Origin of the sequence: Ruminococcus sp. (assembly GCF_024691275.1) — a bacterium.
GTDB lineage: Bacteria > Bacillota > Clostridia > Oscillospirales > Ruminococcaceae > Ruminococcus.
In genome coordinates, this window is record NZ_JAILNU010000117.1 from 57,672 (window position 1) to 103,456 (window position 45,785).

Consider the following 45,785-nt stretch of genomic DNA (forward strand, 5'->3'; position numbering starts at 1 on the left):
GGCGGGAACAGGGAGAAGAATAATTTTATTTTGAAAGGATATGGTCAAGTGAATAAGGAGCTTTATGAGCAGCTTTGCGAGGATTATGAAAAACGGGGACTGTGGAAGTTGTATACCCATAGTGAAAAGCTGCGTAAATGTGCGGAAAAATACGGAGATCGCATCGCTCTCATAGACGGTCAGGAGGAGATAAGCTATAATGAGCTCGTCAGGCGAAGTGATGCAATGGCGGCGTATTTCCTGTCGAAAGGCTTCGTAAATGGAGACAGGATAGTTATTCAGCATATCAACTGTATAAGTTTTGCTGTAATGTGTTTCGGAATGTTCAGGATAGGTGTCATACCGGTTCTTGCTATGCCGTCCCACCGCGAGAAAGAAGTGGACGGGATAATCGGTATATCAGGTGCAGCAGGCTATATCGTTATACGCTCGTATCATGGCGTGGAGTACACGGCTTTAGCTGATACAATGCAGGAACTTCACCCTGACCTGAAAATAATGTTTGCTGACGATCTTGAAGCAGTCGATCTTTCGGAGTATACACTTGATGAAGATAGCTTCGGGAAACCTGATAACCGCGATACAGCTATAATAGTGCTTTCGGGCGGTTCAACAGGTATCCCGAAGCTTATTGCGCGTACTCATTCCGATTATCTTCATTCGCAGAAATACTGCGCTTTATCATGCGGTATGAATGAGGAGAGCGTAAGCCTTATCGCCATGCCTGTTACACATAACTGGAATCTGTGCGGCCCCGGACTTTTCGGTTCTATTTTCGCAGGAGCTCTTACGATACTAAGCCGCAACGGAAGTGCAGATGAGATACTTGATTATATCGAACGCTATCATGTTACTACAGTTGCACTTGTGCCGTCGCTGGTCAGTGCTTGTCTGGATATACTTGAATTTGTCGGGGATATAGATGTATCGTCGCTGAAAATGATACAGATAGGCGGTGCGCTGTGTTCTCCGCAGCTCGCTGAACGTGCGATGCAGGGCTTTGACTGTGTTATTTCTCAGATATACGGCATGGGCGAAGGCTTTGTATGCGCTACATATCCAAATGATTCCCGCGAACAGATACTTTATACTCAGGGAAAACCTATATCCCCGGGAGACATACTCAGGATAGTTGATGAAAACGATAATGATGTCCCCGTCGGAGAGGCGGGAGAGATAATTGCAAGAGGTCCGTCGGTCGTGACAGAGTATTACGGCGCACCTGAACTGACTGCGGCATATTTCACAGAGGACGGCTTTTATCGTACAGGCGACAAGGGTATGATACGTCCCGAAGACGGCTATATCCGTATCCTCGGACGCACCCGCGAGCAGATCAACCGCCTCGGCGAAAAGATCATGCCGTCGGAGCTTGAGGAATATCTTGCCGATTATCCCGATGCTGAGACCGTTTGCGTCACTCCCGCAGATGACCCCGAACTCGGACAGCGTATATGCCTGTTCATTAAGCCCCGTGACGGCGCAGACAGGTCACAGTTTACCTTGCAGAGTATCCGCAGCTATCTTGCCGAGCGTCAGCTGGCAACCTTCAAAATGCCCGATCAGCTTGTGATAGTGGAAGAAATGCCGCTTACAAAGGTCGGAAAGCTCGACAGGAAAAAACTGCGTGATCTTGCCGAGAGGGGCGGGATATAATGCAGAACGGCAAATGGTTCATTACCCACAGGGAGACACAGGAGAAAAAAACACGGCTGATCGCGTTCCACCATGCAGGAGGGAGCGCTTCGGCATTCAGATGCTGGCAAAAGCATATCAGCAGTGATATCGACCTGTGTCCTGTTATACTGCCTTCCCATGACAGCAGAGTATCAGAATCGTATCCCGATTCCATACAGGCTCTTGCCGAGACACTGGTAACGGAAAATGCGGAGTTTCTTTCCGAGAAAAGACTGGTTATATACGGACACAGCATGGGCGCTGTGCTTGCCTATGAAGCTGCTGCGGCTGCGCAGCGTCATGGGATAGTGCCCTGTGCGCTCATCGTGTCAGGCGAAACAGCTCCTGAGGACACTGTGCTGAAAAAAGAGAGCAGGAATATGAACGAACAGGAATTTATAGAGCTTATCCGCGATTATGCGGGAATGGATACAGATCTGCTTGAAAATAAGGAGTTTATGAAGTATTATTACCCTATAGTTCGCGGAGATTTTATATTCTATGAATCCTATGTCCCTGACGAGCCGTTTCAGCTGCAATGTCCGATATGCGTGATAAACGGAAGGGAAGATACACATATCTCCATGGAGCGTATCGAAGACTGGAAATACTATTCTTCTGTAAAAACCAACTTTATCCTTACAGAGGGAGGGCATTTTTTCGCATTTGAACGTCCTGAGGAAATATGCGGTATCATAAATGAATATTTAAGTAAGGGGATCAATCATGAATAAGGATCAAATCAAAAAACTGTTAGAGGAAAATACAACTATCGGAGAAGTGACGGATACTTCTGCCAGCCTTATCGAATTGGGACTCAGCTCGCTGAGTATGATGAAGTTCGTGTATGTGCTGCGCAAGGAAGGTGTTAAGGTGAGCTTTGCAGACCTTATCTCTGATCCGAGGATAGATGCATGGGCTGTGCTCACAGGTGATGCCGAAGCCGAAGAAGCACCTTCTGTTCCCGCGAAGGCTCCTGCCGAGAGACAAAAGGTATTCGATATGACCGATCTTCAGTATGCGTACTGGATAGGAAGCGACCCCCGTGAACCTCTTGGCGGTGTGAGCTGTCATGCATATGTGGAGCTGGACGGCAGCGGTATCGACTGCGAACGGCTGAGAAAAGCATACAAGGCATTGTTCGGGTATCACCCGATGCTGCACACCCGTGTTACAGCAGACGGCAGATTTGAAGAAATGGAGCAGCCGTATTCAACAGAGATCGAGATACGTGATTTGACGGGAGCATCAGAGAGCGAGCTGGAAGAACAGCTGCTCGCCATACGTTCTCAGACAGCACAGCGCCGCATGGATTCTGCAAATGGAGAATCCCTGAGATTATCGGTATCGCTGCTCCCGAAAGGCAAAACAAGGCTGCATTTTGAGCTTGATCTGATATTTGCAGATGTTCTCAGCTTCAGCATCATACTCGATGACCTGACAAAGCTCTATACAGGCAGCGGAAAGCCCGCAGCATCTCCTGAGTGGAGCTTCGGCAGCTATCAGGCTCAGCGCAAAGAAAGAAAACGCAGTGAGATAGAAGCTGCAAAAGCATACTGGAACGACAGGCTGGATACACTGCCGAGCCGTCCCGAACTGCCGATGCGTCAGGCAGTGGAGCAGATAGGCAGAGCAACTTACCGCAGACTGGCATATAACGTCCCCGAGAACATCTGGGACGGTCTTAACGCAGCTGCTCGCGCTAATAAGACAACAGTTGCCATGACTCTGCTTGCAGCATATACAGCTGTCATCGAGAGATACAGCGAGAATTCGCGTTTCCTTATAAATATCCCTGTTTTTGACCGCGATATAGATGAAGGAGTAGAGGCTGTCGTTTCGGACTTCACTAATCTTTTGCTTCTGGAAACGGAAGTCAGGGAAAAGGATACCTTCAGGGACATAGTTCAGACTGCGGAAAAACGCTTCCGTACTGATATACAGTATGCATCGTACAGCGGTGTGCAGGTGCAGAGAGATCTTGCAAAAAAACGTGATAACACAAGGTTTATGGCTCCGCTGGTATTCTCGTATATGATAGGCACCGAGCTGATGAGCCATGAATGTACGGAGAGCTTCGGACAGCTCCATTATATGATAACGCAGACTCCGCAGGTCTGGATAGACTTCCAGATAGTTGAATGCGACGGAAAGATACTTATGTCATGGGACGTGGCTGATGAAGTATTTCCCGATGGCTTAGCGGATTCTATGTTTGATGCTCTTGTTGAGCTTATCGAAAAGATAGCGGGAGAAAATGACTGGGGATTCATTCCCGATGCAGTCTGTGAGCGTGAGAGGATACTGTTCGCGGATAATATGAAGGAATGTACGGCAAAGGAACGCCGCTGCCTTACAGACGGTATAGCTTCTCATGCTGCGGATACTCCCGATAAAACGGCTCTTATAGATACTGTGACAGGTGAGGAGGTAACATACGGTGAGCTGTGGACAGAGGTCGGAAAGATAGCGGCATTGCTGGAAAAGAATGGAGTGCAGAGAGGCGATCATGTAGGATTCACCCTTCCCCGCGGAATAAGTCAGGTCATCACAGCTGTTGCGATAGCTGCATACGGAGCTTGTTACGTTCCTGTGTCTGAGGGACTTCCATTCAGGCGAAGAGAGCGTGTCCGCACACAGATGAAGGTCGATCACCTCATTACCAATGAGGAACTGCTTCGTGATATGGAGGTATCGGATCAGCAGAAAATAATGCTCCTCAGTGATGCCGCAGAGCTTGTACCTGCGGAGCTCCCGAAGGATATTGCTCCTGATGCGTCGGCTTATATCATACTTACTTCGGGAACAACGGGCGAGCCGAAGGGCGTTGAGGTATCCCACGCTGCTGCATGGAATACTATTCGTGATGTCAATGCTCGTATCAGCGCAGACAGCAATGACAGTGTCCTTGCTCTCGCTTCGATAGATTTCGACCTGTCGGTATATAATATTTTCGGTGTGCTCGGTGTGGGAGGAAAACTCCTTCTTCTTCACGACGATGAGGTCAAGGACGCATTCTTCTGGTGCGATGTTATTGAGAAGTACCGTCCGACTTTGTGGAATACCGTTCCGGCGTTCCTGAATATGCTCCTGATAGCGGCTGAATCTCAGAAAAAGAAGCTGCCGCTGCGTGTCGTTATGCTTTCGGGAGACTGGATAGGACTTGACCTGCCTCAGAGACTTGCTGCCTGTACCGAGAATTGCCGTTTCATTTCCATGGGCGGTGCTACCGAGGGAGCGATATGGTCTAACTGGTATGAGGTCTGCGGACCTGTTCCCGAGGAATGGGCATCTATCCCATACGGCAGGGCGCTTGATGCACAGGCTTACCGCGTGGTCGATCCCTTCGGACGTGACTGTCCGCATTGGTGCGCAGGAGAGCTCTGGATAGGCGGAGCAGGTGTTGCTAAGGGATATTGCGGCGATACAGCGCTGACAGAGCAGAAGTTTCCCGTTATAGACGGAAGGCGCTGGTATCGCACAGGCGATTTCGGCAGATTCATGGGCGATGACAATATCGAATTTCTCGGAAGACGTGACAGTCAGGTAAAAATACGCGGCTTCCGCGTCGAGCTGTCCGAGATAGAGACTACGATGACACGTATTGACGGTATTTCGGCGGCAGCGGCGATCGTTTCCGAGCAGGGCTCGCTTCTGGCGTTCTATTCGGGAAAAGCTCCTGTTTCAGAGCAGCTTGTCTACGACAGTCTGCGCAAGGCTCTGCCCGAGTATATGATACCTGTGAATATCAGTTATCTTGAAGCTCTCCCCGTAACAGGAAACGGCAAGATAAACCGCAGGGCGCTCCTTGAATTATGTGACAAGGAACAGGAGAATACGTCGGCACATGAGGAGCGTCTTTCAGATGATGAAAGAGCTTTCCTCGAAAAGGTGCGTGAACTGATAGGCGATACACAGGTATTTATGGAAGACGGTTTTATCGCTTCGGGAGGAGACTCGATCTCCGCTATGAAGCTTGCAGCATGGCTTAATGACATTTACACCGTCGAACTGTCGATATATGATATTCTCAATGCACCAAGTCTTTCAGACTTGTATCACTCAATTACAGAAAGGAAGTATACTATGCAGATACTTGAAGAGAATTTGTTCCGCGATGAGAACGGACGCACACGCTATCCCGTGGGAAATGTTTCCAATGTAATGCTGAACGGTATCACTTCATATGATGATACTACCATAGACGGGTTCTTTATCATCATGTCATTCTGCCTGCGTATTCAGGGAAAACTTCAGCTGGATCGTCTGGAGCATGGCATACAGAAGATATACAATGAAGAAATGTCCATGCGTATGGTATTTGAAAAGGACGACAGCGTACCCGAGGGATATTGCTGCAAGTTCCTGAATTATTATCCGTATAAGCTGGAGATACGCCGCCCCCACGGTGAAACAGCAGATGAACGCTACGAGAATACCAAGACCGAGCTCTATAATATTATCCTTACAAAGCCTGATGTTGAGCACGATATCGCAGGTCATTTCTATGTGTACGAGCTCGATGAAAAGGATCATGTGGTAGCACTGCTCATAAATCATGCTGCTTCAGACGGACAGTCGCTGTCAATACTCTCGGGCAAGGTCATGGAAGCCTGCTTCGGTATAGACCAGAAGATGCCGAAGGGCGCTCCGCTCAATGAGTATCTTTCACAGCTCGATGAGCACCGTCACTCAAATAAGGACGGCATAGACAAGGATTACTGGAAAAAGGCAATGGCAGGCTATCAGCCTATGCCGCGCAAACCTAAGAGTTCATTCGATAAGCCCTTCACCAGAAATGATATATATATCCGTATCCCTTCGGCAAAGCTCCATGCTTTCTGCCGCAAGCGCAATGTAACGGTCGTAAGCTGCCTGATGTGGGCTGCGCACTATGCAGTTGCAGAGATGTACCACACCCGTGATACGGCAATAAGCTTTACATCTGCTGCAAGAAGTGAACTGAAGTACATGACCACTACCGGTCCGCTCATACAGATAATGCCTAACCGTATCCATTTCCATAAATGGCAGACAGTGGCTCAGTCTGTAGCTCATGTCATGAAGCGAATGGAGGAGAATGTTGCTCACGAGAAGACCTCCTTCACAAATACAGGTTCGAGCAATTTCGTATTATCATACATGGATTACAGAATGCTCCCCATATCGGGTGAAAATTTCGGCACGGAGATGGAGCTTAAATACCTGCCAGGATATCGCCTTACATGGTGGACACCAACATTTGAAGTAAACAACATCGAAGATACCTTTGCATTTATTCTTGCAATAGAGACAAAAACAGATCTTGTTCTTTCGCTTGTCTGCAATCCCGATACTGCAAACGACCAGGAACTCTGGACGCTGCGTGAAAAGATGATCGAGGGCGTTGATATTATCCTTGATTCACCTGACGTAAGCTGCGAAAAAATTATTTCAGCATTTGGAGAGTGATACTATGTTTCTGACAGTAGATAATGTTAAAAAAAGCTATGGTGAAGGAGAGGCAGCGGTCAGAGTCCTCGACGGTGTGAGCACCTCCCTTGAAAAGGGAAAGATATGCACTATCCTCGGCCCGTCAGGTTCGGGAAAGTCAACTTTGCTCAACCTCATCGGCGGTCTTGACAGTGCAGACAGCGGAAAAGTCGTGATCGACGGGCAGGAGATCACTGCCATGGATCCTGTCAGGCTTGAACATTATCGGCGTGATTACCTTGGATTTATTTTCCAGTTTTACAATCTTATCCCGAATCTTACTCTGAGAGAAAATATACAGGTCTGCGAGTATTTGTCGGACAAGAGCCTTGATATTGACGAGCTGCTCGAAGCACTCGGATTGACAGAGCATCAGAAGAAGTTCCCTTCACAGGTATCGGGCGGTCAGCAGCAGCGCTGTGCGATCGCCAGAGCTCTGGTCAAAAATCCGAGAATGCTTCTGTGCGACGAACCAACAGGTGCTCTGGACTCTCATACTGCCAAAGAGATACTTATACTTCTTGAGGAAGTAAATAAAAAATACGGCACTACCATAGTGATAGTTACCCATAATATCGTGATACAGGAGATGTCTCATAAGGTTATACGCATCAGGGACGGAAAGATCATTGAAGACAGGGAGAACAAGAATATTCGCCCCGCTGAATCACTGACACTGTAAAGAGGGGCGAGTATGGTACTGAATAGACGCATATTACGGGAATTAAAAGCAAATTTTTCACGGTATTTTTCACTGCTGTTGCTTGTTGCATTCGGTATGTTCGCCTGTATCGCCATGTCTGCATCTGCGGACAGCGTAATAACTACGGTGGAGGATTTCTGGGAGAACAGCAATATCGAGGACGGACGCTTTTCTGTATTAGTGCCTCTTTCCGAAAGTGAGCTGGATTCACTGCGGAGCAGCGGTGTCGGTATTGAGCCGCAGTTTAGCATGGATCTCTCCCTTTCTGACGATTCGGTGCTGCGTATATACAAGAAGAGAAGCTCTATCGACGTTGAGCACGTTGATAAGGGTTCTTCACCGCAGGCATCGGAGGAAATAATGCTTGAGAGAAGCTTTGCCGATGCTCATAGCCTCGGAGTAGGCGACACTATTGATATCGCGGGACAGTTCATGAAGATAACAGGTCTCGGAGTATCTCCCGATTATGATTTTCTCCTCGAAAACTTTACGGATACCGCAGCCAATGCAAAGCACTTCGGTATCGCATTTGTCAGCGAAGAAGGCTATGATATGCTCAGCAAGCTTTCCGATGCCAATTCGGAGGAGTACCTCTATACCTATACTCTGCCCGACGGAATGACAAGTGCTCAGATCAAGAAAATGGTCGATGATTTTGATTTTGACCATGACGAAGTTGAGAACCCCTATATCCGTGAGCTCCTTGACCGCGTGTATGACACCCGCGATTCCTGTACGGACGGCGTGGATAAGCTTTCTGATGCGGTTAATGAGCTCGATTACGGCATCAGGGAACTCGACAGCAGCGGTGACAGCCTTCGTGAAGCTGCTGAAAATATGAGGGATCAGGCTTTGCAGCAGGCATCTCAGCAGGTAACTGCTGCGGGCGGTGCAGAGCTGACGCTTGAAAACTACGCCGAGGTGCTGGATAAGCTTTCAGCGCTCAGCCCTCAGTTTACGGTGCTGAAGGAGCAGATAGACGGATACTGCAAATTTGCTGACAGCGTTTCCGAGTATGTCGGCGGTGTTGACAAGGCAGCTGACGGAAGCGGAGAATTAGCAGAAAAGGTATCTGATTTCAAGGGGGATCTCCTTGATTTTATCGACGAAGCAGCAAATATTGATTTCAATAATATAAGCTCGTTTATACAGAAAGATGCTAACCCGAGGATCGGTGCTTCACTTGCAAAGGTGGGTATGTACCATATAGGCGGCTACATCGCAGGCGTTATCATGCTGGTGCTGTTCGGTTATATATGTTCGGTGTTCGTTATCAGCAATATCGAGAACGAGAGCCAGTTCATCGGTGCGCTGTATTCAATGGGTGTCCACCGCAGAAAGATACTTGCACACTATGTTACCCTTCCTGTGGTCATCTCATTTATAGGCGGCATCATAGGTACTATGGCAGGCTACAGTCCAATCGGAAGAGGAATGCTTACCAACAGCGTTATAGGTCCGTATTCCGTTCCTGAGGTAGTCGATCACTATTCGGTCGGACTGCTGATCTACGGCATATTTATGCCGCCGATACTCGCGGCGGTAGTCAACTGGTTCTGCCTGCGCCGAAAGCTCAATACCGAGCCGCTGAAGCTTCTGCGAAAGGAACAGAAGCAGAACCATCTGCTTAATGTTGACCTGAAAAATGCAGGATTCGTCAAGCGTTTCCGTATCCGTCAGATACTCAGGGAGCTGCGTATAACTGCGGCAATGTTCTTTGCCATAGTCACAGGTATGCTTATGCTCATGCTGGCGGTAATGACATACGTGTGCATTGATGATCTTTCTGCAAAGTACGAAAAGGATATCCCTTATAAGTATTGCTATTATCTTAAATACCCTGATCTGGAAAATGTTCCTGACAATGCCGAGGCTTGCTATGCCAAGAACCTCAGCTACACTTATCTGAACTATACGCTTCAGGTCACGGTAATGGGCATCGAAAATAACAGCGGGCATTTCCCGTTTGAGGTGTCTCATGACAGGAACTATGTTACGGTTGCGGAAGGAACTGCCATAAAGTATGATCTGAAGGAGGGCGATATGCTGTGCCTTTCCGATGATTCCACAGGTATAACGTATGCATTTACTGTAGACAGCATCGTGCCGTATTCCGCAGGTCTGAACGTGTTTATGGATATCGAAACAGCCCGCGAACTGTTCGGTGAAGACGATGACTATTACAATGTGCTTCTGTCGGACAGTGAGCTTGACGTTGACGCAGGCAGAGTATTATCGGTAACTGACAAGGAAAGCATGATAAATGCTATTGATACTCTTCTGGCTGATATGATGCCTATGATACTTATGACAGGTATCAGCGCACTTGTGGTCTATATCGCAGTGCTCTACATAATGATGAAGGTAATGATAGACCGTTCGGCATTCCAGATATCACTTATCCGCATTTTCGGATATAATCTCCGCGAGATAAAGAGACTTTACCTTGACGGCAACCTGCTGACAGTTATCGTATCGACGCTGCTCGCACTTCCTGTATCAAAGACGATAATGGATCTGATATGGCCGCTTATGGTATACAATCAGCCCGCAGGCTACGCATCGACGCTTAAAATATGGCACTATGCCGCTATTGCGCTGATAACCTTCCTGTGCTATTTTGTGACTAATACAGTCCTCGTCGGCAGGATCCGCAGGATCACGCCCGCAGAGGTCTTAAAGGACAGACAATGATGAAAAAGGAAAACACGCAGGAGCTTTATACCGCCGAGGTAAAAGACTTCCTTGAAAGCATCTCTGAGCGCGAGCCCGTTCTAAAAGGAGGATATTTTCTGGATACGGCAGAGAAGTATTTTCTGCCCGAGAATAATGTGAAAAGAGAATTATTCGTCCTTGGAACGGCACTTCCCGAAGAAATATTTGCAGCTCTTGGGCTTCAGCCGACATGGATACTCGGCGGCAGCCTGAGAGCTCTGGAAGCTGCAAATGCTGATGTGCCCCGTGATACCGATGCTGTGAGCCAGTCCATACTCGGCTGTCTGAAGCTCGACAGCTTTACACATAACTCGTCGCCGACTGTGATCGTTCCTATGGTAAATGACAGTCTGCGCAAGATAGTCCAGCAGCTCGATAACCGCGGTACAGAGGTCATCGGCGTGGATATACCCTGCGTTACCGATCTCAGCGAGATAGGCGATCGTTTTACACCCATGCTGAAAGAGCTTATCGAAAGGCTATCTGTACGCTTCCGCGCGCGTTTTTCACAGCGCCGCCTCCTTGAAGCGTATGATGCGGCAAGACTTGCAAGAGCTGCGTATGAGGATATACGTTACAGAACAAACGGCAGCACAGCGATGTTCCTTGCCAATACATACTATTATACAAATGACCGCGTCAGATGGTGTCAGGAACTGAAAAAACTTGCCGAAGCGGTAAGTCCTCCTGCGGAAGCACCGCGCGTCTGCCTTATGGGTTCGCCTGTGTTCGCACCGAATTTCAAGGTGCCCGATCTTGCGGAGAGCAGCGGTCTTACTATCGTTCGGCATTTTCAGGCGGGATTCAGACCTTTGTCGGATAAACCGCTGGAAAAAGGCAGACGAATGCTTCGTTCCTGCGCAGAGAATTTCTATACCGATATCTATTCTTCATCAAGACTTGACAACAAGCGCATGGCAGAGGAGTTCAGGCGCATGATCGGAGTATCGCGTCCCGACGGAATAATTTATGTGGTGCTGAAAGGGCATATAGGCTTCGATTTTGATCTCCGTACATTTGAGATCATTGCCGAGGAGCATGAACTCCCTTTTATCCGTATCGAAACTGATTATAACAATAACGATATCGAACAGCTTCGCATACGTCTTGAAGCTTTCAGTGAGATACTGCATCACAGAGTCAGATTGAAAGGAAACAGCAATGAATGAAAAGCGAATGAGGATACTGACTTTTATTATCGGAGCAGTGCTTGTTCTGCTGGCAGTGTTTGCCGATAGTATTACCGTTCATATCTATGACGAGTCATGGCGCTTCTTTCGTGATGATACTTCAGGTATCCCGCTGCACTTTGAGCTTGAAATGGATCGCATGACCTTATATACGGGCGGTGCGGATACAGTTCTTTATGCAGTAGATGCCGACGGCAATACAGAAGCTCTGGCTCTTGAAAACGGTGATATGATACCTGAAAAGTATAATATATCTCTCCTTGCGGTTGCTGAGAGCGTAGTTACCGAAAACGGCAGAGAGATAAAAGTGCATGATGTCGCCAAGGCGGATACTGCCGAGACTGAGGGCTATTATGCTGAGGAAAGCCGCTACGGAGAAGAGGTGCTTCCGTTTGAGGTGTTCCGCCATATAAAGGAGATACTGCATGATTATGATACGGTAGTCTATTTCAACGGCGAGCCCCTCGCTGATACAGTTCTGGAGTGTACTGACAGCAAGGGCAATGTCACATCGGTCACTACCGACAGTGACGGCAGACTTCCTTCGGTACGCAATCAGGAGATACGTCAGGGCGTAACACTCAGCTATGAGCATGGCGGTGAAAGGTATCGCTTCTTCTTTGTGCTTGAGGATTACCCGATATTCACATCGTCGCATCTGGTCATTATGCGTCCTGTTTTTGCGATATTCGGAACAGCGGCACTGTTTATAATACTTATTGTTGTAATTATGCGCATCGTAAGACCCGAAACTGTCAGGATACGTGAGACACGCTTCAGGAGAGCTAACGGCGGCAGTATCCTTCAATACAAGTACATACGCCGTGCAGTACAGATATTTTTCATGATACTTATTCCTTACGGATATCATATATTGCGTTTCAAAGTCCCTGCGCTCCAGCTTCCTGTATTTTCATGCGGCTGGAATGAGGATCAGTTCTTTATATGCGGCGTATGCTACCCTGCATCACATCTTTCATATATGATACGCAATATGGGAGAGACTATTTCGGACTATCAGTCGTACATGGAAGCCATATCGTGGTCGGTAGCAGACGTGATACTCTGGGCAGTCTGCTTTACGCTGGGGATAATCGTGGTCATGCTCCTTTTTGGAAGGCTTATGTGCGCTTTTGTATGTCCCCTCGGCACATTGCAGGATATGCTCACAGATCTGCGCTGCGCACTGAATATCCGCGGCATACCGCAGAACGAAAAGACCTATCGCTGGATAAGGCTCCTTCGCAATATTATATTTGGAATATTTATCCTGATAGGCTGCTTCGGAGTGGACTACTGCCATTTTTGTCCCGCTGCGGCACTGACCTCGCCTGCATTCGCGGGCTTCAAGTACAGCTTGTATGTCAGCGGCGTACTTGCGGTCGTGATACTCGTGGCAAGCTTTTTCAAGGAACGCTTTTTCTGCAATCTTTGTCCTCTCGGCTTCCTTGTGGGACTGCTGAGCCGTTTCAGCGCCGTGCAGCTTCATAAGAAGTGCGAGAACTGCACTGAATGCGGTGCCTGCTATGAAACTTGTCCCATGGGTATCAAAAACGTTTACGAAGAGCGTGAGAGATCAAAGATCACAACACATGAATGTCTGATGTGCGGAAGATGCATAAAGAAATGCCCCGAAGACGAAGCTCTCAGAATGACAGTGTTCGGGAAAACGGTCTATTGCTCGTCCAGAAAGAAGTTCTTTAATATCTCAAAAAGAAAGGATAAGAAAAAGAAATGACGATCAATGAGCAGCGTGAAGAACAGCGTCGGCTCAAGCAGATGGAATTGTACCGTGTGCGTTCTTCTCAGACGGCACTGCGTTATCTGCGGCGTATAAGCGAGTGGAAGCAGCATCGCAGTGAGCTTGAGCCGTTCTATGATATACTTCGGAATGTCCATTCCGAGGAGGGGAGCATAGCGTTGCGCTATGGTATGCCGACAATAGGCGTACACTGCGTCATGCTTCCGCTGGAACTCATAAATGCGGCAGGAGCTGTTCCTGTAAGACTTTGTGCAGGAAATGAAACAGCATTTCAGATCGGCGACGGCATAGTTCCGAAAGATGCCTGTCCGCTGGTCAAATCCGTTATCGGAGAAGCATCGGTATCATGTGTTGTACATACCAACGAATGTAAACTGACAGTAGTGCCGATAACCTGTGACTGTAAGCGGAAGATGGCAGGAATGCTGTCAGAGTACAAGAAGGTGTTCGCAATACAGGTGCCTGCTGATCCGAAGTCCGATGACTCAATAAGAAACTATAAAGCAGAGCTGTACCGCCTGAAGGAGGCGCTGGAGCGTTCGACAGGGAATGAGATAACTGCTGATTCGCTTCGCAGAGCTATCGAAAAACAGCATGATATGCAGTATGAGCTGACACGCTTTTCAGAGCTGAAAAAAAGCTGCCCTTCCGTTATAACAGGTACCCAGAGCATCATGATAATGAACAGCTTGGGATATGATGAGATAACTGCATGGACGGAAAAGCTGCGTATACTCAACGATCACCTTGAAAGTGACGGGACACCTGCTGCGAAGGCGAATCGTCCGAGAATACTGCTGACAGGTTCTCCGATGATCTTTCCCAATATAAAAATACCGATGCTCATAGAAGAAAACGGGGGAATTGTCGTAGGAGACGAAACGTGCAGCGGCGAACGTGCCCTGAGCGATCCTGTCAGTGTGAGCGAGCCTACGCTTGACGGTATGATGCAGGCACTGGCAAACCGCTATCTGCGTCCTTGTTCATGCCCTACGTTCATAAATTCTCAGAAGCGTATATACCGTATCACCCGTATCCTTAACGAAAATAAGGCGGACGGGATCATTTATCATGTGCTGCGCGGCTGTCTTGTATACGATTATGAATATGCGCTTATCGAGGAAACTGCTAATAAGCTTCAGATACCTGTGATCCGCCTTGAAACAGATTACAGCGAGGAGGATATAGAACAGCTCAGGATAAGGATAGAGGCGTTTACAGAGGTCATAAAGTTTGCGAAGAAAAGAAAGGAGAAGGGTGAATAGCATGGGAGCGTATTACGTAGGTATTGACGGCGGCTCGACTTATGTAAAGGCAGCACTGACAGACGGCAAGAAGGTGATAGAGACAGCACTGTGCAATTCGGGAATAGATAATTCGGGCTCTGCTGAACGTCTGATAGAAAATATGGTCGGAAAAGCAGGTATCGAGCGCAGTGAGATACGCTATATAATGGCGACAGGATACAGCCGCAAAGGCATTGAGATCGCAGACGATGACGTTTCCGAAATAACTGCTCATGCGTATGGAGTTCGCCTGACTGCTCCGCCTGAATTTGAACCCGGACTGATAATTGATATCGGCGGTCAGGACAGCAAGATAATCTACCTTGATAAGCATTTTAATGTCAAAAACTTCAATATGAATGATAAATGTGCGGCAGGTACAGGAAAATTTATGGAGGTCACTGCTCAGATACTGGAAACGACCATAGATCAGATCGGTCCGCTTTCGCTTCAGAGCACTGCTCCCTGTGATATAAACAGTATGTGTGTCGTTTTTGCTCAGTCTGAGATAATATCTCTTATCGCACGGAAATATGACCGCTGCGATATACTCTCGGGAATGCATCGCTCTATGGTCAAGCGCATGGTGCGTATGATAAAAAAGAGTGAGATGAACGGCGATATCCTCATGACAGGAGGAGGTGCGCTGAACGTGGGTCTGCACAGAGCTTTTGAAGAAGAACTGCTGCGAGATGTCTATGTTGCAAGTCACCCGCAGTTCAACGGCGCTATAGGAGCAGCTCTCCTCGGAAGTGAGAATGCCTGATGTTTGCGACTTGCTGCCTTACGATGCTCGTTACGGGACTTGGCTGCGGATTCGGCTGCAACTCACAGATAAATTACTTCCTTTCATCGTGTGTGCTGTTTTCGTCGGACGGTATCCGCCGCGCTTTTCGTACCCTTTTTGTCTTTTATGCAGGAAAGCTTTTTTCTGTTCTGACACTGTGCGTGATGACATCTTTGCTCGGCAGATGTGTTTTGCTCGATTATTTTGCGGAGTACGTCAATGCCGTGAGCATAATTGTCAATCTGTCGTTCATAACTGTGGGAATATTTTCGATAATCAGAGCTATACAAGCAAAAAATCATAAGTGCAGCTGTGACAGAAGTCCTGATAAAAGCCGCTTTTATACGTTGACACCTGTTGTGGTAGGAGCTGTTTACGGAATAACACCATGTGCGCCGTTCCTTATGCTCATTGGATATGCTGCGGGTCTTGAACCTGTACAGAGTATAGTTCTCGGAATTATCTTTACACTTGCTAATGCAGTGTCTCCTGTTCTGCTTCTCGTTGCGATGATGGGAGCTGTATCCAAAAAAATGTATTTAACCATACCGTCTTTGGTCTTGTGTGTGAAAGTAATAGTTAGTACGGCACTTATCCTTATCGGTTCAATAAGGATATATTTGCTGGCAGCATCACTGTGATATTTGAAAAGCCTTCTCCTTGTTTAAGGAAAAGGCTTTTTTGTTCAGCTGGATCAATTCTGCCTGTAAAATAAAAACAAAAAAGCGTTTACCATTTGGTAAACGCTTAATTGGTGCGAGTAATGGGACTTGAACCCATACGTCTGTCGACACACGCCCCTCAAACGTGCCTGTCTGCCAATTCCAGCACACTCGCATCTGTTTTATTTTGTCGGTGTTCCCGATTGCTTTAATATTATAGCAGATAAAAATGAGTTTGTCAACCCCTTTTTTCAAAAAAATCGAAATTTTTTCAAGAAAATTTGTTAACATAAAAAATATAATTTCTCCTATTGACTTTTGCTCGCTTTTGCTGTATAATATTATCTGTTGATGCTGATGTGGCACAGTCGGTAGCGCAACGCCTTGGTAAGGCGTAGGTCGTCGGTTCAAGTCCGATCATCAGCTCCAGCGCAGAGCCTGCGCAGGTAAAGTTCACGCCTCACTTTAAGTGGGGCGTTAGTTTTTATCCATGTTAAATACTGCATCAAAGCTGTGACATATACAAAGTACAGAGCCTGCGAACCCATGCACGGGGGGCTCGTTAATTACTTGCCCGCGTTGTACGAAACAGTTATTAAGCATTCGCTCACGGCAATAGTATCTGAAACGCAACACATACACACGCAAATAGGCACTTTCTCAATATGAGGGAGTGCTTTTTTTACTGGATAGAAACTGTGAGCCGTTGATAAAAAATGGAACTTTTCGTTTTTGGTCAGTCCTTTTTTGCGGTTTTGGGCAGCAGCATTGACATCGGGGGCGATTTGCGGTAAAATGAAAGTGATATTTTATGAGACTACTCAGAAAGGAATGAGCTTATGAAACTATTCAAACGAACGGCTGCTTTTACAGCGGCGGCTGTGCTTGCGGCTGCTGGACTTCCGCCAAGTATATCTGCAACAGCAGCGACTACTCCGGATGTGGCGGATTATGAGGAGACCGAGAACAACTGGGCGAAGCTTCTGCAATACACGCTGTATTTTTATGATGCAAATATGTGCGGAACAGGAGTGAGCGAAAACAACCGCCTTTCATGGCGCGGAGACTGCCACGTATACGATGCAAAGGTGCCGATGCAGTCTATTGACAGCAACCATACGGGAACGAATCTTCCCGAATCATTCATGAAGGAGTACAAGGATATCCTCGACCCTGACGGCGATGGATATATTGATGTTTCGGGCGGCTTCCACGATGCTGGTGACCACGTAAAGTTCGGACTTCCCGAAGCATATGCAGCTTCTGTTGTGTCGTGGGGTTATTACGAGTTCCGTGAAGCCTACGAGGAGACCGAACAGGCAGCCCATGTTGAGACTATCTGCCGATATTTCTGCGATTACTTTATGAAATGCACCTTCCGTGACAAGAAGGGTGATGTAGTTGCGTTCTGTTATCAGGTGGGCGATGGAAGCGTTGACCACGATTACTGGCAGTCGCCTGAGATAGACGCTATGGGCAGACCTGCTTTCTTTGCAACCTCTGAGCTGCCGACAACAGATGATGTATCCGAGAGTGCAGCAGCTCTGGCTATAAATTACTATAACTTCAAGGACACTGACCCTGAATACGCTGAGAAGTGCCTTGACTATGCAAAGGCGCTCTTTGACTTTGCAAACAAGAACGAAAAGAAAGTCGGCGCAGGAGCTGACGGTCCTATGAGCTTCTATACGTCCAGCAAGTGGGAGGACGATTTCTGCTTTGCAGCAGGCTGGCTTTACCTCATTACCCGCGATCATGATTATCTTGAAGCTTGCGAAAAGTACATCGACTACTATGCGCCTCCGGGATATGTCCTCTGCTGGAACGATATGTGGAACGGTGTAGGACTTGTATTCGGACGCATACAGGACATATATCCTGAGGTATGCGAGGAAACTCGTGTTGCCATAGGCAGAGGAAAGTATGAAGTGCTGGACTTCTGGGAAATGGAAGCAAAAGCACTCAATACCGTTATGAACAAGAAGCTGACACCTGCGGGATACTTCCACCTTGATACATGGGGAAGTGCAAGATACAACACAGCAGTACAGTTCACGGCTCTGGTATACGATAAGTACCAGAAGGGCAAGGACAGATACAATGACAAGAATCCTGACTATACTTTTACGCAGTGGTCGCTGGGGCAGATGGAATACATCATCGGCGACAATCCGTTGGGCAGAAGCTATGTTGTAGGCTATGGAAAGAATTCCGTCAAGTATCCTCACCACCGTGCGGCATCAGGACTTACAATGGCGGAAGACCCTGCCGAGCACAAGCACGTACTCTACGGTGCTCTTGCAGGTGGTCCCGATGAGAACGACAAGCACAATGATATCACCAAGGACTGGGTATACAATGAGGTTACCATAGACTACAATGCGGCTATCGTTGGTGCAGCGGCAGGCTTATACCTTTATAAGGGCGACAAGACCATGAAGCCCGAGGAGAATTTCCCGCCTGCTGAAAAGGTGGACGATACACAGCTTTTCTCCGGAGATGATTTCTGGGTAGCGGGCTACTGTTCGGACGCTCCCGAAGGAACGGGCTCGGGCGTGACAAAGCTCACATTCTTTGTGAATACGGATTCTCTTGAACCTCATGATGATATATCCATACGCTACTATTTCAGTATAGAGGAATTTGGCAAAAAGGAGATCCCGGGAAGCTTTGTACTGCAAAAGACCTACGATCAGGTGGAGACTGAGGTAGCTGACAAATCAGCAGTGCTCTCACAGCCGAAGCAGTACAAGGACGATATCTACTACGTTGAGATATCGTGGCCTGACTATGCTATAGCCAACTCCAACAAGAAGTATCAGCTCATCATAGGCAATTACTACGGTGAGAAGTGGGATTCTTCCAACGACTGGAGCAAGAAGGGCATGATAGACCTGACCGAAGAAGGCGAGGACTATGATAATATCGTCAGCGGCGTTGAGTTTGCAAAGCGCTGCGACAATGTATGTGTATATGCGGACGGAAAGCTTATCGGCGGTACCGAGCCTGACGGCACAAAGCCTGCAAAGGTCTACAAGGTAGCGCAGCTTGTAAGGCTCCGCAAGATGCTTCTCGGTTCAGAGCCTTTCAGCAGTAAGGAAGCAGCAGAGCAGTTCGACTTCAACGGTGACGGAACTGTTGACATCTATGACGAGGTAGCTCTCAGAAAGCTCCTGATTTCAAAGTGATAACAGCTTACAGGGACGGTTTTTGTCGTCCCTGATTTATTAACCGTGATACCCATATAGCACAGCAAGCTTTTATATGAGTACAGCGGTTATGTAAGGCGTTTATAAAAGAAAAAGCATACAGATCATCATGCATGAACTGTATGCCTGTTCCCGCCGCGCTCAGGTCTTTTGTGCGACCTGTGGACGGCTATTTATGAGGAAATTCAAAGTGAGGTTCAGAGGGTATTTATAACGTGCCCTGTAACAGACAGCTGCGTCAGCTGTTTTGCCGCAGAAGTGAGCAGGGCTGCCTATTTCCCTGCACACTGCGGTATTCCCCTGAAAGACAGACGACAATACTAAAAATTACTCTCCGTGTAATTTACTTGCGTCTATACATAATATTATACAGAAAAGCAGAGCGAAAACAATGAAAAATACTATCATTTTCAGAAGATTTTTTGAAATTACAACAATTATTATATAAAATCATCTTGCAATCCTCACATTGGTATGATACAATAATACATATAAGAACTGGCGGCTGTATGCCTTTAGTCTACGGAGAACGCCGAACGGCATCGGAAGCGTTTCCGCTCTGACGCTGAAGGAACACAGCTCGCAAAGGAGGGATAAAATGAGCGAAAGGATACTTATAGGTGTGATAATCACGGACTGCCACATCGCTTTTCAGAGCGAGATACTGCGCGGTATAATAACTCAGGCGTTCAAGAGCAACTGCGATGTTGCCGTTATCTCACCCCTCCATAATTTTTCAATAAGCTCCGTACATAAGGACGCGGAGAAAAACATTTTTGACCTCGTACTATCCGAAGATATAGCAGGTATAATTTACGACAGGAACTCCATATGCAGTGAGGATATAAGGCGAAGCATGGACGAACTCTGCAAACGTGCCGAAAAGCCTGTCATGCTCCTTGACTGCAACGATCACAAGAGCTTTGAGACTACTTCCGTGGACGACCGTGAAGCTTTCGAGACCATAACCGATCACCTTATAAATGTTCACGGCTATAAAAGGATATACTGCCTGACGGGCCCGAAAAATACGTTCAGCGGCGAGGAGCGTCTTGCAGGCTATAAGAACTCTATGAAACGCCACGGCATAAAAATAGAAAAGAAATGGTGCGAGTACGGCGACTTCTGGACAGAAGCTCCGAAAAAATATGCCAGACGCATACTCAGCGGCGAGCTGGAACGCCCCGAAGCTATCGTGTGCGGAAACGATGTAATGGCAATAACTCTCACAAAGCTGTTCATGGACGCAGGACTTCGCGTTCCTGGAGATATCGCCATAACAGGCTATGATGCTTCCATTGAGGGCTATCAGTCCAGCCCTTCCATAACCAGCTACAGCCGTCCTAATTTTCAGCTCGGCGCGGAGGCTGTAAGGAGACTTTACCGCATAATCACGGGAAAGATATGCAGCAAGGTGCCCAACGAGAACGGAGAGCTCCGCCTCGGAGAGAGCTGCGGCTGCGACGAGAACCCCAGTCTGCGCCATAATATCCTGAGAAATATCAGCATAAACAGCCGATTTGAGTCTGAGCTTCTCTACGGCGATATGCTCTTTGATATAACCAATGCCGACAATATAACGACTTTTGCCGACAGACTGGATAATTACACCTACTTCCTGCATAAAATGAGAAGGGTGAGGATATGTCTCACCAAGAAGTATGTTGACGCGACCGTGGACAAAAACGCCGAGGAGCTCGGCTTTGCTATCGGCGATGACATGAAGGTGATACTTGCAAAATCTGCTATATGGCGTGAAGCCGAGACCGATATGGTGTTCAGCTCATCGAAGATACTTCCCGATTACAGCGAAGACCGCAGCTATCCCTCTGCATTTTTCATATCGCCTCTGCATTACAATAACAATTTCTTTGGCTACTGCGCAGTTTCGTTCGGAAAGGAACCGCGTTCGTTCAGCTCACTGTACATGAAGTGGATAAACTATGTCAATGTCGCTCTTGAACAGGTGAGGATAAAGGCTATAATGAACCGCACTATCCTGAATACCAGTAAGGCACTGCTCTACGATCACCTGACAGGACTGCTCAACAGGAGCGGCATAGAGCAGGAATTCAGTACGAAATTTGCAGCTTATCCTATACACAGCTCCATAGAATGTATGACGTTTGAGCTCCACGGACTGAAAAAAGCCTACTACCAGAGCGGCGAGGAAAAGTCCAACAGCATAATGGCAGCCTTTGCGAAAAAGCTTCGCTCCTGTATACACAGCAGGGAGATATGCGGCGCGTGGGCGGCACAGACCCTATGTGTCATAAGTCCCGACAGCAACCGTGCAGGTGCTATTTACAGTGCTCTCTGTGACAAGATAAAGGGCTCGCAGTTCGGCGGCGATGAGAACTGCAATATAGACTTCTCGGTGGGAGTGTGCAGCTTTGAGATCTCGCCCGAAGCCGATCTTTCCTACGCAATGTATAAGGCAACGGTGAACAGAGTGTTCTCATATGCTATATCTGAGCCAACCACGAACCCGCAGTTCGAGAAGCTGTGTCTGCTACGCAACAGGATAATGAAGAATCCCGAGCTTCCGTGGAACATCAGTGAGATAGCCGAAAGCCTTTACCTGAGCAAGAGCTATCTCCAGAAGATATACAAGTCCTATTTCAATAAGAGCATCATAGAGGAAATGATAGAGTTCCGCATAAACAACGCCAAGACGCTTCTTGCACAGACGGATATGACCGTTACGGAAATATCCCGTGAATGCGGCTATTCATCGTACAATTACTTCGTCCGACAGTTCCGTATGTGTGAGGGCTGCTCGCCGTCGGACTACCGTGACGAACAGAAAAGAAAGGCGGAGGAAAATGAAAGCTGAAGTCATACTTATGAAATGCAACGAGACCAAGCGCGTATACGGCGTAAGGGTAGAAGAACATGACGGCGACTGGTTCAGGACATGGGCGTTCCCTATTGATGAAAAACGCGCTGCTCGTGAAGGCTTCGACAAGACCACGATAAAGGGCAACCTGTACTATACAGACGAATATAACGGCTGTCCGTACTGCGGAGCAAAGAATTTTGCACAGTGCGGACGCTGCGGAAAGCTCACCTGCTGGACGAACGAGGAGCGCATAACCTGCGGCTGGTGCGGAAATACAGGCAGGCTCAGCGTCATCGAGGACGAGATAAAGGTCAAGGGCGGCGGCTATTGATCGTCTGTCAGTTAAGTATCTAACTCGGGGGGATAACCATTGGAAAGAGAAAAAGTAATAGTCAAAACAAGTATGGTCGGCATATTTGCCAATATATTCCTTGCATCATTCAAGGCAGCAGTAGGGATTCTCAGCTCATCTATCGCTATAATACTTGATGCTGTAAACAACCTGAGTGACGTAATGTCCTCGGTGATTACCATAATAGGTACAAAACTTGCCGAGAAACGTCCCGACAAGAAGCACCCGTACGGCTACGGCAGGATAGAGAACCTGAGCACGGCTCTTATCGCGGTGATAGTCCTGTATGCGGGTATTACCTCGCTGGTGGAATCGGTAAAAAAGATAATCCACCCTGTCAAGCCCGATTATTCGGGAGCTGCTATCGCCATAGTAGCCTCGGCGGTAGTCGTGAAGATACTCCTCGGACTTTACGTAAAGAAGAAGGGCGAGAGCGTCAGCTCTGAATCACTTATAGCATCGGGCAAGGACGCGCTTCTTGATTCTGTCATCTCCATAGCAACTCTCATAGCAGCACTGATATATCTCACTCTCCATATCCGCACGGAAGCGTGGCTCGGTGCAGTGATATCGCTTGTCATTATAAAATCAGGTCTGGAGATACTTGGCGAGAGCCTTTCCAGCATTATCGGAAAGCGCATAAGCTCGGAGCTGTCAAAGGCGATAAAGGAAACCGTAACGTCTTTCCCCGAAGTCTGCGGAGCTTATGACCTGCTGCTTCACAACTATGGACCCGACCTGCTTATAGGCTCTGTGCATATTGAAGTTCCCGATACTATGACAGTCGCGGAGCTCGACAAGCTCGAACACCGCATCAACGAGAAGGTGCTTGAGGAGCATCGCGTAATACTGGCAGGCATAAGCGTATATGCCGTGAATACTCAGAACGACAAGGCGATAGGTATATACGAGGAGATACGCCGTCACGTTATGTCTCACGAATATGTGCTCCAGATACACGGATTTTACCTTGATGATGAGAAAATGACGATACATTTTGATATAATCATAGATTTTGCAGCTCCCGACAGAAGCGGGCTGTACGACCATATCCTGACGGAAACGCAGGAAGCTTACCCCGAATACAGCGTGAGCATAACCCTCGATACCGATGTCAGTGACTGAATAAAATAATGAAGCGGCATAAGTGTTATATTTATGCCGTCTTTTTTATTTTAAATGAAAATAACGAAAAACAGGCTCGTTTTAATATAGAATGTATAAAATATCACAAAAACAGCGCTTCATTTATATTTAGCGTGACCATTGACAACTTGACATGAAATATGTTATCATGGTAATATTAGTTGCAGTCTGCACAAAAATAGGAACGATTGTTTGTGCGATTTGCAGAAGACAAAGGAAAGGTCACTATGCTTGCAAGCCTAACTAATATAAATAAATTCTATAACGGCAATCAGGTGCTGAAAAATGTTTCCCTTACTATCGACGAAAGCGATAAGATAGGTCTTGTGGGAAACAATGGCTGCGGAAAGTCCACACTGCTGAAGATACTTACAGGTTCTGTAGAGCCTGACCGTTTAACGGAAAAGGACGGCATCATTTCCATGGCTGCAAAGACTACGGTCGGCTACCTCGAACAGATGGGCGGACTTGACTCGGAAAATACCGTCATCGGTGAGATGAGAAGCGTTTTCGAGCCGATACATCGCGCTATCGACCGCCTCCGCGAAATAGAGCTGGAGATAGAGATGGGCGATAATTCGGCTGCGGACGAGTACCAGCAGCTCTCATCATGGGTCGAGGCGAACGACGGCTACAACACCGATGTGAAGATACGCATGGTCCTCAACGGTATGGGCTTCTCGGGCGAGGAGCTTGAACGTACCTGCGCAGGCTTCAGCGGAGGCGAAAAAACTCGCCTGTGTATCGCAAGACTGCTGCTCGAAGAGCCAAACCTGCTTATCCTCGACGAGCCTACGAACCACCTTGATTTCAAGACCATCATGTGGCTTGAGGACTACCTCAGAAGCTATAAGGGAGCTGTCCTCATCGTGTCCCATGACCGTTACTTCCTCGACAGGCTCTGCACTTCCATATGCGAGATCGAAAGAGGAGTACTTACACGCTACAGAGGCAATTATACCGCCTTCGTCCGTCAGCGTGAGGAAAATGACGCAAGACGGGAAAAAGAGTACGAGATGCAGCAGAAGCAGATAGCTCAGCTGGAAGACTATGTCGCAAAGAACCTCGTCCGCGCTTCAACTACCAAAATGGCTCAGAGCCGCAGAAAGCAGCTCGAAAAGATAGAGCGCATCGAGCGTCCCGTACACGATACCAAACACGCGAAGATACATTTTACCTATGCTGTTGAGCCGCCTATAGACGTGCTCAAGGTCAAGGGCGTGGATATCTCCGTGGGCGAGGGAAGCTCGCGCAAAACTCTTGTGGACGAGATAGATTTTGAAGTCCGCAGAGGTGAAAAGATCGGTATAATCGGCGACAACGGCATCGGAAAATCTACTCTGCTCCGCATTATACAGGAAAAGCTTCCGCATAAGGGACTGGTTCGCTGGAACAGTAATATAAAAATATCCTACTTTGAACAGGAAAGTACAAACCTCAACAAGGAACTCACCGTAATGGAGGAGCTGCACAGCCGCTATCCGCTCCTTTCTGATCTTGAAGTCCGCAGCCTGCTGGCTCAGGTAAGACTGGTGGGCGAGAACGTCTTCAAGGAAACAGGCGTTATCAGCGGCGGTGAACGTGCAAAGCTCTGCTTCGCCATAATGATGCAGGAGCACGGCAACGTTCTTATACTCGATGAGCCTACCAACCACCTTGACCTCAGCTCTAAAGAAGCTATCGAGGAGGCACTGGCTGAATATACGGGAACGGTCATATTTGTCAGCCATGACCGCTATCTCCTGAGCAAGATCGCTGACAGACTAATAGAGCTCACAGACGGTACATACAGGCTGCATAACTACGGCTTCAACAAGTACCTCGATGTGCTCCGTGACGAACAGGCTGCCGAGAAAAAAGCCCTCGACGCTGAAAAGCAGCAGAAGGCTGCCGAGGCAGCAAAGGAAAAGGCAGCAAAAGGCTATCGCAGCAAACAGCAGAGAAGTGCCGATGCTGCAAGAAAAAACGAAATGAAACGCCTTGAAAAGGAAATCGATGACTTACAGGCACAGATAGACGCTCTCACCGAGGAGATCGGCAGAGAGGACGTTTACAGCGATTACGAACTCATGAACCGCAAGTGTGCCGAGATCGACGAACTCAAAAAGAAGATCGACGAGGATTTCGAGCTTCTGATAGAGCTTGACCAGTGAAAAGGAGTAAAACTATGAAGATAAAAACGCTTATGAGCATTGCCGCTGCAGCAGCGCTTGCCATTGCACCGTCGGGTGTTACTGTCCACGGTGAAGCAGGTATGTATCTGATCGGCGATATAAACGGCGACGGCTTGGTGGATTCGGCTGATGCTTCCGCTGTTCTCGCTGCATATGCGTACGTATCATCAGGAAAAGAATGTCCGCTTTATTCGTACCAGCAGTCAGCAGCCGACCTTAACGGCGACAATAACGTTGATGCAGTAGACGCTACACTTATACTTTCTTATTATGCTTGGAACTCCGTAAGCGGTGACGAGAACGCGATACTCTCCGACTTCCTCGAAAAGAACGGTATACCTCAGAGAAAGGAAGAAACACCGCAGACGGAACAGCCCGCGGCACCTGCCGCAGCAGCTCCTGTCAGCAATGATATGCCGCCTGCCGAGGATATCGGTGAGGCGTATCGGTATCCGCGTATCGACAGCGAGTATGCTGAGTGGTTCTGGATAGGTGATTCCCGTACAGTGGGTATGTCCTACAGCGTATCTATCGACTGCCTTGCAAAGGTGGGCGAGGGAATAGCTTTCTTCAAGAGGAACTATGACCAGATTATAAAGATACGCGATAAGACGGTCATCATTAATCTCGGCGTAAACGATGTATACAACAGCAAGGCTTACCTTGACCTTTACAACGGTCTCCCGGCTGAATTCCTTGACAGCAACAAGGTCATCGTGCTCTCGGTAAATCCGTGCAGCGGCAGCTATTCTTACCTCAATAACAATATAGTTGCCTTCAATGAAGCTCTTGCGGCAGGTCTCGACAGCAGGATAACCTTCCTCGATTCTTACTCATATATGATGCATAACGGCTTCGGCACTACCGACGGTCTCCACTATACATCTCAGACATATGTGGATCTCTACAATTTTGTGTACGACAGCCTTCACCCCGATGAGAAAGTTGAGTAAAAAACTGAATTTTTGAAAAAACTATTGCATTGCATGGCGATGTATGGTATAATATTATAAAGTATTTTGCGGCAATGCCGTATCATTACCTATGGAGGAACAAAAAAATGAAACACATCAAGACTATCAATAAGGCTAATCTCAAGGAATCTGCTCAGAAGGGCGGCTGCGGCAAGTGCCAGGCTTCATGTCAGTCTGCTTGCAAGACTTCATGCACAGTTGCTAACCAGAAGTGCGAGAGATAAGCTGAACGCTAAGTTTAGTCGAGGCAGTATGCAAATGCTGCCTCATATTTTTTGAATAGAGGGAAATATTATGATACATAAGTATAAGCTTAATGGTTTGAATATAGTTCTTGACGTAAACAGCGGCGGCGTTCACCTTGTGGACGAGCTTACGTATGACCTTCTCGATAATGTTGAGCCGCCTTTTGAGGCTGAATGTCCGCAGAAAGTTGTGGATAAGCTCTCAAAATCCTACAGCGAGGAGGATATCCGCGACTGCTACAGCGAGATCGTCGAGCTTTACAATGATAAGATACTCTTCTCTGAGGACGATTACGAGAAGTACGCTCAGTATTCCGTAGCTTCTCCTGTAAAGGCAATGTGCCTGAACATAGCTCATGACTGTCAGCTCAGATGCAAGTACTGCTTCGCTTCCACAGGCGATTTCGGCAAGGGCAGAAAGCTCATGTCCTTTGAGACGGGCAAACACGCTATCGACTTCCTGCTGGAGAATTCGGGCGACCGTCCTAACCTTGAGCTGGACTTCTTCGGCGGTGAGCCGCTCATGAACTTCAAGGTAGTAAAGCAGGTTGTGGAGTACGCAAGAAGCCGCGAAAAGGAATACAACAAGAAGTTCCGTTTCACTATCACCACAAACGGACTGCTCCTCGATGATGAGAAGATAGATTTCATCAACCGCGAGATGTCCAACGTTGTCCTCTCCATCGACGGAAGAAAGGAAGTCAACGACTTTTTCCGTGTACTGCCTAACGGTCAGGGCTGCTACGATATGATACTGCCGAAGTACCAGAAGCTCGTTGCGGGCAGAGGCGACAAGGAGTACTATGTAAGAGGTACTTTCACAAACAAGAACCTCGATTTCTCCAACGATGTGTTTGCACTCAATGATGCAGGCTTCGACCAGATATCCATTGAGCCTGTTGTTGGCGATGATGATATATATGCTCTTACAGAGAAAGACCTTCCTGCTGTTTTTGCAGAGTACGAAAAGCTCTCTCTGAAGCTCCTTGAACGCGAGAAAGAGGGAAAGAAGTTCAATTTCTTCCACTTTATGCTCGACCTCGATCAGGGACCATGTGCAATAAAGAGACTCAGGGGCTGCGGCTGCGGAAACGACTATGTGGCTATAACTCCTGACGGTGATATCTTCCCGTGCCACCAGTTCGTAGGGATCGACGAGTACAAAATGGGCAATATCGACGAGGGTACTTTCGATCAGGAGATGAAGAAGGACTTCGCAAAGGCTCACGTTTACTCAAAGCCGGACTGCCGCGAGTGCTGGGCTAAGTTCTATTGCAGCGGCGGCTGTAATGCCAATAATTACCAGTATATGGGCGATATCAGAAGTGCTCACAAGATATCATGTCAGCTCGAAAAGAAGCGCCTTGAGTGTGCTATCATGATGAAGGCTGTACGTATGGCTGATTCGGCTGAATAATTGAAAGAATTATAAAGGGCGGCAGCTTCGCCGCCCGTTTTGATTTGAGCGCGGAAAGGGGAGAACACCATGAAGATCAATAAGATACAGCTCAATTGTCACCGCGATATCTCGTTCGGCAATGAGCTTGGTGCCGATCCTGCGTTCATATTCTTCCGTTCACCTGTTGTGTACAGGCAGAACGGGGCGGAGTATACTACCTCGCGCAGCTCGGCGGTAATACTTTCGGGAGGCTACAAGCACGATTTCAGCCCTGTGAAGGGCGATACCCTGCGCTATGACCTCATAGGCTTCAAGACAGCTGCCGCTGACAGACAGTATATCTCCTCAATGAACCTTCCGCTGGATATCCCTGTGGAGTTGGAGGACGACTACGTTATTTCAAATACCCTCAGGTCAATGAAATCCCAGTCCATGCGCCGCGGAAAACGCTTCGGAGAATTCATGGAGCTTTCCATGCGTATAATATTCATAGTCCTCAGCGAGATGACAGCAAGCCATGTTCAGCTCCCCGAGGAGAAGATACCAAAGTACGCTGAGCTGAAGCTGCTGCGTGAATCAGTGTACGAAGAACCCATGAACAGCTGGTCGGTAGACGATATGTGCGAGGATATGCAGATAAGCAGGACATACTTCCATAGACTGTATCAGAGGGCTTTTGGCGTTACCTTCCGTCAGGACGTTATCGAGAGCCGCCTTATACACGCCGCAGACCTGCTGAAAAATACCGACCTTTCCGTGACGGCTATATCCGAGATTTGCGGATATGACAGCGAGTCCTACTTCATGAGACAGTTCAAGACGCACAAGGGCTGCACTCCTTCAGAGTACCGAAGACGCATAAAGGCACAGGAAGAATGAGCGGAAATTTGTGGACATCTGTACGATTTTATCTTTTGCTTAGTGCATTATGTGTAAATATATATGGGCGATTAGTGCAAAAAATCAAAAAAAGCCTTTACAAGTATAAAAAATTGTGTTATAATACTGAGAGTGAGAAAACACCTGCATAATATTATGCGGTTATATATTAGGTATCAAAATGCCGCTCCATGCGGATATGCGGCACAGAACTTTTAACTGAATAATCTTTAAGGAGCGATTTCGTTTTATGACTAACGGAGATAAGCGCAGAAACCGCGAGAGAGATAAAGTGTCAAAAAGATACAGGGTCAGATATGACAGGCTCGTTGCGGTGATCCTCGTTTTTGTCGTTCTTATAGTTGTACTTTCTTCATGCTGTAAGAGCTGCTCAAAAAAAGGAGATAACAAGAACTCCGCTACTAAAAATACGACTACCAGCATTGATAATACTCAGCAATCGTCTATCGTTGATAATCTTGAGTCAAGCAACGAGACAAGTTCTTTGATAACAGGTACTCCCGACGGTCAGAAGCCGTCAGAGTCACAGTATACAACAGAAGTACACAGCGCAGCAGACGTGAATACGGGCAACCTTGTTCTTGTAAACGGCGAACATGAGTATAAGTTCACCGAAGGCGATGCCGATCTCGTTGTACTTTTTGACAATCATGATGATGCACATTACCATGTCAGCGACCTTGTGACAAAGCTCTATTCAGAGCCGCTCGACCAGCTCAATGCCCTTATGGACGCATTCTATGCTGCCGAGAACAATTCCGATATCTACGTGATAGACGGTTTCCGTACACTGGAGGAGCAGAACGACAAGTACAATAACGGCAATTCTCAGTTCCAGGGCGGATATTCCGATTACCATACGGGCAGAAGCTTCGATATGGCTATCTTCCCCAAGGATTCAAGCTCAGGCTACTATTCGCCTACAGGCGTTTACAGCTGGGTCGATGAACACGCCGCAGAGTACGGATTCGTGGTTCGTTTCCCGGAGGGCAAGGAAAGCTATACAGGCGAACGTGCAAGAGATTATACATACAGATATGTGGGAGCTCCGCACGCTATGTATATGAAGCAGAATAACCTCTGCCTTGAGGAGTATATTACAAAGATCAAGGAGCATACTAACGACAAGCCTGTTGAGGTAACAGTGGGCAATAAGCTCTATCAGATATACTATGCTCCCATGAATGCATCGGGAGATACAGAGGTGCCTGTACCGTCCAACAAGACGTATTGGGTATCAGGAAACAACGTTGACGGATTTATAGTTACCGTCTGCATGAATTAAAGTCTGAAATGTCCCCCGAACTACGGGGGACTATTTTGGTTATCAGAATAAATAATAATATTGCAGGTCAGTATCATTATTCGAGCTTTCAGGCTGAGAGATAGGAGATAAATGTGAATAAAAGAAAGATTTTGGCGCTTGCAGTTTGTGCGGCAATATGCTCGGGGAGCATGGCAGGCTGCGGAAACAAGGATAAAAAAGGCGGCGGCACAGGTCATATGTACGGCGCAGCCCTTGCAGGCAACCCAAAGAGCCTTGACCCCCAGTATGCAACGGATCCCTCATCGGCTACGGTAATAAAGAACCTCTACAGCGGACTGGTCATGCAGGACAAGAGCGGAAATATCGTGTGCTGCAATGCCGAGTCGTATAATGTCTCTGAGGACAGCTGTGTGTATACATTCAGTCTGCGTAAGGACAATTACTGGTTCTTCGACGAAAACGAGGACGACAAGATAACCGATGAGGAGTGTTTCCCCGTTACTGCCAATGATTACGTTTTTGCGCTGAGGAGAGTGCTCGACCCGAATATGCATTCACCTTACGCAAGAGACTTCATGTGCATTAGGGAGGCAGGAAACGTTTCCGCAGGAAGCTGCGGCACCGATGCTCTCGGAGTAAGAGCTCTTGATGACTATACGCTGGAGATCAGTCTCGACTATCCATGTGCGGAACTCCTTATGCTGCTCACTACTCCTGCGGCTTACCCCTGCAACGAGGATTTCTTCCTGTCTACGAAAGGAAGGTACGGGCTCGATGACAGGTCTGTGATGTCCAACGGCCCGTTCTACGTCCGCCAGTGGTTCTACGATCCATACGGCAGCAATAATATCCTTTATATGCGCAAGAACGAGAAAAATGCAAACGATAAGTACGAAGTTCTCCCGAGCTACGTCAGCTTTTCCGTTAAGGACAGCGAAGCGGAAGTAAAGCAGTGCTTCAAGGACGAGGAAGCAGAGTGCTTCTCGACAAATAAGCTGGGAGGTTATAATTCCGGCAAGTACAGCATAGACGGTCAGAAGGCGATAACTCTCGGACTTATCTTCAACCCCGAGGACAAGCTGTACTCTAACCTTTCCCTCAGAAAAGCTGTTGCGCTGGCTGCTGACAAGGCGGCTCTCGAAAAGGAGAAAAACAGCGATATACAGCCCGCATACGGACTTATCCCGCCTGCGGTTGATATACTTGGAAGAAGCTACCGCGACCTTGCTTCGGATAAGCAGTTTGACGTATCGGACAAGGCACAGGCACAGGAGCTCCTTGCGCAGGCTAAATCCGAGCTGAAGGTAAGCTCCATAGAAAGTGTAAAGGTAATAGTTGATTCAAGTACCATAGATTCACGTTATCTGCATATCCTTTCTCAGAGCTGGCAGGATACGCTGGGAATATATATAGGTATAGAAGACCTGACTACGGCTGAATTCAACGAGAGGATAGAGAACGGAAATTACACTATAGCGCTTTATCCGCTGAAAGCCGACTTCAATAGCGGTATTGCGGTCTTTGACAAGTTCGAGACCGTGCCGTGCCTTAGAAGTGCAGTCGGTGGACAGAGGGTCACGGAAGGCATAATGAACTGCCTGTCTGTTGAAGACCTTGTAAATAATTATACTGCGGCAGAAAGAAATGTTCTGGGACAGTACGGCTTTGTACCGCTGTTTTACAAGAACTGCTACCTTGTAGCGAATAAGGACAACGATGATATAATCTACGATCCGTTTACAGGTGCTATCGACTACAGGATAGCAAGGAATTACAGCTAATTATGCCGTTGGGCATATTGTGACAGAAAAAAGCTGACGCTATTTAAGCGGAGTACTCATATAGAAACTTTATGCGAATTATCGGGGAAACCTTTTTCAAAAGGGTTCTTTCTCAATATCTCACGTATAAACTTCTGTATAAGTACAGTGCTTATTAGCGGCAGCTTTTTTCAGTTTGAGCGGTGGAGGATTTGACTTCATATCCTGCCTGTGATATACTTATCTTAAAGGAGTTGTTTGTAATGACTAAAATTGACCTTATCACAGGTATTCTCGGCTCGGGCAAGACCACGTTCCTGCTGAAATATGCCCGTGATCTCATTGACAGCGGTCAGAATATCGCCATTCTCGAAAACGATTTCGGAGCTGTCAATATAGATATGATGATATTGCAGGAGCTTAAATGCGACCGATGCAGACTTGAAATGGTAGCAGGCGGCTGCGACGCGGACTGCCACAGACGACGCTTCAAAACACAGCTCATCTCACTTGGTATGCAGCACTTTGACCGCGTTATCGTCGAGCCTTCGGGCATTTTCGATATGGACGAATTTTTTGATATCCTCCACGACTCGCCGCTGGACAACTGGTTCGAGATAGGGAGCATACTCACTATCGTTGACGGCGAAATGGAGGAGAAGCTCTCTCCGCAAATGGAGTACCTCCTCGGCTCTGAAGCTGCCTGCTGCGGAAAGATAGTGGTGAGTAAGCTTCACGGAGAGATCGACGAGAGCCATGTGCAGCTACTGCTCGATCATGTGAACAGCGCTCTTGAGGAGATACGCTGTGACCGCAGACTTTCGCTGCGTGATATTGTGGCAAAAGACTGGAAGTGCTTTACAGCCGAGGATTTCAGAATTCTCAGGAACGCAGGCTATCGCGGTTCGAGCTACGTCAAGAAGTACAGTCCCGAGGATATAGTAAGTGCTGTACACTACTTCATGCACGTCGACATACCGCGTGAGAGTATAGAGCCGCTTATCGCCGATATCATGAGTGATGAGAACTGCGGCAGAGTGTTCCGCATAAAGGGAGCGGTTCCGCTGAAAGACGGCTGGCTGAAGATCAACGCTACCCGTGAAAAGACTGAACTGTCGGAGGTAAACGAGGGACAGTCCGTGATTATCGTCATCGGCGACAATATCTCCCGCGAGAAGATAGACAGCTACCTGAAACCGCTTAACTCCGACCCTGAATATGTTTCCATATGAAGAATGCCCGAAAGTATGACTGCAATATTCATGTAGAAGTTTATGCTTATTATTGAGTAAAACGTTTTGAAAAAGGCTCTCGAATCACTTTCAGTGACCGTTATTTCATTTTTTCTATAATAAAGCCCAAAAAGTGAATTAAGCCTCTCTGTACAGACTACAGAGGGGCTTTGTTATAGAAAAAACAGCTAAAAGTCTTTGGAAAAGAACCTTTCCTCAGAAAGGTTTTTCCCGATAAGTAAATATAAGCTTCTATATCAGTATCACAGTTAAACTTTCGGGCGTTAGTCATTTCTCGATACTGTTCAGGTACTCGCTTGCGAGGTACAGTGAGCCGCAGACAACTGCTACACCGTTGTTTTCAAGGGCGAGAGCCTTTGCCTTTTCGACGCATTCCGCAAGAGTACCTGTTTCGGCTTCGGTGCGGAAGCTTGCTATATCAGCGATGATATCGGCAGATACGGCGTTGGGAGCAAAGCCGTCTACTGCAAAGAGCTTGTCGGAGATATCGGAGATAGTTTTTATGCAGTCCACATAATCCTTGGAGTCCACCATGCCCATGACGGTGTATATCTTCTTGCCGCGTGTACTCAGATACATGAGCATCAGCGAAAGCATACCAACGCCTGCGGGGTTGTGGCCGCCGTCCACGAGCACAGGCGGTTCGCCGTCTATGTACTGTACTCTTGCGCGTACCTGTGTAGTCTCGACAGCTTCGATAATGGCACTCTCGCTTATGGAAAAGCCTTTGCTTCTCAGGTATATGCAGGCGGTTATGGCAGTCTGAGCGTTGTACTTCTGGTGTATTCCTGCCATTGCAGGTGTGAGCTTTATACCTCTGTATATGAAAGGCGAAAACAGACCTCCGTCAGCCGAGGGAGTACAAGGCTCGCAGGGGATAAGCTCTGCGCCGACCTTTTCTGCGGTATCTCTTACTAATTCGCGTATACTGTCGGGGTTGTCCTCCGAGAGTATAACAGCCGAGCCGCTTTTTATTATGCCTGCCTTGTGGGAAGCTATCTCCTCGACGGTATCACCGAGAAGAGCTGTATGGTCGAGGGATATGGACGTTATCACTGAAAGCAGCGGCGGAGGTATTACGTTTGTGGAGTCCAGCGTTCCGCCGATACCTGTTTCAAGCACAACGATGTCGCACTTCTCGTGCTCGTACCAGAGCATAGCGATAGCCATAGTTATCTCGAACTGAGAGTAAGCCTTGTCGTCAACGCGCTCCTTTACGAACTCCGCGATATCGCAGAGGGACTTCTCGTCGATCTCGTCGTCGTTTATGCGTATCCTGTCGGTATAGCGCAGAACGAACGGTGAGGTGAATTTACCTGTCTTATAGCCTGAGAGCTGCAATGCCCTTGCGATATACTCAAGTGTCGAGCCCTTTCCGTTTGTGCCTGCGATGTGGACGAATTTAAGCCTTTTCTGCGGATCGCCCACGCGATTCATAAGCTCGGTTGCACGGGATAAGTCGGTTATACGTCCTCCTGATTTTGAGTAAGAGTTTATGAAGCTCATACATTCTTCGATGTTCATGGTTTCTCCTTATATATGTTTATTTAAGTCTTTTTTTGAATACTTCGCGCATCTTTATTGCTTTATCAATGGCTTCTTCAATAAGTTCATTGTAGTTACTGTGGTCATCGAAATTCAAACCGTTGATTTTATAAAGTATCCTGCTGGCTTTTGCATTATCAAGTCTTTGCCATTCAACTTCAAAGCCAAGTTCTTTTTCGATTATTTCACGTTCGGCATACAGTTTATCATATAGAGCTTTATTAGAAGCAATGTACAATTCAACTCCGATATAAGAATCTTTGTTTACAAGAGAAACACTTATTTTTGCTTCGCTTGTTCCAACAGCTATATTGTACCAGCTTACAGAACTTGCTTTACAAATATTGAACGGCTTTCCACGATTAATTGCGTGGTCGTTGAAAAGTGTCCAGAATTTCACTCTTTCTGATTGGCTTTTAGTCATGGTATCAGAAGGTTTAGTAACTTTTGATTCTTTAATAAAATCGTTAGGCTGCTCAACTATCTGGAACATGGGCGCAGCAGCAGAGTCGCCTATTTGGTAAGCGTGAATTTCTATCAGGAAGAAGTTTATATCCTGTACCGTATTATTATTCAACCATTCAATAGCGCTTCGATGTTCGTCTCTTGCTTCCTTAACTATCCAGACAATGACCTTTGCATCTAAGCCCGAAGCGTAAGTAATGATTTTTCCCAAGTGGTCATGATTGGAATTTTCAAGCTGATTCTCGATAATGACTTTAGTGCCTGTTGTTTCATCAACAGCCAGAATATCGCATCTGTATGCGCCAACATAAGCTTCTGTGTTAATATCGACCAAGGTCAATCCCAGTTTGTCGTTCAGTAGCTTGATGTTTTCTTCTTGTGCGAGCCATGCGGAGAAGTCGTATTGTTCATGTTTCCATAATTCACGAATGTCAACTTCTTTTAACGTGCCTATTTTCATTTTCTTCTCCTTTAACGTTGAACGGTTATTATCTTCGTCTTTTAATAATAGCATCATTCGCTCTAAGATGGCAGTGACCATGCCCGAATTGTATCTTTGATTAAAGCGCCCATTCATAATATAATCTTCTCTGAAAATCAGTGTCATCAGACAGCAGCACATATGATAGTCAGCATTTCGGAGCCTTTTTATCTCTTTATCTACGTTGGATTCTACATATTCTGTATATTTATATTCAATGTCACCCATTTCCTCAAAAAGCTTATAATAATGCTCTAATCTCGGAGCTTTTGAATCAATAAGAGCTTGGATCTTTTTAATTTTCTCATCATTTGTCATTTACATATCCCCACCTCATGACTAAATTCATAGATATTGCATAGGGCACTGGTCAAGCGCCCCTGTGTTCTCAATTAATACACCCCTGCCTGCCTTTCAGCCTTTGCAACAGCTTCTTCGAGTGACATACCTGCGAACTCCTGTGCGGAGAAGATACGTCCGCATTTCTTATCGTCGATAAAAGCTCCCACAAGTACGCCGGGGAGAGCGCTTTCAGGAGAGTTCGGAGCGTTAGGGCCGCCGAGGTCTGTTCTGCACCAGCCGGGGTCTGTGAGACTGAGGGTAACGTCTGTGCCATCGTAGTTCTTGCCCAGATCGCGTGTTACCTTGTTCAGAGCCGCCTTTGCTGCGGAGTATCCTGCCTGTTCAGGTTCGAGGTCGATACCGCTGGTGGTATTGACGATGCGTCCGAAGCTGCGCTCCTTCATCTGTGGAAGAAAATGATAGCATATCATCATAGGAGCGGTAGTATTTATCTTAAAGCTTATGTCGTAGTCCGAAGCAGGAGTTGAGAGATAGTCCGTTCTGTAGGCTATCTGTAGTCCGGCGTTGTTGAGGATAATGTCGAGTTTAGTGCCTTTTTCGTCGATAGTGCGGCACATTTTTTCTACCTGTTCCATGTCGGAAAGCTCTGCTGTCACAATGTAAGCGTCAACTCCGAGAGCCTTTACCTCGTCGAGCACCTTTGCGCAGTGTTCTTCGGTTCGGCTGTGGAGTACCAGATTGCAGCCCAGCTTAGCCATAAATATAGCTGAAAGATAGCCGATGCCGCGGCTTGCACCTGTAATGAGTGCCCATCTGCCTTTTACGTTTACCATTTTTTTCCTCCTTAGTGGTTATATATGCGATTCTCCCGTCAAAAGGCGGGAGAATCATCATCAATATTCGTAGTCGATACAAGCTCTGTCGGTCTTTACAGTGCCGATGAACTTGCCGAATTCAAGGTGTGCAGGGTGTACCTGATATGCATTGAGGTCGTCGATCGTGTCGAAGTCGCAGAGGAGCGATATAGTGTAGTTGCTTTCGGGAGTGTCCTTGGAGTTGATAACTACCTCGCCCTTTTTGAGCTCCTTGACATTAGCGATAACGTTGTCGAAGCGCTTCTGAGCTTCAAGAGCGTTTTCGTATTCGCTTCTGCCGTCGGCTTCCTTTAATTTAAACATAACGATGTGTTTTATCATGATTATTACCTGCTTTCGTATATTTTAGCTTTGAATGTTTTAAGTCCGTCGTAGCTCTGGTACTCGCCGTACTCCTTGAACACAAGTCCGCATTTTTCGATAACGTGTGCGGAGGCTGTATTCTCCACGGCGCACGCAGACCTGAGACGGATATCTCCGTACTTGCTGCGGACGTATTCTATCATAGCCTTTGAAGCCTCTGTAGCATAGCCCTGTCCCCAGCAGTCATAGCGGAAATTATAGCCAAACTCCCAGAAGCCGTCCTCAAGCAGCTTTATACCGCCTGAGCCTATGAGCTTGCCGTCGCTTTTGCGGACAAAGCCAAACTCGAACTGTGTATCCGTGGACTTTACAGTCCTGAGCCATTCTTTTGTGGTCTCCACGCTCTCATGGGTGGAGTATATCATGTATCTTGCAACTCTCGCGTCGCCTGTCCACTCAAAAGCCGCTTCTGCGTCATCGAGAGTCAGCTGACGGAGTATAAGACGTTCAGTTGTTATCGTTGTCATTTTCTATATTTTTAACCTCGGATCATTCCTCGTCATCGTTGTCATCTACAGGAATGACAATTCTTTCAAGCTTTTCCTTGCGTTCAAACATGATAAGCGGCATAAGAAGAATTGCAGCTGCAAATACCCAATTCCTCATATTTTGAGGAATAGTTCAGGTAATTAAGGAAGTCTCCGCTGTCTTGTTCGTTCAAATATTCAAAGATCGTATCGGACAGCGCAGCGATAAGAACTCCAACCCAGCCCACAATAGCCTTGATATCACTCTTTTCCTGCAATTCGTAGATAAGGCACGTCATAAAGACAAGTTCAAGGTAATAAATATTATGGAAATTATAGGTCAATGAACCCAGAGCCATGATACCTGTCATTATATAAGCATGGATGATAAGAGAAAGTTCGGCTTTTCCATTTTATTTTTCCGAACATCGTAAGAACAAGGAGGATACTTGCTGTAATACCGACAAAGAACAATAATATATGGAACAGCTGGTTTAAAATGATTATCGGGTCATGGCTGTATATTCTGACATTCTCTCCGAAACTTTCCAGATAAATAATATTTCTGTCTGAATAAAAGTATGCTGCAAGTGATGTAAATACGAGAAGCTTCGACCATATTCGGTCGTATTTACGTGTTATTATATGGTTTCAAGTATTCTTGTGCGTTTTTGAGTTGTCGTTATTATTTGCCGCCTATTTTTTCAACTTTCATAAGATTTGTCGTACCCGAAACGCCGAGAGGTACGCCTGCTGTGATAGCAACAAGGTCGCCGTCCTCGACGAGTCTGTGAGATTCTGCGGCTTCAACAGCAGCTGCGAAAAGCTCGTCGGTGCTGGTCTTTTCGTCGATGATGAACGGGATAACGCCCCAGCTCATATTCATCTGACGGCAGACCACATCATTCATGGTGCAGCTTATAATAGGACAGCTCGGGCGGTACTTTGAGATAAGTCTCGCAGTCTGACCGCCGAGAGATACGGTTATGATAGCTTTAGCGTTCAGGTCGTGGGCAGTGGTAACGGTAGCGTGAGCGATAGCTTCGGCAACACTTCCGTTTTGTTCTGCACGGCGCGACGAGAAACGAGCCTTGTAGTTGATGTTGTTTTCGGTAGTCTCAGCGATAAGAGCCATAGTCTTTACGGCTTCTACAGGGTAAGCACCTGCGGCAGTCTCACCTGAGAGCATGATAGCGCTTGTGCCGTCGTAGAGAGCGTTTGCAACGTCGGTTATCTCGGCACGGGTCGGGCGTGGATTGGTTATCATGGACTCCAGCATCTGTGTAGCGGTTATCACCTGTTTGCCTGCGTTATAGCCCTTCTTTATGAGGGATTTCTGGATAGCAGGTATCTGCTCGAAAGGTATCTCAACGCCCATATCGCCGCGGGCAACCATTATGCCGTCGGCAGCTTCGAGGATCTCGTCAATGTTCTCAACACCGTCGGTATTCTCTATCTTAGCGATGATCCTTACATCGAACCAGCCCAGGCTCTGTGTGAATTTCCTCAGGTAGTTGATATCGGCAGCTGTACGAACGAAGCTTGCTGCGATGAAGTCAAAGCCCATTTTTGAGCCGAATTCGAGATCGTCCATGTCTCTTTCGCTGAGGTAAGGCATGGAGAGTTTTACTCCGGGGACATTGATGCCCTTGTTGTTTGAAAGAGTGCCGCCGTGAACAACTCGACAGACGATGTCGGACGTGGTGACTTTTTCGGCAATGAGCTCGATAACGCCGTCGTTTATGAGTATCCTTGTGCCCATGCTGACATCGCGGGGCAGTTTTTTGAAGCTGATGCTGCCGACTTTGTCATCGCAGAGCACGTCCTCGGTGGTGAGAGTATATGTGTTGCCGTCATGTATCTCAACGGGCTTATTGTCTACGAATTTGCCCAGTCTTATCTCAGGACCCTTTGTATCAAGAAGGGTAGCGATAGGAAGGTCGAGTTCCTTTCTGAGCTTATCGATAACGCGGAAGCGTTTTTCATGGGTCTCGTAGTCGCCGTGTGAAAAATTGAAACGGGCAACGTTCATGCCTGCCAGCATGAGTTCGCGCATAATATTTTCGTCATCGGTGGCAGGGCCTATTGTACATACGATCTTTGTTTTTCTCATTTGCAGATCCCTCTTTCTGTGAGAGCACTGATAATCAGAGCTTTTTGAGTTTTGCGTAATTAGCCATTATCTTTTTTGTGCCTACCTTGTCAAAGGCTACCTCCAGCATGGAGTCATTTGACATGGGCTTTACGGAGATGATAGTACCTTCGCCGAAAATGCTGTGGGATACCTTTTCACCTGCGGTATATGTAACAGCTTCCTTTGGAGCGCTGCTTGCGGACTTCTTATTGCGGGCAAGCTGCTGCTGTAAAGTAGCTGAGTGTACTTCGGTAACGGCTTTGTCGTTATCGGCAAGCTGACTGCGCATAGCAGCAGCGTTGTCGTGCTTTTCGATAAGCTCGCTGCCTATCTCACGCATGAAGCGGGAAGTGATATTGTGCTGTGTCTGACCGAAGAGCATACGCTGGCGGGCATTTGTGAGGTAGAGGCGCTTCTTTGCACGGGTAATGGCAACGTATGCGAGCCTTCTTTCCTCCTCCATATCGTCCTCACTGTCGAAGGAGCGTGAGCTCGGGAAGATTCCGTCGTCCATGCCGACAACGAAGATATTCTCGTATTCCAGACCCTTTGCGGAGTGAACAGTCATGAGAGTTACCTTGTCATCGCTCTCGTCGTCGCGGTCAGCCTCTGTGTAGAGAGCAACTTCTTCGAGGAAGCCGCCGAGGGACGGTTCTTCTGCCTGTTCCATGTACTGTACCATGGAAGTGCGGAGCTCCTGTACGTTTTCGATCTTCACATCTGCATTTTCGAGAACTTTCAGGCTGTCGAGATAGCCTGTCTTGTCAAGGAGAAGGTCGAGGAACTCGTCGAGAGGGAGTTCTTCGGACTTCTCGGTAAGCATTTCAAATAACGCATAGGCATTTTTCAGTGCTGTGACTTTTTTTGCAAGGGGAGCGTACTCCTCGCAGTTCTTCAGCACCTCAAAAGGAGATATCTTCAGGTCGCGGCTGATATCCTCGATAAGTGCGAGGGTAGAATCGCCGATGCCGCGCTTGGGCTCGTTGATTATACGTCTGAACCTGAGCATATCATGGTGGTTATTGATGAAGCTGAGGTAGGAGGTAACGTCCTTTATCTCCTTGCGGTCGTAGAAGCGCATACCGCCGTAAACACGATAGGGGATACCGCACTTTACCAGCATACGCTCGATAGAATTGGACTGTGCGTTCATGCGATAGAGGACGGCGTTGTCGGAATAGCGACCTGTTTCCTTGTAGGAAGCGAGGATAGTATCTGCAACGAATTTAGCCTCGTCTGTTTCGTCAACAGCCTTATACCAGTATACCTTATCGCCCTTTTCGCCTGCTGTCCAGAGAGTTTTGGGCTTTCTGCCGTTATTGTTGCTGATAACTGAGTTAGCAGCATCAAGGATAGTCTGTGTGGAGCGGTAGTTCTGTTCAAGGCGTATCACCTTAGCGCCCTCGAACTGTTCCTCAAAGCCGAGTATATTCTCGATATTAGCGCCGCGGAACTTGTATATGCTCTGGTCGTCATCGCCCACAACGCAGAGGTTCTTATGACCGCCCGAGAGAAGTGAGACAAGCTTGAACTGGACATGGTTGGTGTCCTGATACTCGTCTACCATTATATATTTATAGCGGTCTCTGTACTTTGCGAGTACATCAGGGAACTGCTCGAAAAGCTCCACCGTGCGCACGAGGATATCGTCGAAGTCGAGGGCATTTGCAGCCTTCATGCGCTCCTGATAGAGAGCGTAGAGCTTAGCGACCATCTTCTTGCGGTAGTCCTGACCTGCATCGCTGCGCATATCGACAGGAGAGATCATCTTGTCCTTTGCGAAGCTTATCTCGCTGAGGACAGCCTTTGGCGCGAGCTGCTTCTCGGACACGTCGAGCTCTGCCATAACGTTCTTTATCATGCGCTGGCTGTCATCGGAGTCGTAGATAGTGAAGTCTCTGCCGTAGCCGAGGGCTTCTATCTCGCTCCTGAGTATACGAACGCAGGCAGAATGGAAGGTTGAGGCGTGGATATTAAGAGCCTCCTCACCGAGCATAGCGGAAAGGCGCTCTTTAAGTTCGCCTGCGGCTTTATTTGTAAATGTTATAGCGAGAATGTTCCACGGGCGTACAGGCTCGACGGCAACGGTCTCTCTGAGAGTATCGAAGTCGTCGGTTTTTCCTTCGGCATAGTCTTTCAGGAAAGCGATATCATCTGCACTTCCCTCACGGGCAGTATCGAAATATGCGTTGCCGAAATTTATCATATTTGCGATACGGTTGACGATAACAGTGGTCTTGCCGCTTCCCGCACCTGCCAGCACAAGTACAGGACCGTTAACGGTAAAAACAGCCTCCTGCTGCATTTCGTTCATACGGCTGAAATATCTTTTCAGCGCTGCCTGTTTTGCTGATTTGTAAGAATTAATGTCCATAACAAAGATCTCCATATTACGCTGATACAGGAGCAATATCCCGAAATACTCCCGTAAGATCAGTATAGTGTTTTTACTCTATAAATTTCAATAAATATATTATAGCACATTTATCTATGCTTGAAAAGACCTGACAGAAATTTTTTTATTAATAATTGGGGGCTTACAGAAAATTTTTGATATAAAGCAGCGCCTTTGAAAGTCACAGCGGAGATTCGTCTTATGTTTTCATAATGTAATAAAATTGTTAAAAATATCGCGTGTCGTTAGCGGATCGGCGCAATATCGTTGTTTTGCCTGTGCGCAGGGAGTTTCGGGAGAAACTCCTGTCTGAAAGAAAAATGTAATATTTTAAACACATCGTAAGAAGTTGCAACTGTTTTTAAAGAAAATATAGACCAAATCGTCTTAAAACTGGCATTTTCCTGTTATTGTAATATCAGCGCCCGAGGGGTATAATTAAAGCATAGAAAAGATACGGCATAGTCGTATTACGAATTATATTTTCTCCGAAAGGAATTTAAGGGAGGCTTTTTTATGAGTACCAAATTATCAAAAATATTAGCATTGGGTTCAGCGTGTGCTGTTGTAATGAGCTGTATGTGCAGCTGTGCATCGGGAGATATGAAAGATGCGGCATACGATAATTATCGCAAGGACGAACATTCAAATAATAATGTTATAGATTCAGCTACTGAAGAATATTTGGCACCGGACAGCGGATACAGCATAGATACTAAAATTCCTGACTATCCTTCCTCAAATGAAGAATATAAAAAGTATGTAGAGGAAGGCTTCAAAGACCCGAATGTTGACCCTCTTTCAACATTCTCGGTCGATGTCGATACAGCTTCTTATTCAAATGCGCGCAGACTTCTTGAAGACGGAAATATTGTCCCCGAGGACGCTGTCCGTGCAGAGGAGTTCATCAATTACTTCGATTATAATTACGCAGACCCCGAGGAAGGCAGAGTGTTCGGAGATTATGTAGAGCTTGCAGACTGTCCGTGGAATCCTGCAAATAAGCTCATGATGATAGGCATTCAGGGCAAGAGACTGGACGCAAAAGAAACACCTCCGTCAAATCTTGTATTCCTCATAGATTCGTCAGGTTCAATGTCATCGTATGACAAGCTGCCGCTGGTCCAGACCGCATTCTCGATGCTGGCAGAGAAGCTCGGGGAAAATGACCGAATTTCCATAGTTACATACGCAGGAAGTGCTGATACACTTATTTCGGGTGCGAGCGGCAAGGAAAAGGACGATATCCTTGAGGCACTGTATTCTATTACTGCGGCAGGCAGCACAAACGGCGAGGGCGGCATTGATAAGGCTTACAAGCTTGCTGAAAAGTATTTCATCGAAGGTGGAAACAACCGCGTTATCCTTGCAACAGACGGTGACCTTAACGTTGGTGCAAGTTCCGAAGATGAGCTGGTCGAGCTTATAAAGACAAAGCGCGATAAGGGTATTTACCTCTCTGTTCTTGGCTTCGGCACAGGCAACTACAAGGACGACAGACTTGAAGCTGTTGCGGATAACGGCAACGGCAACTACAGCTATATAGATTCTGTTGACGAGGCAAGAAGGGTTCTCGTTCAGGAAATGTCAGGCACTCTTTATACTATCGCTAAAGATGTGAAGATACAGGTGGAATTCAATCCTTCACAGATAAAGAGCTATCGCCTTATCGGATACGATAACAGACTTATGAACGCTGAGGACTTCTACGACAATACCAAGGACGCAGGAGAGGTCGGAGCAGGTCACAGTGTAACGGCTCTTTATGAAGTAGAACTGGCAAATTCAGGCGAAACATATCGCGGCGTTCCGCTTGAATTCGGCTCTGAGCACAAGACCGAGCCTGCTGAAAGCGGCAGCAGGAGTGAGCTCTGCAAGCTTTCTGTAACATATAAGCCCGTCGGCGAATCAGGGGATATTTACGAATCGCAGCTCTTTGGCATGGAAAAGTACAACGAAGTGCCGTCGCAGTCTATTAAGCTTGCGTCAGCAGCTGCTGAGTTCGCAATGCTCCTCAGAAATTCAGAATATAAGGGAAGCTCCAGCTATGATTATGTTATGAAGACAGCAAATGACATCGAGGGCGAAAAAACAGAGGAACTGTCTATGCTGGCGGAAATTGCAAACACGATCTACAGGAAGCGTTAACAGGATGATTATTCAGAGAAGATAATATTAAGGTAGTCCAAAAGAAAGAAAAATGTATTTATATGCGACAAGAACTCCCTCTGCGGTCACAGGGGGAGTTCTTGTGTAAATCGAATTATAGTTAAAATATAAAAATATATTCAAAACTATTGACAACGCTTGATTACGGTGGTATAATAATAAAGCTGAATCAAGCAAAACAAAACACTGGGGTGTCGCCAAGTGGTAAGGCAGCGGACTCTGACTCCGTTATTTCGAGGGTTCAAATCCTTCCACCCCAACCATGATGGCATAACAAAATTGATGACATGCCAAAAAAAGCCCGAAATATCGGGCTTTTTTGCTACCCAAATCTCGAAAATTTTACTTCGATTTTCATAGATGACATTGGGCTGTTTTAGCCATGTGTAAGGATTTGAACTCTCAAAAAAGCAGATCCAGTCCCCTCCAAAGGTCGAAATACAGGCAAATCTCGATTTTGCCGCCCAAAAATAGTATACAAAGTTTCGGACTCGGTTTTAGTGGTTTTCACGAAATGTGAAAACACTGGAATCGAGTCTTTTTTTGTTTTCCAGAAAACCGATTGATAGTAAATCTATCAGCGATTTGTGAGCCGTTTTTGACGGCATCGGTGGCAGGTCGTGAAACTACACAACCAAGATCAACTAAAGCCGTTGTGAACGATTTTTGAGTCTCCTGTGGCAGATACATAGAAAGCAGATCACGCCTGCTGTCTATGGAATAATTATGTCAGGAGGAAAACAGATGAACAAATTCTACATGAACGGTAAGCTGATACACAAGGCTTCCGATCACAACACCAAACGCTGTGAG

At 47.0% G+C, this 45,785-nt stretch carries 31 protein-coding genes and 3 tRNA genes; 25 read left to right on the plus strand and 9 right to left on the minus strand.

Annotation, left to right across the window (positions count from 1 at the left end; genetic code table 11):
- Window positions 1–48: 48 nt before the first annotated feature.
- Genes K6G33_RS15050 through K6G33_RS15095 form a run of 10 tightly spaced genes read left to right on the plus strand, consistent with a single transcriptional unit; the run spans window position 49 to window position 16,233 of the window.
- A complete protein-coding gene (locus K6G33_RS15050; RefSeq protein ID WP_296781125.1) occupies window positions 49–1,656 on the plus strand; it encodes a (2,3-dihydroxybenzoyl)adenylate synthase in 1,608 nt (535 codons plus the stop codon).
- Window positions 1,656–2,411, plus strand: a complete 756-nt coding sequence (locus tag K6G33_RS15055; RefSeq protein WP_296781128.1) for an alpha/beta fold hydrolase — start codon at window positions 1,656–1,658, stop codon at window positions 2,409–2,411. The genes K6G33_RS15050 and K6G33_RS15055 overlap by 1 nt, the downstream gene beginning before the upstream one ends.
- The gene (locus K6G33_RS15060; protein WP_296781131.1) at window positions 2,404–7,128 is read left to right on the plus strand and encodes a non-ribosomal peptide synthetase; all 4,725 of its coding nucleotides are present in this window, start codon (window positions 2,404–2,406) and stop codon (window positions 7,126–7,128) included. The genes K6G33_RS15055 and K6G33_RS15060 overlap by 8 nt, the downstream gene beginning before the upstream one ends.
- 4 nt (window positions 7,129–7,132) lie before the next feature.
- On the plus strand, window positions 7,133–7,831 hold the full coding sequence (locus K6G33_RS15065) for an ABC transporter ATP-binding protein (protein ID WP_296781133.1): 699 nt from the start codon (window positions 7,133–7,135) through the stop codon (window positions 7,829–7,831).
- A 12-nt stretch (window positions 7,832–7,843) separates the two neighbouring features.
- Complete coding sequence (locus tag K6G33_RS15070; RefSeq protein ID WP_296781135.1) at window positions 7,844–10,546, plus strand: ABC transporter permease; 2,703 nt, start codon at window positions 7,844–7,846, stop codon at window positions 10,544–10,546.
- Window positions 10,546–11,736, plus strand: coding sequence for a 2-hydroxyacyl-CoA dehydratase family protein (locus K6G33_RS15075; RefSeq protein WP_296781138.1), 1,191 nt, complete (start codon window positions 10,546–10,548; stop codon window positions 11,734–11,736). Before K6G33_RS15070 ends, K6G33_RS15075 begins: the two co-directional genes overlap by 1 nt.
- A complete protein-coding gene (locus K6G33_RS15080) occupies window positions 11,729–13,495 on the plus strand; it encodes a 4Fe-4S binding protein (protein WP_296781139.1) in 1,767 nt (588 codons plus the stop codon). The genes K6G33_RS15075 and K6G33_RS15080 overlap by 8 nt, the downstream gene beginning before the upstream one ends.
- The gene (locus K6G33_RS15085) at window positions 13,492–14,784 is read left to right on the plus strand and encodes a 2-hydroxyacyl-CoA dehydratase family protein (protein WP_296781142.1); all 1,293 of its coding nucleotides are present in this window, start codon (window positions 13,492–13,494) and stop codon (window positions 14,782–14,784) included. The genes K6G33_RS15080 and K6G33_RS15085 overlap by 4 nt, the downstream gene beginning before the upstream one ends.
- A 1-nt stretch (window position 14,785) precedes the next feature.
- The gene (locus K6G33_RS15090) at window positions 14,786–15,571 is read left to right on the plus strand and encodes an acyl-CoA dehydratase activase (protein ID WP_296781144.1); all 786 of its coding nucleotides are present in this window, start codon (window positions 14,786–14,788) and stop codon (window positions 15,569–15,571) included.
- On the plus strand, window positions 15,571–16,233 hold the full coding sequence (locus tag K6G33_RS15095) for a hypothetical protein (protein WP_296781147.1): 663 nt from the start codon (window positions 15,571–15,573) through the stop codon (window positions 16,231–16,233). The genes K6G33_RS15090 and K6G33_RS15095 overlap by 1 nt, the downstream gene beginning before the upstream one ends.
- Window positions 16,234–16,344: 111 nt before the next feature.
- On the opposite strand, the gene K6G33_RS15100 is transcribed toward K6G33_RS15095, so the two are convergent.
- Window positions 16,345–16,429 (minus strand) — tRNA-Leu (locus K6G33_RS15100).
- A 178-nt stretch (window positions 16,430–16,607) separates the two neighbouring features.
- Between K6G33_RS15100 and K6G33_RS15105 the strand changes: the two genes are divergently transcribed.
- The 13 genes from K6G33_RS15105 to K6G33_RS15165 all read left to right on the plus strand — a co-directional run bounded on the left by K6G33_RS15105 (window position 16,608) and on the right by K6G33_RS15165 (window position 33,754).
- Window positions 16,608–16,683, plus strand: a tRNA-Thr gene (locus K6G33_RS15105).
- A gap of 410 nt (window positions 16,684–17,093) precedes the next feature.
- Window positions 17,094–19,442 carry a glycoside hydrolase family 9 protein gene (locus K6G33_RS15110; RefSeq protein WP_296781149.1) on the plus strand — a complete coding sequence of 783 codons (2,349 nt, stop codon included), beginning with the start codon at window positions 17,094–17,096 and terminating at the stop codon, window positions 19,440–19,442.
- A gap of 619 nt (window positions 19,443–20,061) precedes the next feature.
- Window positions 20,062–22,299: a substrate-binding domain-containing protein gene (locus K6G33_RS15115; protein ID WP_296781152.1), complete on the plus strand. Its 2,238-nt coding sequence runs from the start codon at window positions 20,062–20,064 to the stop codon at window positions 22,297–22,299.
- Window positions 22,289–22,636 (plus strand): TerY-C metal binding domain-containing protein, encoded by a 348-nt coding sequence (locus tag K6G33_RS15120; protein WP_173450617.1) that lies wholly within the window; start codon window positions 22,289–22,291, stop codon window positions 22,634–22,636. Before K6G33_RS15115 ends, K6G33_RS15120 begins: the two co-directional genes overlap by 11 nt.
- A gap of 39 nt (window positions 22,637–22,675) precedes the next feature.
- Window positions 22,676–23,782, plus strand: coding sequence for a cation diffusion facilitator family transporter (locus K6G33_RS15125; RefSeq protein WP_296781156.1), 1,107 nt, complete (start codon window positions 22,676–22,678; stop codon window positions 23,780–23,782).
- 248 nt (window positions 23,783–24,030) lie between these two features.
- Window positions 24,031–25,956 (plus strand): ABC-F family ATP-binding cassette domain-containing protein, encoded by a 1,926-nt coding sequence (locus tag K6G33_RS15130; RefSeq protein ID WP_296781158.1) that lies wholly within the window; start codon window positions 24,031–24,033, stop codon window positions 25,954–25,956.
- 14 nt (window positions 25,957–25,970) lie between these two features.
- Entirely contained in the window at window positions 25,971–26,930 is a 960-nt protein-coding gene (locus tag K6G33_RS15135) for a dockerin type I domain-containing protein (protein ID WP_296781160.1), read from the plus strand.
- Between the two features lie 107 nt (window positions 26,931–27,037).
- Complete coding sequence (gene scfA / locus K6G33_RS15140) at window positions 27,038–27,175, plus strand: six-cysteine ranthipeptide SCIFF (RefSeq protein WP_019679123.1); 138 nt, start codon at window positions 27,038–27,040, stop codon at window positions 27,173–27,175.
- 70 nt (window positions 27,176–27,245) lie between these two features.
- The gene (gene scfB / locus K6G33_RS15145; protein ID WP_296781162.1) at window positions 27,246–28,613 is read left to right on the plus strand and encodes a thioether cross-link-forming SCIFF peptide maturase; all 1,368 of its coding nucleotides are present in this window, start codon (window positions 27,246–27,248) and stop codon (window positions 28,611–28,613) included.
- 69 nt (window positions 28,614–28,682) lie between these two features.
- The gene (locus K6G33_RS15150; RefSeq protein WP_296781164.1) at window positions 28,683–29,474 is read left to right on the plus strand and encodes an AraC family transcriptional regulator; all 792 of its coding nucleotides are present in this window, start codon (window positions 28,683–28,685) and stop codon (window positions 29,472–29,474) included.
- Between the two features lie 250 nt (window positions 29,475–29,724).
- The gene (locus K6G33_RS15155; RefSeq protein WP_296781166.1) at window positions 29,725–30,780 is read left to right on the plus strand and encodes a M15 family metallopeptidase; all 1,056 of its coding nucleotides are present in this window, start codon (window positions 29,725–29,727) and stop codon (window positions 30,778–30,780) included.
- 113 nt (window positions 30,781–30,893) lie between these two features.
- Window positions 30,894–32,543, plus strand: a complete 1,650-nt coding sequence (locus tag K6G33_RS15160; protein WP_296781168.1) for an ABC transporter substrate-binding protein — start codon at window positions 30,894–30,896, stop codon at window positions 32,541–32,543.
- A 242-nt stretch (window positions 32,544–32,785) separates the two neighbouring features.
- Entirely contained in the window at window positions 32,786–33,754 is a 969-nt protein-coding gene (locus K6G33_RS15165) for a GTP-binding protein (RefSeq protein ID WP_296781170.1), read from the plus strand.
- A gap of 288 nt (window positions 33,755–34,042) precedes the next feature.
- Here K6G33_RS15165 and K6G33_RS15170 read toward each other — a convergent pair whose 3' ends face one another.
- The 8 genes from K6G33_RS15170 to K6G33_RS15205 form a co-directional block, all read right to left on the minus strand.
- A complete protein-coding gene (locus tag K6G33_RS15170; RefSeq protein WP_296781171.1) occupies window positions 34,043–35,299 on the minus strand; it encodes a Mur ligase family protein in 1,257 nt (418 codons plus the stop codon).
- A gap of 19 nt (window positions 35,300–35,318) precedes the next feature.
- The gene (locus tag K6G33_RS15175) at window positions 35,319–36,584 is read right to left on the minus strand and encodes a DUF4268 domain-containing protein (RefSeq protein ID WP_296781173.1); all 1,266 of its coding nucleotides are present in this window, start codon (window positions 36,582–36,584) and stop codon (window positions 35,319–35,321) included.
- A gap of 74 nt (window positions 36,585–36,658) precedes the next feature.
- Complete coding sequence (locus K6G33_RS15180) at window positions 36,659–37,402, minus strand: SDR family oxidoreductase (protein WP_296781175.1); 744 nt, start codon at window positions 37,400–37,402, stop codon at window positions 36,659–36,661.
- A gap of 60 nt (window positions 37,403–37,462) precedes the next feature.
- Entirely contained in the window at window positions 37,463–37,765 is a 303-nt protein-coding gene (locus K6G33_RS15185) for a Dabb family protein (RefSeq protein WP_296781178.1), read from the minus strand.
- A gap of 5 nt (window positions 37,766–37,770) precedes the next feature.
- Window positions 37,771–38,274, minus strand: coding sequence for a GNAT family N-acetyltransferase (locus K6G33_RS15190; protein ID WP_296781179.1), 504 nt, complete (start codon window positions 38,272–38,274; stop codon window positions 37,771–37,773).
- A gap of 83 nt (window positions 38,275–38,357) precedes the next feature.
- Window positions 38,358–38,645 carry a hypothetical protein gene (locus K6G33_RS15195; protein WP_296781181.1) on the minus strand — a complete coding sequence of 96 codons (288 nt, stop codon included), beginning with the start codon at window positions 38,643–38,645 and terminating at the stop codon, window positions 38,358–38,360.
- Between the two features lie 314 nt (window positions 38,646–38,959).
- Complete coding sequence (pyk, locus tag K6G33_RS15200) at window positions 38,960–40,387, minus strand: pyruvate kinase (RefSeq protein ID WP_296781183.1); 1,428 nt, start codon at window positions 40,385–40,387, stop codon at window positions 38,960–38,962.
- A gap of 34 nt (window positions 40,388–40,421) precedes the next feature.
- On the minus strand, window positions 40,422–42,782 hold the full coding sequence (locus K6G33_RS15205) for an ATP-dependent helicase (RefSeq protein WP_296781186.1): 2,361 nt from the start codon (window positions 42,780–42,782) through the stop codon (window positions 40,422–40,424).
- Window positions 42,783–43,319: 537 nt separating this feature from the next.
- On the opposite strand from K6G33_RS15205, the gene K6G33_RS15210 reads away from it, so the two are divergent.
- Both K6G33_RS15210 and K6G33_RS15215 read left to right on the plus strand, forming a co-directional pair.
- Window positions 43,320–44,951, plus strand: coding sequence for a VWA domain-containing protein (locus K6G33_RS15210; RefSeq protein WP_296781187.1), 1,632 nt, complete (start codon window positions 43,320–43,322; stop codon window positions 44,949–44,951).
- Window positions 44,952–45,159: 208 nt separating this feature from the next.
- A tRNA-Gln gene (locus K6G33_RS15215) sits at window positions 45,160–45,235 on the plus strand.
- Window positions 45,236–45,785 lie beyond the last annotated feature (550 nt).

Excerpts from the sequence above, each read along its gene's own strand:
- K6G33_RS15165 (WP_296781170.1), top strand. The coding sequence starts at position 32,786 with ATGACTAAAATTGACCTTATCACAGGTATTCTCGGCTCGGGCAAGACC.
- K6G33_RS15075 (WP_296781138.1), top strand. The coding sequence starts at position 10,546 with ATGAAAAAGGAAAACACGCAGGAGCTTTATACCGCCGAGGTAAAAGAC.
- K6G33_RS15110 (WP_296781149.1), top strand. The coding sequence starts at position 17,094 with ATGAAACTATTCAAACGAACGGCTGCTTTTACAGCGGCGGCTGTGCTT.
- K6G33_RS15080 (WP_296781139.1), top strand. The coding sequence starts at position 11,729 with ATGAATGAAAAGCGAATGAGGATACTGACTTTTATTATCGGAGCAGTG.
- K6G33_RS15190 (WP_296781179.1), bottom strand. The coding sequence starts at position 38,274 with ATGACAACGATAACAACTGAACGTCTTATACTCCGTCAGCTGACTCTC.
- K6G33_RS15170 (WP_296781171.1), bottom strand. The coding sequence starts at position 35,299 with ATGAACATCGAAGAATGTATGAGCTTCATAAACTCTTACTCAAAATCA.
- K6G33_RS15180 (WP_296781175.1), bottom strand. The coding sequence starts at position 37,402 with ATGGTAAACGTAAAAGGCAGATGGGCACTCATTACAGGTGCAAGCCGC.
- pyk (WP_296781183.1), bottom strand. The coding sequence starts at position 40,387 with ATGAGAAAAACAAAGATCGTATGTACAATAGGCCCTGCCACCGATGAC.
- K6G33_RS15205 (WP_296781186.1), bottom strand. The coding sequence starts at position 42,782 with ATGGACATTAATTCTTACAAATCAGCAAAACAGGCAGCGCTGAAAAGA.
- K6G33_RS15070 (WP_296781135.1), top strand. The coding sequence starts at position 7,844 with ATGGTACTGAATAGACGCATATTACGGGAATTAAAAGCAAATTTTTCA.
- K6G33_RS15090 (WP_296781144.1), top strand. The coding sequence starts at position 14,786 with ATGGGAGCGTATTACGTAGGTATTGACGGCGGCTCGACTTATGTAAAG.
- K6G33_RS15135 (WP_296781160.1), top strand. The coding sequence starts at position 25,971 with ATGAAGATAAAAACGCTTATGAGCATTGCCGCTGCAGCAGCGCTTGCC.
- K6G33_RS15155 (WP_296781166.1), top strand. The coding sequence starts at position 29,725 with ATGACTAACGGAGATAAGCGCAGAAACCGCGAGAGAGATAAAGTGTCA.
- K6G33_RS15085 (WP_296781142.1), top strand. The coding sequence starts at position 13,492 with ATGACGATCAATGAGCAGCGTGAAGAACAGCGTCGGCTCAAGCAGATG.
- K6G33_RS15065 (WP_296781133.1), top strand. The coding sequence starts at position 7,133 with ATGTTTCTGACAGTAGATAATGTTAAAAAAAGCTATGGTGAAGGAGAG.
- K6G33_RS15095 (WP_296781147.1), top strand. The coding sequence starts at position 15,571 with ATGTTTGCGACTTGCTGCCTTACGATGCTCGTTACGGGACTTGGCTGC.
- K6G33_RS15175 (WP_296781173.1), bottom strand. The coding sequence starts at position 36,584 with ATGACAAATGATGAGAAAATTAAAAAGATCCAAGCTCTTATTGATTCA.
- K6G33_RS15060 (WP_296781131.1), top strand. The coding sequence starts at position 2,404 with ATGAATAAGGATCAAATCAAAAAACTGTTAGAGGAAAATACAACTATC.
- scfA (WP_019679123.1), top strand. The coding sequence starts at position 27,038 with ATGAAACACATCAAGACTATCAATAAGGCTAATCTCAAGGAATCTGCT.
- K6G33_RS15195 (WP_296781181.1), bottom strand. The coding sequence starts at position 38,645 with ATGACAGGTATCATGGCTCTGGGTTCATTGACCTATAATTTCCATAAT.
- K6G33_RS15150 (WP_296781164.1), top strand. The coding sequence starts at position 28,683 with ATGAAGATCAATAAGATACAGCTCAATTGTCACCGCGATATCTCGTTC.
- K6G33_RS15115 (WP_296781152.1), top strand. The coding sequence starts at position 20,062 with ATGAGCGAAAGGATACTTATAGGTGTGATAATCACGGACTGCCACATC.
- K6G33_RS15210 (WP_296781187.1), top strand. The coding sequence starts at position 43,320 with ATGAGTACCAAATTATCAAAAATATTAGCATTGGGTTCAGCGTGTGCT.
- scfB (WP_296781162.1), top strand. The coding sequence starts at position 27,246 with ATGATACATAAGTATAAGCTTAATGGTTTGAATATAGTTCTTGACGTA.
- K6G33_RS15055 (WP_296781128.1), top strand. The coding sequence starts at position 1,656 with ATGCAGAACGGCAAATGGTTCATTACCCACAGGGAGACACAGGAGAAA.
- K6G33_RS15185 (WP_296781178.1), bottom strand. The coding sequence starts at position 37,765 with ATGATAAAACACATCGTTATGTTTAAATTAAAGGAAGCCGACGGCAGA.
- K6G33_RS15120 (WP_173450617.1), top strand. The coding sequence starts at position 22,289 with ATGAAAGCTGAAGTCATACTTATGAAATGCAACGAGACCAAGCGCGTA.
- K6G33_RS15130 (WP_296781158.1), top strand. The coding sequence starts at position 24,031 with ATGCTTGCAAGCCTAACTAATATAAATAAATTCTATAACGGCAATCAG.